The sequence below is a fragment of the Pseudomonas sp. genome (genome assembly GCF_048269965.1).
Taxonomy (GTDB): domain Bacteria; phylum Pseudomonadota; class Gammaproteobacteria; order Pseudomonadales; family Pseudomonadaceae; genus Aquipseudomonas.
Window position 1 is genome coordinate 222,234 of sequence record NZ_JBLWTV010000003.1, and the last position, 57,213, is coordinate 279,446.

The following is a 57,213-nucleotide window of genomic DNA, read 5'->3' on the forward strand; positions in this document are numbered from 1 at the left end:
CTGACCGAAGTGGTAGATGGCCTTCAGGTCGGTCAGGTTGCCCTTGATGTTCTTGCTGCCTTGCGAACCTTCACCGCGCAGGTCATGGTATTCGCCATAGGACAGCGCCAGCTCGACGTCGTCAGTCAGGTAGTAGCCGATGCTGCCACCGAACAGGTTGCCTTCGTTGTGCGCGTAATCACGCTGAACGTCGGTGAAGTAGCGATTGACGAAGCCCTCCACCTCGACAGCGCCTTGGCCTTGCGCCAGCGCGCCGAAGGAGGTTGCGGCAACGAGAGAGCCAATGACTACGCCCAAGGTGTTTTTTACTTTCATCCGTTAAATCCCCATCTTGGTGGTTAATAAGTCGCCGTTAACTTCAGTCGACAACTTGGCGGCGATTTTATCAGGTTTCGCCATTCCCTTAGTGGTCGGAAAGCTGAACTAAGTTTCGGAATTTTCCGAAAATTTATCCCGCAACCGATCCAATGCTCGCTTGTAGCGCATCTTCGTTGCGCTCAAGCCCATGTGCATGATGTCGGCAATCTCCTGAAACTCGAGCTCTGCGACAAAACGTAGCACCAGAATCTCGCGATCGATCGGGTTGACGTGAACCAACCAGCGATCCAGACCGCCTCGCTCCTCGACTTTGGGTGTCTTGTCGTCGGAAGCCTCTTCGAGCGGGTCCAAACTTAAGGCGTCAACTAATCGACGCTTGCGCCGCTCTTTTCGATACTGAGTAATGCATTCGTTGTAGGTAATGCTGTACAGCCAAGTTTTGAACTTGGATTTACCTTCAAAGTTCTTCAGACCATAGAGAACTTTTAGCATCACCTCCTGACAGACATCATCAGCATCCCTTTCGTTCCCTAAATAACGCGCACACACGTTAAATAATGTTCGCTGGTAGCGCCTCATCAGCTCTTCATAAGCACGAGTTATATGAAACAGCTCGTCGTGGGCGCGCGCCACCAGCTCTTCATCAGTGAGCTCGCGGGGGTCGTAGCGCGTGGGCAAGGGCTGGGCTTTGTTCAAAACGAGTCGGGCCGACAGTCAGGACGAAAAGCGCCCGGCAGGTCACGCCTGCCGGGCAGCGGCATAAAATAACAGATTGGCGTCAGCGACTGTTCACGCGTTGCTCGAGCATCACTCGATTTGCCACCGAGACCAGCTCACCGGTATCGGTCAACAGGGTGGTTTTCACTGTGCCGATCTCTTCGATCTGCCCTTCGACCTCACCAACCTGCACTTGTTGCCCGACCTGATACAGCTCGCGCACATAAATGCCGGCAAGAATCTGGCTGGCGATATCGCGGCTACCCAGGCCCAGCGCCAGCGCGACCGCCAGACCAACGGAGATCAGCACGATGGCGATCACGTTGTTGAGCAGGTCGGTCTTGATCTCGAGCTGGCCGATGGCCACCGAGATGCTGATGATGATCACCAGGCCTTGCGCGACACGCCCCAACCCGTTGGCATACTCCAGACCGACGCCCTCGGCGGCGCCACGCACCAGGCTGCTGACCAGTTGCGCCAGCAACACACCGGCAAGCAGCACCAAGGCAGCGCCGAAGACTTTGGGCAGGTACAGCGCCAGCACGTCGAGGGTCGCGGAAACCCTCTGCAGACCAAGCGATTCAGCGGCCGAAACCAGGAAGATCAGGAGCACGAACCAGTAGACGATCTTGCCGATCAGGGTCGATACCGGTGCGTGAATGCCAACGCGTGCCAGCAACTTGGTCAGGCCGGTACCCGTCATCAGACGATCCAGACCGACCTTGCCGAGCAGCTTGGACAGCAGCGTGTCGAGCAACTTGGCCACGACGAAACCAAGCAGTACCAACACCAGTGCAACGAACAGGTTGGGAATGAATCCGGCAACCTTGGTCCACAATGCGGTCATCGCGGAAATCAGGCTTTGGGTCCAGGGATCGAGTTCCATTTCAGTCGGCCTTATCAGCAGAAGCAGAGGATTGGGTACGGCGCGAAACCGGCGCGACATGCGCCGAACCGTTGTTCAGGGCGATCATCAGGGCCTGCGCCCAGTGGCCTATCAGGCTGAACAGGTCACCAGCACCGACCTGGCGGTTGGCGGTCTTGAGAACGCGGTGCAGGCAAGCATCGTCGTCATGGCTGGACGGCGAGGACTTGAGCAAATCGCGTAGAGACTCTTCGAATGGATCGTGCATGCGCACCTCACGGGATGTCACGGCTAGACGCAGTAGCCAGCGGATGAGTCACACATCACAGCCAACGCCAGCGGCGAAAAAGCAGTAGTTGGCCCAGTGCCAGAAGGACCATGAGGCCGCAGGCGATGAAGAAACCAATCGGGCTTTCAGAACCCGGAATCCCGCCGACGTTGATGCCCAGAAGCCCCGTGAGGAAGGTCAACGGCAGGAACATGCCGGTGATCACGGTGAAGCGATACATGATGCGATTCATACGCTCACCGAGACGACGGCTTTCCGCCTCCAGGACCAGGCCGACGCGTTCGCGAATCAGTTCCAGCTCTTCCAGATAGCGGGTCAGGCGGTTGTTCAGCTCGTTCCAGTAGTCGCCGTCGTCCTCGACGAACCAGGGCTGCCGATTACGTACCAGCTGCGCGTAGAGATCGCGCTGCGGCGCGAGAAAACGACGCAAGCTGGCCGCACGCCGACGCACCTGCAACATCAGCCCGTGATTGGGACGATAACGCTCATCGCCATCGAGGCCATCCTCCTCACCGTCAAGCAGCTCGCTCAATTCGGCGATCAGATCATCGACGCGACTGGTGAGGTGGCGGGCGAGCTCCAGGAGCAGTTCGGACGCCGTCTTCGGTCCCTTGCCCGCCAGCAGGTCGGCAATCAGTGCATCGGTCGCGAGCAACGGACGCTGACGCAGGGAGATCACCCGCCGGGCATCAGCGAAGATACGCACCGACACCATGTCCTCCGGCTCGGCGCCGGGATTGCGGTTGACCCCGCGCAAGAACAACAGCAGCTCGTCGTTGGGCAGGGGCAGCAGACGCGGTCGGGTATTTTCCTCGAGCAGCAGGTTGCAGCTGAATTCATCCAGCCCGCTGTGCTCGCGCAACCAGCGCTGCGACTGCTCCTGGGCGCGATCCCAGTGCAGCCACAGGCTTTCCTGGTCGCGCAGCTGCAGCCCGTCCAGTTCCTCGGCGGCGATGCTGCGCGCACCGCCGGAGCCATCGAGCACGAAGGCATGCAGCAACGCCGAATCCTGAGCCAGCACCCGGGTTATTCCGGCATGGCCAGGGCTTGCGGGGACACGATGACGCCGTTGTTGTCGGCGTACAGGTAATCGCCCGGCTTGAACGTCACGCCGCCAAAGCTGACGGGCACGTTCAGGTCGCCGATGCCGCGCTTGTCGGTCTTCATCGGATGGCTGGCCAGCGCCTGCACGCCCAGATCGGTCTGCGCGATGACGTCGACGTCACGGATGCAGCCATATACCACGATGCCTTCCCAGCCGTTTTTGGCAGCCTTCTCGGCCAGCATGTCACCGAGCAGCGCACGTCGCAGGGAGCCGCCGCCATCCACGACCAGGACCTTGCCCTGACCAGGCAGGTCGACCTGCTCCTTCACCAGCGAGTTGTCCTCATGACACTTGATGGTGACGATCTGACCGCCGAAAGAATCGCGGCCGCCGTAGTTGGCGAACATCGGCTCGACGACCTGAACCAGCTCCGGATAGGCATCGCACAGATCAGGGGTGATGTAGTGCATGACAGAACTCCTTTCGACAATGGATGAGAAGGCAGCCACCTTCATGGACCTGCTTGAGGCGGGACAATTCAGCATCGAGCCATCGCCCGAAATGAACGACGAGCACGAAGATGAGCCCGAAATGACCACCCAAAGATGATGCGTCACATCTTACCGCCAAGCCCGTGCCGAAGAAACGGCCGGGACAACCAAGCAGCGACTCAAGAACCTATAGCAGACGCCTGCTCGGCAAAACCGGCAGGCAGTTGCAGATGCTGCAACCAATATTCGGTCAAGGGCCACACCTCGCGCTGCGCCTCCTTGCTGACCAGCATTTCGATATGCCCGAAGTCGCTGGAGAAGCCGTTCTCCTTCCCCAGCAGCAAGAACTGCGACGGCGCGGCACTGCACTGCTCCAGCAGCTTGCGACAGGCCCAGGCAGGGTCCTGATGATCGGCTGCGGCCCCTACAGCCAGAATCGGCACGCGCACCTGAGCCAGGCCTGCCCACCAGTCCTGATCGGCATCGCCGAAACGCCCGAACAGCCTGAGCCAGCGCAGGGTTTCCAATGCCAGGCCGGTCGGCTCGTCTTCGGGGCCGCGCTTGAGCCGGCGCCCGGACAGGTAGGGAAAGGCACGCAGCAGCAGGCGACCGCCCCACTCCACCGGCGGCAGCTTGAGCGGCCAGTAGATGCGGCTGACCTGACTGCCGAACAATGCCGCCGAACGCGCACGCGACGCTTCGAGATAACCGCCACCCAGCGCTGCCGCCAGCGTCACGCCGCCGAGGGAATGGCCGATCCAGTGCGCCGCTTGCCCGGTCTGCTCGATGATGAAATCGGCAATGGCTGGCAGGTCATGGCGCACGTACTGCGCCACGTGGTTGTCTCGATAGCTTTCGTTGCGCGGCGACAGGCCGTGGCCGCGCATTTCGGCGATCCACACATCGAACCCAGCGCGCGCCAGGTAAGGCCCCAGGCCAATGCCCTTGGGCGAATACCAGAAGCGTCGATTGGAAAAGCTGCCGTGCAGCAATACCACGGGCACGCCACGCTGGCCTTCCGAACCCGCGCGGCCGAGCCGGGTCAAGGCCAGCTCGACGCTGGAGTCATGGCTGTTGTTGGGCTTGAGAAGATAGACGTCTTCGCTGAGGTCGCCGCGCAGTTCGGCACTCATCAGGGAAACGGGGAAAAGCTCACTACTGCTTTGCATGGATCAGATGACCGCACTGGCGAGACGCCATAAATGAATAACGACACGCATAAAAAACCGCCGGGAGCGATCTTGCATATCGCTGGCGACGGCTTGGAATGACTGGCAAAACGCGATGGACACCAAAAAGGGCGGGATCAACCCGCCCTTTCTGGATCGATCACAGGCCTCAGGCAGGCTGGGTCTCAGCCAGGAAGAACCAGGTATCGAGTACCGAGTCAGGGTTCAGCGACACGCTCTCGATGCCCTGCTCCATCAGCCACTTGGCCAGATCCGGGTGGTCCGACGGACCCTGACCGCAGATGCCGATGTACTTGCCAGCCTTGTTGCAGGCGGAGATGGCATTGGCCAGCAGCTTCTTCACCGCAGGGTTACGCTCGTCGAACAGGTGAGCGACGATGCCGGAGTCACGGTCCAGGCCCAGGGTCAGCTGGGTCAGGTCGTTGGAGCCGATGGAGAAGCCGTCGAAGAACTCGAGGAACTCCTCAGCCAGGATGGCATTGGACGGCAGCTCGCACATCATGATGACTTTAAGGCCATCCTGACCACGGGCCAGGCCATTGCTGGCCAGCAACTCGACCACTTGCGAGGCCTCGCCCAGGGTGCGCACGAACGGCACCATGATCTCGACGTTGGTCAGCCCCATCTCGTTGCGCACCTTCTTCAGCGCGCGGCATTCCAGCTCGAAGCAGTCGCGGAAGGATTCGCTGATGTAGCGCGACGCACCACGGAAGCCCAGCATCGGGTTCTCTTCTTCCGGCTCGTACAGCTTGCCGCCGATCAGGTTGGCGTATTCGTTGGATTTGAAGTCCGACAGGCGCACGATGACTTTCTTCGGCCAGAAGGCTGCGGCCAGGGTGCTGATACCCTCGACCAGCTTCTCGACGTAGAAATCGACCGGATCACCGTAACCGGCGATGCGCTTCTCGACGCTGTCCTTGATCTCCGGCGGCAGGCTGGAGAAGTTCAGCAGCGCTTTCGGGTGCACGCCGATCATGCGGTTGATGATGAATTCCAGGCGGGCCAGGCCTACGCCTTCGTTCGGCAGTTGAGCGAAATCGAAAGCGCGATCCGGGTTGCCGACGTTCATCATGATCTTGAACGGCAGATCCGGCATGGCGTCGACCGAGTTCTTGCGAATGTCGAAGCCCAGTTCGCCCTCGAAGATGAAACCGGTATCGCCTTCGGCGCAGGATACGGTGACGCCCTGGCCATCCTTCAGCACCTGGGTGGCGTTGCCGCAACCGACCACGGCCGGAATGCCCAGCTCACGGGCGATGATCGCCGCGTGGCAGGTGCGGCCGCCGCGGTTGGTGACGATGGCGCTGGCGCGCTTCATCACCGGTTCCCAGTCCGGATCGGTCATGTCGGAGACCAGCACATCGCCCGGCTGCACCTTGTCCATTTCGGAGACGTCATGAATCACGCGCACCTTGCCGGCGCCGATGCGCTGACCGATGGCACGACCCTCGACCAGCACGGTGCCCTTCTCTTTCAGCAGGTAGCGCTCCATCACGGTGGCGCTGGCACGGCTTTTGACGGTTTCCGGGCGGGCCTGCACGATGTACAGCTTGCCGTCGTCACCGTCCTTGGCCCATTCGATGTCCATCGGACGGCCGTAATGTTTCTCGATGATCAGCGCCTGCCTGGCCAGTTCGCTGACCTCGGCGTCAGTGATGCAGAAACGCGCGCGCTCGGCGCGGTCGACTTCCACGGTTTTCACCGAGCGACCCGCCTTGGCTTCGTCGCCGTAGATCATCTTGATCGCCTTGCTGCCCAGGTTGCGGCGCAGGATCGCCGGACGGCCCGCCTCCAGGGTCGGCTTGTGTACGTAGAACTCGTCAGGGTTCACCGCGCCCTGCACGACGGTTTCACCGAGGCCGTAGGCACCGGTGATGAACACGACATCACGGAAACCGGACTCGGTGTCCAGGGTGAACATCACACCGGCGGTACCGGTTTCCGAACGCACCATGCGCTGCACGCCGGCAGACAGGGCAACCAGCTTGTGGTCGAAGCCCTGGTGCACGCGGTAAGCGATGGCACGGTCGTTGAAGAGGGATGCGAAGACTTCCTTGGCCGCGCGGATCACGTTGTCCACACCGCGGATATTGAGGAAGGTTTCCTGCTGGCCGGCAAAAGAGGCGTCCGGCAGGTCTTCGGCGGTGGCGGAGGAACGCACGGCCACGGCCATGTTGTCGTTACCGGCGCTCATGGTGGCGAAGGCTGCGCGGATCTGCTTGTCCAGCTCGGCCGGAAACTCGGCGTCCATTACCCACTGGCGAATCTGCGCGCCGGTCTTGGCCAGGGCGTTGACGTCATCGACGTCGAGTGCGTCAAGCGCTGCGTGGATCTGCGCATTCAGGCCGCTTTGCTCGAGAAAATCGCGGTAGGCCTGAGCCGTAGTGGCGAAACCACCGGGAACCGAGACACCGGCGCCGGCCAGGTTACTGATCATCTCGCCGAGGGATGCGTTCTTGCCCCCCACATGCTCAACATCGTGATTGCCGAGCTTATCGAGGGAAACTACGTACTCTACCAAGGTGATCTCTCCACTAACTGTATTGGAAAAGCTCAGTGGGCTGCGCAATGTCGAGCGACCGAGGTCGCGCGATTGTGGCCTTGCCCTTGTATAAGTAACAATGCCGAACCCGGTGGGCCCGGCGCAAAACGCGGCCTATCATAGCCAAGAATCGAACTCAGCTTAAGGCCTTTGGCGCAAATGAAACGAACCGCTTTCTTCATCTCCGACGGCACCGGCATCACGGCCGAAACCTTGGGCCAGAGCCTGCTCGCACAGTTCGAGAACATTCAGTTCACCAAACTGACCCGCCCTTATATCGACAGCATCGAAAAAGCGCGCGCCATGGTACAACAAATCGATGCAGCCGCCGAAAGGGACGGCGCCCGTCCGATCATCTTCGACACCATCGTCAACCGCGATATTCGTGCGATCCTCGATACCGCCAATGGTTTCATGATCGACATTTTCTCGACCTTCCTGTCGCCACTGGAGCAGGAGCTGAGCTCGCACTCCTCCTACTCGGTCGGCAAGTCGCACTCCATCGGCCAGCATTCCAACTACATGGAGCGCATCGAGGCGGTCAACTTCGCCCTCGACAACGATGATGGCGCGCGCACTCATTATTACGACAAGGCCGACCTGATCCTGGTTGGCGTATCGCGCTGCGGCAAGACGCCTACGTGCCTGTACATGGCCATGCAATACGGCATCCGCGCCGCCAACTACCCGCTGACCGAAGACGACATGGAGCGCCTGCAGCTCCCCGACTCGCTGAAAAAGTACCGCGACAAGCTATTCGGCCTGACCATCGACCCGGATCGTCTTACCGCCATCCGCCACGAGCGCAAGCCCAACAGCCGCTACGCCAGCTTCGCCCAGTGCGAGTTCGAAGTGCGCGAGGTGGAAGGCCTGTTCCGCCGCGAAAACATTGCCTTCATCAACTCCACGCATTTCTCGGTCGAGGAAATTTCGGCCAAGATCCTGGTGGAAAAAGGTGTTGAACGCCGCCTTAAATAAGCCTTTTAACTATATGTTTTAAAAGAGAAAAGTCTCGCAACTTCGAGCTTTTTCTAGCTTAGGGAATCAGAAGCTCTCGCCCGGCACCCGCACCCAGCCTTCCATCAGGATGCGCGCGCTGCGGCTCATCACGGCCTTGGTCACCGTCCACTGACCGTCGACCCGTTTGGCCTGGGCACCGACACGCAAGGTGCCGGATGGATGGCCGAAACGCACGGCCTCACGCGCGCCGCCGCCAGCGGCCAGGCTGACCAGCGTGCCCGGAATCGCCGCCGCCGTGCCGATGGCCACGGCGCAGGTGCCCATCATCGCGTGGTGCAGCTTGCCCATCGACAGCGCGCGCACCAGCAGGTCGACGTCGCCGGCCTTCACCTCCTTGCCGCTGGAGGTGCGGTAATCCCTGGGCGGGCTGACGAAGGCAATCTTCGGAGTGTGCTGACGTGTCGCAGCTTCTTCCGCCGTTTTGATCAGCCCCATGCGCAGCGCACCGGCAATACGGATCTGTTCGAAGCGGGCCAGTTGCGCCGGGTCGCCATTGATGGCCTCGCGCAGCTCGGTACCCCGATAGCCGATGTCTTCGGCATTGACGAAGATCGTCGGGATGCCGGCGGTGATCATGGTCGCCTTCAAGGTGCCCCCCTCTACAACATCAGCCGGCACTTCGAGGTCATCGACCAGATTGCCGGTGGGGAACATCGAACCGCCCTCCTCGCCATCGTCGGACGGATCGAGGAACTCCAACACGATCTCCGCTGCCGGGAAGGTCACGCCATCGAGTTCGAAGTCGCCGGTTTCCTGCACCTGGCCGTTGCTGATCGGCACATGGGCGATGATGGTTTTCCGGATGTTGGCCTGCCAGATGCGCACCACGCAGGTGCCGTTGTCGGGAATCCGCGCGGAATCGACCAGGCCGGCGTGGATGGCGAAGGCACCGGCCGCGGTGGACAGGTTACCGCAGTTGCCGCTCCAGTCGACGAAGGCCTTGTCGATGGATACCTGGCCATAGAGGTAGTCGACGTCATGTTCGGGCTGACTGCTCCTGGACAGGATCACGCATTTGGAGGTGCTCGACGTGGCGCCGCCCATGCCGTCGATCTGCGCCGCGTACGGATCGGGGCTGCCGATCACGCGCATGAACAGTTTGTCGCGCGCCTCGCCCGGCACCTGGCAGCGCTCGGGCAGATCCTGCAGGCGGAAGAACACGCCCTTGCTGGTACCGCCACGGATATAGGTGGCGGGAATTTTCACTTGCGGCAGATGAGCCATGAGTGCAGTCCTGATAGGGAATGATGGTGCTCGGTTCTTCCCGGATTGCATCCGGGCTACGCGCTAAAGGAGTCGTAGGGTGGATCGGAGCGCGTAGCTGGCGCTTTTTCCATCCACCGTGACAACGCCAGCGGTGGATCGGTGAAGCGTGATCCACCCTACGCAATCAAGCCACCGCGCCTTCGAGGAAGTCCTTGGCGAAGCGCTGCAGCACACCGCCAGCCCTGTACACGCTGACATCGGCAGCGGTATCCAGGCGACAGGTCACCGGCACGCGCAGTACCTCGCCGTTACGGCGATTGACCAACAGGGTCAGGTCGCAGCGTGGCGAAATCTCGCCCTCGACGTCATAGGTTTCGGTGCCATCCAGGCCCAGGGTCAGGCGCGTGGTGCCCGGTTTGAACTCCACCGGCAGCACGCCCATGCCCACCAGGTTGGTGCGATGGATGCGCTCGAAGCCTTCGGCGACGATCACTTCCACGCCTGCCAGGCGCACGCCCTTGGCCGCCCAGTCGCGCGACGAACCCTGGCCGTAGTCGGCGCCGGCGACGATGATCAGGTTCTGCTTGCGGTTCATGTAGGTCTCGATGGCTTCCCACATGCGCATCACCTGGCCCTCAGGTTCCACGCGGGCCAGCGAGCCCTGCTTCACCTGCCCGTCGACCACGGCCATTTCGTTGACCAGCTGCGGGTTGGCGAAGGTGGCGCGTTGTGCGGTCAGATGGTCGCCCCGGTGAGTCGCGTAGGAGTTGAAGTCTTCCTCCGGCAGGCCCATTTTCGCCAGGTACTCACCGGCGGCCGAGTCCGCCAGGATGGCGTTGGACGGCGACAGGTGGTCGGTGGTGATGTTGTCCGGCAGGATCGCCAGCGGGCGCATGCCCTTGAGCGTGCGCTCGCCAGCCAGCGCGCCTTCCCAGTACGGCGGGCGGCGGATGTAGGTGGACATCGGCCGCCAGTCGTACAGCGGGCTTTCCGCTTCCTGCACACTGCCCAGATCGAACATGGGGATATAGATCTGTTTGAACTGCTCGGGCTTGACCGAGGCAGCGACGATGGCGTCGATCTCCTCGTCGCTGGGCCACAGATCCTTGAGTGTGACCGGGTTGCCGGCAGTGTCGGTGCCCAGCACATCCTGCTCGATATCGAAACGCACGGTGCCGGCAATCGCATAGGCCACCACCAGAGGCGGCGAAGCCAGGAAGGCCTGCTTGGCGTAAGGATGGATGCGCCCGTCGAAGTTGCGGTTACCGGAGAGTACGGCAGTGGCGTACAGATCGCGGTCGATGATTTCTTTCTGAATCGCCGGGTCGAGCGCGCCGGACATGCCGTTACAGGTGGTGCAGGCGTAGGCAACGATGCCGAAGCCTAGCTTCTCCAGCTCAGGCAGCAGGCCAGCCTCTTGCAGGTACAGCTTGGCGACCTTCGAACCGGGCGCGAACGACGTTTTCACCCACGGCTTGCGCACCAGGCCCAGCGCGTTGGCCTTCTTGGCCACCAGGCCGGCGGCGATGACGTTGCGCGGGTTGGAGGTGTTGGTGCAACTGGTGATGGCGGCAATGATCACCGCGCCATCGGGCATCAGCCCCTGGGCCTCTTCGCCTTTGCCGGCTTGCAACTTGGCCTCGTCGGCGATGCCGCGCTCGGCCAGCGCCGAAGTGGGCAGGCGACGATGCGGGTTGGACGGGCCGGCCATGTTGCGCACGACGCTGCCCAGGTCGAAGCGCAGCACACGCTCGTACTCGGCGGTTTTCAGCGCGTCGCTCCACAGCCCCAGGGTCTTGGCGTAGTGCTCCACCAGCGTCACCTGCTCCGGCTCGCGACCGGTGAGCTTGAGGTAGTCGATGGTCTGGCCGTCGATGTAGAACATCGAGGCGGTGGCGCCGTATTCCGGGCACATGTTGGAGATGGTCGCGCGATCGCCAATGGACAGGCTGTCCGCCCCGTCGCCGAAGAACTCGACCCAGGCGCCCACGACCCTTTCCTTGCGCAGGAACTCGGTGATGGCCAGGACGATGTCGGTGGCAGTGATGCCGGGCTGGCGCTTGCCGGTCAGCTCGACGCCGACGATATCGGGCAGGCGCATCATCGACGGATGGCCGAGCATCACGGTCTCGGCTTCCAGGCCGCCGACACCGATGGCGATCACGCCAAGCGCGTCCACGTGCGGCGTGTGCGAGTCGGTGCCGACGCAGGTGTCGGGGAACGCCACGCCACCGCGTGCCTGGATCACCGGGCTCATTTTCTCCAGGTTGATCTGGTGCATGATGCCGTTGCCAGCCGGGATCACATCGACGTTCTTGAACGCGGTCTTGGTCCAGTCTATGAAGTGGAAGCGGTCCTCGTTGCGGCGATCCTCGATGTCGCGGTTCTTGTCGAAGGCGTCCGGGTCGAAGCCCGGCGCCTCGACGGCCAGGGAGTGGTCGACGATCAACTGAGTCGGCACCACCGGATTGACCTTGGCCGGGTCACCGCCCTGCTCGGCGATGGCATCGCGCAGGCCGGCCAGGTCGACCAGCGCGGTCTGGCCAAGGATGTCATGGCAGACCACGCGCGCCGGGTACCAGGGAAAGTCCAGGTCGCGCTTGCGGTGGACCAGTTGCTCCAGCGCAGCGCTCAGGTCCTGCGGCGCGCAGCGGCGCACCAGCTGCTCTGCCAGCACGCGTGAGGTGTAGGGCAACTTGCTCCAGGCGCCGGCCTGGATCGCCTCGACTGCCTCACGGGCGTCGAAGTAATCCAGCGCGGTGCCGGGCAGGCGCTTGCGGTATTGGCTATTCAGGGTGTCATTCATGGTTATTTGCGCTCCTCGAGCGGCACGAACTTCAGGTCTTCGGGGCCTGTGTAGTTGGCGCTCGGGCGGATGATCTTGCCGTCGATGCGTTGCTCGATGACGTGCGCCGACCAGCCGGCCGTGCGGGCGATGACGAACAGCGGAGTGAACATGGCGGTGGGCACGCCCATCATGTGGTAGCTCACGGCACTGAACCAGTCGAGGTTGGGGAACATCTTCTTGATGTCCCACATCACGCTCTCCAGGCGCTCGGCGATGTCGTACATCTTGGTGTTGCCCTGTTCCACGGACAGCTCGCGGGCCACGTCCTTGATCACCTTGTTGCGCGGGTCGCTGACGGTGTAGACCGGATGACCGAAGCCGATCACCACCTCCTTGCGCCCTACCCGCTCACGAATGTCGGCCTCGGCCTCATCCGGGCTGTCGTAGCGTTTCTGCACCTCGAAGGCCACTTCGTTGGCGCCGCCGTGCTTGGGGCCGCGTAGCGCGCCGATGGCGCCGGCGATGCAGGAGAACAGGTCGGAGCCAGTGCCGGCGATCACCCGCGAGGTGAAAGTGGAGGCATTGAATTCGTGCTCGGCATACAGGTTCAGCGAGGTGTGCATGGCGCGCACCCAGGACTCGCGCGGCTTCTCGCCATGCAGCAGGTGCAGGAAGTGGCCACCGATGGAGTCGTCGTCGGTTTCGACGTCGATGCGCTTGCCGTTGTGACTGTAGTGATACCAGTACAGCAGCGCCGAACCGAGGGAGGCCATGAGCTTGTCGGCGATATCGCGAGCGCCCGGATGGTTGTGGTCGTCCTTCTCCGGCGCCAGGCAGCCCAGTACGGACACGGCAGTGCGCATCACATCCATCGGGTGCGCCGAGGGCGGCAGTTGTTCCAGCGCCGCCTTGACCCCGGCCGGCAGACCGCGCAGGGCCTTGAGCTTGGCCTTGTAGCCAGCCAGTTCTGCCTGGTTGGGCAGTTTGCCGTGCACCAGCAGGTGGGCAATTTCCTCGAACTCGCAGCGGTTGGCGAAATCGAGCACGTCGTAGCCACGGTAGTGCAGGTCGTTGCCGGTACGGCCGACGGTGCACAGGGCGGTGTTGCCGGCGGCGGTACCGCTCAGGGCAACGGATTTCTTCGGCTTGAAGCCGGGGGTGGTGGTTTCGGTGGTGCTCATCGCTATCTCCTCGACTCTTTTTGTTCTGCTGTGCTCTGGGTAGGGTGGACCGGGCGGCGATCCGCTTGAGCCCAGATGTGGTGGGCTGAAACGGATCGCCGCCCGGCCCACCCTACTTGCTACGCGCGTGGGCCGGAGGCAGTCAGGCAACCTGCCAACCGCCCCGGATTGCATCCTGGCTACAGCCTTATTTCTTGCTCGCGGCGAACAGCGCATCGAGCTTCTGCTCGAAGGCGTGATAGCCGATGCGGTCGTAGAGTTCGGCACGCGTCTGCATCAGCTCGATCACGTCCTTCTGGTGGCCGTTCTGGCGAATCGAGGTGTAGACACTTTCCGCTGCCTTGTTCGCCGCGCGGAAGGCCGACAGCGGGTAGAGCTGGATGGCCACGCCGACCGAGGCCAGCTCGTCACGGGTGAACAGCGGCGTGGCACCGAATTCGGTGATGTTGGCCAGCACCGGCACCTTCAGCTCCTTGACGAAACGCGCGTAGGTCGGCAGGTCGTAGGCAGCCTCGGCGAAGATGCCGTCGGCACCGGCTTCGACATAGGCCTGGCAGCGTTCGATGGCGGCATCGACGCCCTCGGCCTGGATGGCGTCGGTGCGGGCGATGAGGAAGAAGTCCGGGTCGGTCTTGGCATCGGCGGCGGCCTTGACGCGGTCGACCATCTCCTCGCAGGAGACGATCTCCTTGCCCGGACGATGGCCGCAGCGCTTGGCGCCGACCTGGTCCTCGATGTGCGCGGCAGCGGCGCCGGCCTTGATCAGGTTCTTGATGGTGCGCTCGATATTGAAGGCGCTGGGACCGAAGCCGGTGTCGACGTCCACCAGCAGTGGCAGGTCGCAGACATCGGTGATGCGGCGTACGTCGGTGAGCACGTCATCCAGGGTGTTGATGCCCAGGTCCGGCAGGCCCAGGGAGCCGGCCGCCACACCGCCACCGGACAGGTAGATGGCGCGGAAACCGGCGCGCTTGGCCAGCAGGGCATGGTTGGCATTGATCGCGCCGATCACCTGCAGCGGTTTCTCTTCGGCAAGGGCCTGGCGGAAACGCTGGCCGGCGGAGAACTGGGTCATGAATCACCTCGAGTCTTGGATGAAGGGGGGAGCGCTTGATGTCCGCCTTGGGAGACGTAGTGGCGCTCGATATTGCGTTTGGAGGCGCCGATGTGGCGGCGCATCAGCAGTTCGGCCAGCTCGCCGTCGCGGCCTTCGATGGCATCGAGAATGCGGTGGTGCTCGGCGAAGGCCTGATGCGGTCGATTGGGTGTGGTGGAGAACTGCAGGCGGTACATGCGCACCAGTTGGTACAGCTCGTCGCACAGCAGCTTGGCCAGGGTGCGATTGCCACTGCCCTGGATGATCCGGTAGTGGAAGTCGAAGTCGCCTTCCTGCTGGTAATAGCCGACACCGGCCTTGAAGGCGGCGTCCTGCTCGTGCAGCTCCAGCACCCGGCGCAGTTCGTCGATCTCGTGCTGGGTCATGCGCTCGGCGGCCAGGCGGCAAGCCATGCCTTCGAGCGACTCGCGAATCTCGTACAGCTCGACCAACTCGGCATGACTGAGCGACACCACGCGCGCGCCCACATGCGGCACCCGCACCAGCAGCTTCTGCCCTTCCAGGCGATGGATCGCCTCGCGTAGCGGACCACGACTGATGCCGTAAGTGCGCGCCAGCTCGGGCTCGGAGATCTTGCTGCCCGGAGCGATCTCGCCCTTGACGATGGCCGCCTGGATCAGGCGAAAGACATGTTCGGAAAGCGTTTCCGAATCCACCTGAGGCGGTGTAGAGACAACTGATTCAAGCAGCATAATTGTCGACACCAACAGCTTTAGTAGCGACAAAATTACGCCTTAAAGCCGAAAACGTCAAAGCAGACCAAAGTATTGTCGACAATACATCCAGCTCACCCGATCAGACAAACCGCTACCCTACTTGCAGAAAGCTACATAAGCGTCTGTCAGCACGGAAAATCCCCATGTTAGAATCCGCCCGTTAACGCCCAGCCATCGCCTCTTGCCATGCCTGCTAGACTTCATGGCAATCAGTTGTATGGCAGGATGCCGCCAGATGCGGCCCTCCATCCCGCCCCTGGCAATACCTTCTCAAGGACACATGAGACTGAAATCCTTCTCTTTGCTGATCTGCCTCCTGACCTTGTCCTGCCCGACTCTGGCCATGGGCAAGTCAATCTATGGTCTGAACGAATATATCCACGTAGAAGAACTGGACCTGCAGGTAGCCGCCAAACTCGATACCGGTGCCAAAACTGCGTCCTTGAGCGCCCGCGATATCAAACGCTTCAAGCGTGACGGAGAAACCTGGGTGCGTTTCGTGCTGGCCATCGACGATACGCATGAACGCACCATCGAGCGTCCGCTGGCGCGTATCAGCAAGATCAAACGCCGTGCCGGCGACTACGATCCCGATGAAGGCAAGACCTACACGGCACGCCCGGTAATCGACCTTGAACTGTGCATGGGCAAGACCCTGCGCACGATCGAAGTGAACTTGACCGACCGAAGCGCATTCCAATACCCGCTTCTGATCGGCTCCGAAGCGCTCAAGCATTTCGAAGCCATGGTCGATCCAAGCCTTAAATATGCAGCCGGCAAACCCGACTGCACCAATGACGCAACCCCTGGCGAGTAATTCCCATGCGCTCTCTGAACCTGCATCTGAAAGTCCTGATCACCCTCCTGGTGGCTCTGGGCGTTCTGATTACGGCATACCAAATCTTCATTCTCGGCATTCCGGTGACCGAGGACGAGACCGACGACCTGTGGAACATCGATGCCAAGGTCGAATTCCAGGCGACGCCACGTGAGCCAGTGAAGCTGCAGATGTTCGTGCCGCCACTGAACCAGGATTACGTAAGCCTCAACGAGAGCTTCATCTCCAACAACTACGGCGTCAGCGTCAACCGTGTCGAGGGCAATCGCCGTGTCACCTGGTCGGCACGCCGTGCCAATGGCAAACAGACCCTCTACTATCGCCTGGTACTGACCAAGCGTTACAGCGGCGAGCAGGCACCTGCAAAAGGCCCGATCTTCCGCGACAGCATTCCGGTCGAAGGCCCCGAGAAGATCGCAGCCGAAGCCCTGCTGGCACCGATTCGCCAGCACTCGGCGGATGTCGAGACCTTCATCAGCGAAACCATCAAGCGCGCCAACAACGTCAACGATGACAACGTGAAGCTGCTGCTCGGCGGTGATGCCTCCACCGCCAACAAGGCCAATGTCGTCGACCTACTGCTGTCCATCGCCCACGTGCCGATGGAGCGTGTACACACCATTCGCCTGCAGGCCGAAGTCGCTCAGTCGCCGGAGCTGTGGCTGCGTAGTTTCAATGGCCAGAAATGGCTGTACTTCAACCCGGAAACCGGTGAGCAAGGCCTGCCGGACGACCGCCTGGTCTGGTGGATCGGCGATGGCGATCTGGTCAGCCTCGAAGGCGGCCGCCAGGCGCAAGTCAGCTTCAGCCTGAACAACAGCGAGATGAACGCCATCCGCCTGGCCAAACTGACCGACGAGAACACCGACGCCAGCTTCCTTGAGTACTCGCTGTACGGCCTGCCGCTGCAGACCCAGCAGACCTTCATGATCATGGTGATGATCCCGATCGGCGTGCTGGTCATCCTGATCCTGCGCAACCTCGGCGGCCTGCAGACCCTGGGTACCTTTACCCCGGTGCTGATCGCCCTCGCCTTCCGTGAAACCCAACTGGGCTTCGGCATCTTCCTGTTCACCGTGATCACTGCGCTCGGGCTGTCGCTACGCTCCTACCTGGAACACCTGAAGCTGCAGATGCTGCCGCGCCTGTCGGTCGTGCTGACCTTCGTCGTGGTACTGATCGCCACCATCAGCCTGTTCAGTCACAAGCTGGGCCTGGAGCGCGGCCTGTCGGTAGCACTGTTCCCGATGGTGATTCTGACCATGACCATCGAGCGTCTGTCGATCACCTGGGAAGAGCGCGGCGGCAGTCATGCGTTCAAGGTCGCCATCGGCACCCTGTTCGCCGCCACCATCGCCCATCTGCTGATGAGCGTGCCGGAGCTGGTGTACTTCGTGTTCACCTTCCCGGCGATCCTGCTGATCCTGGTGGGCTTCATGCTGGCGATGGGTCGTTACCGCGGCTACCGCCTGACCGAACTGTTCCGTTTCAAAGCCTTCCTCAAGGACTAAGACCATGTTCGGCCTGATCAAGACGTGGAAGGCCCTTGAAGCCAAAGGCATCATGGGCATCAACCGACGCAATGCGGACTACGTGCTGAAGTACAACAAACGGCACCTGTACCCCATCGTCGACGACAAGATCATCACCAAGGAGCGGGCCATCGAGGCCGGCATCGATGTGCCCGAGATGTACGGCATCATCGAAACCGAGAAGGGAATCGACAAGCTCGACGAGATCATCGCCGGGCGCACCGATTTCGTCATCAAGCCGGCGCAGGGCGCCGGTGGCGACGGCATCCTGGTGATCGCCGACCGCTTCGAGGACCGCTTCAAGACGGTATCCGGCAAGATCGTCAGCCACGAGGAGCTGGAACAGCAGATTTCCAGCATTCTCTCCGGCCTGTACTCGCTCGGCGGTCACCGCGACCGTGCGCTGATCGAGTACCGCGTCACCCCGGACACCATCTTCAAGAGCATCAGTTACGAAGGTGTGCCGGACATCCGCATCATCGTGCTGATGGGCTACCCGGTGATGGCCATGCTGCGCCTGCCGACGCGTCAGTCCAACGGCAAGGCCAACCTGCACCAGGGCGCCATCGGTGTAGGTGTGGACCTGGCCACCGGCGTCACCCTGCGCGGCACCTGGCTGAACAACAAGATCAGCAAGCACCCGGACACCACCAACGCGGTGGACGGCGTGCAACTGCCGAACTGGGACGGCTTCATGAAGCTCGCTGCCGGCTGCTACGAGTTGTGTGGCCTGGGTTACATCGGCGTGGACATGGTGCTGGACCAGGACAAGGGTCCGCTGATTCTCGAGCTCAATGCCCGCCCCGGCCTGAACATCCAGATCGCCAACGATTGTGGCCTGACCCACCGCGCCCATGCCGTGGAAGCCCGCCTGGAAGAACTGAAAGCCAAGGGCATTCAGGAAAACGCCGAAGAACGCGTGCGCTTCTCCCAGGAGCTGTTTGGACACATCGTCAGCAAGGAAGTCTGACCCGCGAATGTCGTAAGGTGCCGCCGCACCTTACGACTCGCTCAATGCAGCGTCGCCAGCTCGCCGCCCCTCCCTCGCACGCCTTCTCATGCCTCGCTCAGCAACCCAAGGCTCTTGCCCTTGAGTACGGCTTGCGTGCGGCTACGCACGCCCAACCTGGAAAACAGGTTGTGCAGATGCCATTTGATCGTGGCCTCGGACAGGTGCACCGCCTCGGCGATATCGCGATTCGACAGCCCCGCTGCCACGAGCCGCAATATCTCCCGCTCGCGATGGCTGACCCCCTGATTTTCCTCGAGGCTTTCAGGGTCGACAGCCAACCTGCGGCACTGCTCGCGAAGCATTTCGGCAACGCCCTGCCAGACAGCGGCGCGCTTGGGCTCGGCGCGGCTCCAGGCATTCCAGAGCGGCAGCAGCCACAGTGCGTCGTCCTGAAACAAGCGGCGATAGCCGCATTGCCAGGCCTCTTCGAGTGTCGCCTGCAACAGCGCGAAGGCTTTTTCGCCGTTACCTTTGCTCCAGTAAGCCACCGACAGGAGCAGGCTCAGGTGCAGGCGCCGATCACGCTGGTGGTCCGCTCCCTGCTTGGTCAGGCACGCCTCCAGGCTGGCCTGGGCTCTTTCCACCCATTGCTCGCTCAGCGCCAGGCGCGCCTGGCTCAGCGCTAGCGCCGTATGTGCATCGCCATAGCGTTCGATGGGCAGTACAGCGAGATGGCGTTCCAGTTGCAGATAGGTACGCTGCGCCTCGTTCGGCCTGCGCAGCCACAGCAGGAACTGCACCTTGCAACCCATGGCGATGGCAAATACCCGCTCGTAGCCCGGGCCCTGCAAACCACTCAACCACTCGTCGAGCTCTTCCAGCCCCTGCTCACCGGCACCGGCAAAGAAGCGCGCACGCGCCATGACCAGCTTGCCGCGACTGATCAACTCCACTGGCGTGGCGACATCACGCCAGGTGGTGGCCAGCGGCAGCTCGGCGAGAATCGCTGCGTGCCGATCCTGTTCGTAAAGCAGATCGGCGTAGGCCAGCCCGAGCGGGCCGCCAACCCGGCTGCGTCGCCCAAACACCTGTTCGACCCTTGCCCGTGCGGCCTCGGCCAGGGCACGGCCACGCTCCAGTTCGCCGTACTCCTTGCAGATCAGCGCCTCGATCAGGCTGGCCATCACGTGCAGGTACTCACTCTCGCACTGACGCAAGCTCTCGCGCGCCACGGCAATCGCCTTGGCCGCCTCACCGAACTCACCGAGCAGGGCGAACGCCGCTGCCTGCACGCAAGCCAGGCTGGCGCGAAATACCGGCTGATTCTTGGGCACCAGCGCCAGCCAGTGACCGGCAACCTTGAGGCAGGCGTCGAGCTTGTCCTGATAGAGCAACACCAGCGCCTTGAGTACCTGAGCGGCAGCCAGCAGCTCGATCAGACCGAAGTGGATACCCGTGCCACGCCCTTGCGTCAGGCGTGCGCTGACCGCTTCGATCAATGCCTCGGACTCGGCAAATTTCTGTTCGAAGGCCAGCTGCCAGGCATAGAAGATCTGGAACACCGGCTGCTCGGTGATCACCAGCGCTGGAATATCCTTGAGAATGGCGAGGATGCCGTAGACCCGATTGCCGGCGATCAGACGCGCGCCCTGACGCTCCAACAGCTCGGCGGCAAAAGCGTAATCGCGAGCGCGCAGGGCGTACTTGATCGACTTGTCGGCCAGATCATGGTTCTCGCACCAGCGCGCAGCGGCGTGCAACAGATGAACCGGGTCGCCGCGCCTGGCCAGGCGCCCCTGAAGGAAGTCGGCAAACAGGTGGTGATAACGGAACCATTCGCCCTGCTCGTCCAGCGCGATCACGAACAGTTGCTCGGCCTGCAGCCGGCGGAGCATGTCGCGGCCGTCCTGGCGCCCGGTCAGCGCATTGCACAACTCAGCGTTGAATTCGTCGAGCACCGAGGTCTGGTCGAGAAACAGCTGCATGGTTTCCGGCAGGCTGGCCACCACATCCTCGGCCAGATAATCGGCGATGTTGCGCTCGCTCCCTGACAGCCCGGCGAGAAAGGCCGCGCGATTGTGCTGGCGCGGCAAGGCCAGCGCCGCCAGGTGCAACGCGGTGATCCAGCCTTCGGTGCGCATATACAGCTGGTTGAGCTCACTTTCCTCGAGCGCGAGACCTTTGATGTTGCGCAGATACGCCGCCGTTTCCGCACGCGTCAGACGCAGGTCCTCGGCCTTGATCCGGAACGCCCAGGCGCCGAGCGATGGCGGCTCATCGAGAAAGCGCGGTTGATAACGCGTGCTGACCACCAGGCGCACCTGCTTGGGCAGGCGTTCGATCAGATAGCGCACCCCCTGACCGAGGGCCGGATGGCGGATGCGGTGAAAGTCGTCGAGCATCAGGTAGAGCGTTTCCGACAGGCCTTTCAGGTCGTCTAGCAGCGCATCTATCAATGCCTGCAGCGGCCAACTGATCTCGCCCTGCAGCAGCGCCGCGGCGCTGCTGCCGAAACCGGGACAGGCTGCGGCAACCGCGGCGACCAGGTACTGCAGAAACCTCGCCGGTTCGCTGTCGCTCTCATCGCACGACAGCCAGGCGACCCGCCCCCCCTGCCCCTGCAAACGACTGCGCAGCTGGCTGAGGACGGTGCTCTTGCCAAAACCGGCGGGTGCGCTGAGGACGATCAGGCGCTGCTCGCTGGCGTCCAGCAAACGCTCGAGCAAGGCCGCGCGCTCCAGCAGCGGCGCGCCCTCGGCCTCGGCGGGATACAGCTTGGTACGCAACAGCGGCGCAGCGGCTTGGCAGGACAAGTTCTGGCTGTTCATGATTCGAGCAGGCTCAGTTCGCGGGCACGGCGGATGGCTTGAGTGCGATTACGCACCTTGAGCTTTTCGTAGATGTTGTGCAGGTGCCATTTGACGGTACCCAGGGCCAGCGCCAACTGCTGGCCGATCTCTTCATTGGACATGCCCATGGCAGCCAGACAGACCACCTCACGCTCGCGCTCGGTCAGCCCCTCCTCCAGAACGACCATGCTGTGAGGCGCTTCCTGACCGGGCCAGGCATTCAACAGACTGCGGATGAAAACCTGCAACGCCGGCTGGCGTTCGACCGATTCCAACTGCTGCAGCAACTGGCGTATGGCCTCGCCTTCCTCGATGAACAGGCTGCGCGCCTCTTCTCGCTCGGCGCCGACCAGGCACTGCACCAGCAGACTCTGCGCGCGCTCCCGGTAGCCCAGGCGCTGGTAGCTCAGCGCAGCGAGCAGATCCAGACGCAGCTGATGCAGCCCATGTCGGCCATCCTGCAACTGGCCGCGCAACTGGGTGATCTCATGCAACGCTTCGCTGAAATGGCCACGCGCCTGCTGCAGACGAACACGGGTCAGGCCGAGCACCCACGGCACCGGATTGAAACTGCACTGCGTGTAATACCCCGCCAGCTTGCTCCAATCCACCGATCTCAGACGCTGCTCTGCGCGCTTGCTACGGTCGGCCACCGGCTCCTGCAGAATCAGCGCAATCTCCTCGCCCACGGCCTGCACATAGAAACGCCAGGAATGGTGACGCGCCGCCAGATTCTGCATCAGCACCAGGGTCGCGATCGCTTCTTTCGGCGCGTCCTGCTGGCGCTGAACCCGCGCCAGGCAAAGCATGGCCTGGGCATACAGATCGATCGGGTTGATCACATCGACCGTGGCCAAGGCCCAGCGCAGTCGCTCCTGCAGACCGTCCAGACGGCCCTGGTGATAGGCGATCAGTGACTCACTGATGGTTGGCAGAACCAGGGCCCGGGACTTCTCGCCGAACCAGGGCATCATCCGCGCACGCAACTGCTCGAACAGCAGTTGCGCCTGCTTTACCCGTCCCTGCTCCAGACACAGGAGAACGTCCACATTGGCCAGTTGCATGTCCAGATAACGGCCTTCGAGGAAATGGTTGCGCTGCTGCGCCAGCGCCAGCAACTTGCGCGCATGCTCGGCCTGGCCAAGCATGACGCTGGCCAGGGCGCCAACGGTGAGAATCGCCACTTCGAGAAACGCAGTGTGCTGCCCCAGCTGCGCCTCGATGCGTCGCGCCAGATCGACGCAGGTATCCAGGTCATCCTTCTGCAAGGCGATCACCGCCTTGATCGCCAGAGTTGCCAGCACCTTGTCACTCAACGGCCCGCTCGTGCGCGAATCGGCCCAGCGCTCCAGTAGCTCATCGAGCATGCCATTGGCCTCGTTCAGGCCCAGCTCGGCCGCGCGGGTCCAGACATCGGCAAGCACCAGCACCGGAAAGCGCGCGGCAATTTCATCCGGCACGTGCTGTCGCCATTTGTAGATGAGGTTGAGCTGGCCGCGATTGATCAGCTCCAGACCGCAGCCGTCGAGCAGCGCAGCCAGCATCTCGGCGTCTTCGGCCAGGCTGGCGTGCTCGATGGCCAGGTTCTGCATGTGGTGGGTGGTGAACCACAGGCTGGCATTGAAATGCAGCTGCTTGAAGCGCTCCGGGTCGCGGTCCTTGAGACGGCTGCGGAGAAACTCGGCGAACAGATTATGGAAGCGATACCACTGGCGCTCGCGATCCATGGGCAGGAGAAACAGCTGCATGGACTCCAGCTCTTCCAGCAATTGCTGGCCATCCTGGCGTGCGGTCAGGGCATTGACCAGCTCGCCACTGAGCTGCTGCGCCACCCCCAGCGCCAACAGCTGTTCCTGGCGCTCGCCAGGCAACTGCTCGAACACCGAGCGCAGCAAGTAATCGCCTACCACATTCTTGTCTGCGCCCAACTCGGCCAGGCGCTCGGTCGGTTGCGGGTGGTTGCGCAGCCACAGGCTGGCCAGATGCACTCCCACCACCCAGCCCTCGGTATGACGATAAAGCGCGCCGAACGTCTCGGAATCGAGCTGCAGGCCGCTGCGCTCCAGATAACCGCGCGTCTCTTCGGCATTGAGCCTGAGCTCATCGCTACCCAGTTCCAGCAACAGTCCCTTGGCCCGCAACGTGGCCAGACTCAGGGCAGGCTGCGAACGGCTGCCGATGGCCAGGGTGAAACTCGGGGGCGCCATCTTGACCAGGCGATTGAGTGCGGCGAGCAGTTCGCCATCCTGGATCAGATGCAGGTCGTCGAGCACCAGCAGCAGCGCTTCCGAGCGCTGCGACAGGTCCACCAGCAGGCTTTCCATCACGGCCTCGACCGGCACGCGCATGGTATTGCGCAGGTAGCCCAGTGCGTAATCACCCAGCCCGGGCAGCGCGCGCCCCAGTGCTTCGATCAACTGCTGGAAGAAACGAACCGGCTCATCATCAGCAGAGCCCAGCGATAGCCAGGCAACAGCGCTGCCGGCCTGACGACGCTGCTCGACCAGCCTCGCCAACGCAGTGGTCTTGCCAAAGCCAGCAGGAGCGCAAAACAGCACGAGGCGGGCATGGGGGTGGGCCGAAAGCGCGGCTTCCACCTGGGGTCTTGCCAGATAGTCCGCAGATGCCTGGGGCGGCGACAGTTTTGAACGCAGCAGGCTTCCAGCGGCTGGACCGATCACTACATCCATGGCCTGGATTCCTTCATTCATTATTGTTTTGGTACGGCAGTTCAACATCCTGGCACAACTCCATACTAATCAGCCGAGCGAACCGGAGCAAACCTGGTCGAAGCCCTAGGATGAATATCAGCAGCGGACTACAATCGCCCCTTCACCCCATTCGACTGCCACGCATGCCCAGCTGCTCTCTGCACCCTCTTCCCTACCGCACCGCCCCCAGCGACTACTTCCAGCGCATTCGCCAGGCCCCCGGTGCCGTATTGCTGGATGCCGGACGACCGAGTGCCACGCGTGGACGCTATGACCTTATGAGCGCCTGGCCATTGGCAGAACTGGCGCCCATGCCCGACGAATCGGCCAACGACTTTCTGCAACGCCTGCGAGACGCATTGCAGAGCCTCGGGCCCGCCGTGGCACCAGCGCAGCAGGAGCTGCCATTCGTCGGTGGCTTGATCGGCTACCTGTCTTATGACTTCGGCCGCCGCCTGGAAGTGCTGCCCGAACAGAGCGTCGATGATCTCGATCTCGAGGATGCCCGTTTCGGTCTCTACGCCTGGGCGCTGATCAGCGATCACCAGCTCGGTACCAGCGCCCTGCTGTTTCACCCGGCGCTGCCGGAGGAAGAGCGCCAGCGCCTGCAGACGCTGTTCGAAGCACCGCATAGCGAGGAACTCGCGCCCTTCCGACTGACCCGGCCGTTCCAGGCCGACATCGACCCGCAGCGCTATCACCAGGCGATCGAACGCATCCAGGGTTACATCCTCGCCGGCGACTGCTATCAGGTGAACTTCGCCCAGCGCTTTCAGGCACCCTGCGCGGGCGATCCCTGGGCCGCTTACCTGGCACTGCGCCAGGCCTGCCCCACGCCTTTCTCGGGCTTCCAGAGCCTGGGCAATGGCGACGCCATTCTCAGCCTGTCACCCGAGCGCTTTCTCAAGGTCAGCAACGGTCAGGTGGAAACCCGCCCGATCAAGGGCACCCGGCGCCGCGGCCATGACGCCGATGACGACCAGCTACAGGCGCAAGAGCTGCTGGCGAGCCGCAAGGATCGCGCCGAGAACCTGATGATCGTCGACCTGCTGCGCAACGATCTCGGCCGCAGCTGCCGCATCGGTTCGGTGAAAGTACCGGAGCTGTTCGCCCTGGAGAGCTATCCCAACGTGCATCATCTGGTCAGTTGCGTCACCGCTGAGCTGGCGCCCGGCAGGGATGCGCTGGACCTGATCGCCTGCAGTTTCCCTGGTGGCTCCATCACCGGCGCACCGAAGATCCGCGCCATGCAGATCATCGATGAGCTGGAGCCGACACGGCGCGGGCTCTATTGCGGCTCCTTGCTGTATCTCGACGTGCGCGGCGAGATGGACAGTTCCATCGCCATTCGCAGCCTGCTGGTCAAGGACGGAAAGGTCAGTTGCTGGGGCGGTGGCGGTATCGTCGCTGACTCCAACTGGCAGGCCGAGTACCAGGAGTCCATCACCAAGGTGAGGGTACTGCTGGAAACGCTGGAGCGCCTGCCAGCCAAGGCCGAATAAGCACCGCAAACGAAAAACGCCGCGAAATCGCGGCGTTTTCATGCATCGCCCTTACAGGCTCAGCTTACGGTTCGAGGCCTTGAGGAACTCTTGTTTGAGCGCTTCGAAGGTGTGCACGGCCGGGAATTGCGGGAATTCGCGGATCACGTTGTCCGGCGCATGGAACAGGATGCCGGCATGGGCCTCGCTGAGCATGCTGGTGTCGTTGTACGAGTCACCAGCGGCGATCACGCGGTAGTAGAGGCTCTTGAAGGCGATGACCGACTGACGCTTGGGGTCCTTCTGGCGCAGTTGGTAGCTGACCACACGGTCGTTCTCGTCGGTGATCAATCGGTGGCACAGCAGGGTCGGGAAACCAAGCTGGCGCATCAGCGGCTGGGAGAACTCGTAGAAGGTGTCGGAGAGAATCACCACCTGGAAACGTTCACGCAGCCAGTCGACGAACTCCACGGCGCCATCGAGCGGCTTCAGGGTAGCGATCACGTCCTGGATGTCCTTCAGCTTCAGGCCGTGCTCATCGAGAATGCGCAGGCGCTGCTGCATCAATACGTCGTAATCGGGGATGTCGCGGGTGGTCGCCTTGAGCGACTCGATGCCGGTTTTTTCCGCAAAGGCGATCCAGATTTCCGGAACCAGAACACCTTCCAGGTCGAGACACGCGATTTCCACAGGCCACTCCTCGGTTGAGCCAAAAAGGAGCCGGCACTCTAGCCGCTGGGCATGAGCTGCGCAATGCGCCCTTCTTATAACCATAAGAAAGGGTAATAACAGTCTTAGTTATTTAGCCGCATAACCAGCCTTTGCTACCATCGCGCCTTCACGCACACGACCTGGAGTCCTCAGCATGGAACTCGACCTGGACGCGCTCAACGCCGAATTCGGCAACCAGCCTGAAAAACTGGTGCAGTGGGCCATCGGACTGGGCAAACCCGCCATCTGCACCACCAACTTCCGCCCGTTCGAAGCGGTGATCCTGCACATGGTCAGCCAGGTCAAACCGGATATCCCGGTGGTCTGGATGGATAGCGGCTACAACACCGAAGCCACCTATCGCTTCGCCGATGAAGTGGCGCGCAAGCTCAACCTCAACCTGATCACCTACCTGCCCAAGCGCTCGCGCGCGCACCGCGAGGCCATCGACGGCCCGGTGCCAGGCCTGGATGATCCGCGCCACGCCGCGTTCACCGAGGAAGTGAAGCTCGAGCCCTTCGCCCGTGCCCTGCGCGAGACCGCACCGAGCGTCTGGTTCACTGCCCTGCGTGCCACCGACACCGCCGTGCGCGCGCAAATGGACCCGATCAGCATCAACCCGGACGGCCTGATCAAGGTCGCCCCGCTGCTGCACTGGTCCTCGAAGGACCTGTATCAGTACCTGGTCGCCCACGACCTGCCGAACGAGTTCGATTACTTCGACCCGACCAAGGGCGAAGACAATCGCGAGTGCGGCCTGCACCTGAGTCACTGATCGCTGCCGTGCAGAAACGAAAATGGCGCCCCTGGGCGCCATTTTTCATTCCGGTTCTACTTCAGTGCATCGGTAACTCGACGCCCGCGAACAGCTCTTCGAGTTCGGATTTGTTGTGGCACTGCACCGCCTTGGCCAGCATCTCGCGGGTCAGGTGCGGGGCGAAACGCTCGATGAAATCGCACATGAAGCCACGCAGGAAGGTGCCGCGACGAAAACCGATCTTGGTCACGCTGGGCTCGAACAGGTCATCGGCGTCGAGCACCACCAGATCCGGATCGAGCTTGGCGTCGACCGCCATCTTGGCCACGATGCCGACCCCCAGGTTCAGACGCACGTAGGTCTTGATCACGTCGGCGTCGGCGGCGGTGAACACCACCTTGGGTGTCAAGCCGCGATGACTGAAGGCTTCGTCCAGTTTCGAACGCCCGGTGAAACCGAATACGTAAGTAACGATGGGATGCTCGGCCAGGGCTTCGAGGGTCAGCTTCGGCAGCTTGGTCAAGGGATGCCCTTGCGGCACCACCACGCAGCGATTCCAGCGGTAGCAGGGCATCATGATCAGGTCGTTGAACAGCTCAAGACCTTCGGTGGCGATGGCGAAGTCGACACTGCCATCGGCAGCCATCTCGGCGATCTGCGTCGGCGTGCCCTGGTGCATGTGCAAGGCGACATCCGGGTACTGCTTGATGAAGGCGCTGATCACCGGCGGCAGAGCGTAGCGAGCCTGGGTGTGGGTGGTGGCGATGGACAGCGTGCCCTTCTTCTCGTTGGAGAACTCCTGGGCGATCTGCTTGATGCTTTCGACCTTGCGCAGAATTTCGCCGGCCGTGGTGATGATGCGCTCCCCGGCTGGGGTCACGCGGGTCAGGTGCTTGCCGCTGCGGGCGAAGACTTCCACGCCCAGCTCATCCTCGAGCAAGCGAATCTGCTTGCTGATCCCTGGCTGCGAGGTATACAGGCTCTGAGCGGTAGCCGATACGTTGAGGTCGTGGTGCGCAACTTCCCAGATGTAGCGCAATTGCTGAAGCTTCATAAATTTCCCTCAGAGCAGTAAGGCAGGCCAACAACTGCCAATGCCGTATATAACCATATTATTGGTTTAATCGAACATCCTAGAACGTTTTATTAGCCCTCTTTACAGATCCCCGTGTCCACGGTGTTGCAGCATGGGCACCAGATACACCGGCACCTCCGACAACTGCACGATCCGTGCTGCAGTACGTCCCAGCGGCACGGCCAATTCCGCGCCGTGGCTATGACTGCCTACGACCAACAGATCCACCCCAAGTTTCTGCGCCTCCTCAAGAATCACCGCTGGCGGATCCCCCTGCAGCACCCGCACCGCACGAATCAACTGGAGATCCTGCTGACCATCACCCAGCTCGTCGCGAAACCCTTCCAGCACACGCTGCTCGATACTGGCCATGACGGTATTGAGTCCATTACGACGCAGCTCCCCAAGGGTGTCCTCGTCCAGATAGGTCTGCAGCACGGATTCGGCGAATAGCCCGAGGGGTTCAACCGCGTGCACCACGTACAGATCGGCCTTGAAACTGCGACTCATAGCGAGGGCGTGCTGCAGCACGTAGGAGGCATAAAGTCCCAGATCGGTGGCATAGAGTATCGAGCGGATCACGCGGCCTCCTCGACTGCTGGCGCAGGCCCTTGATTGAGCTTAGCAGCGCATCAGACAAAGCAAGATCGGAAGCGTTATTTAGGACGAATGGCTATATGCAGACGCTTGGACGCCTGCACAGGCCCAGGCTCAGGGCAGTAACTCGTTACTGACGCCATGGGGCACATGACCGGTCGCCACCACCTGGCGGGCTTTTTCGCAGTGCCCGGTCTGGTCATCGAAGAACACATCGGCAGCGAAGGCTTCGAGCACCGCCGACTTGTCCAGCCCGCCGAGGAAGAAGGATTCATCCAGGCGGATATTCCATTCGCGCAGGGTACGAATCACACGCTCATGCGCGGGCGCCGAACGTGCAGTGACCAACGCGGTACGGATCGGGCAGTCTGCTTCGGGGAACTCCTGCTGCAGGCTGTGCAATGCGGCCAGAAAAGGCTTGAAAGGCCCGCCAGGCAAGGCTTGCCGAGCAGCTTCGCGCTCATGATCCTGGAAAGCATTGAGGCCGCCACTCTGGTAGACGCGCTCGGAGTCGTCGGAGAACAGTACGGCATCGCCGTCGAAGGCGATACGCAGTTCGTTGCTGTTCGCTCGCCGCGCGCCACCGGAAAGCAGCGTGGCCGCACCAAAACCGGCTTTCAGTGCGTTGCGCACATCGTCGGCGTGAGTAGACAGAAACAGATGACAGCCAAAGGCCGCCAGATAAGGGTCGGGACTACGACCGCCGACGAAGGCAGCGCGGGATATGCCGAGCCCGTAGTGCTGGATCGAGTTGAACGCGCGCAGCCCGGTATCGGCGCTGTTGCGCGACACCAGAATGACTTCCACGCGCTGTTCGCTGAGCCGCGTGTTCAGTCCAAGCAGCTTCTCCACCAGCGGAAAGGCGTCGCCCGGCATCAGCACTTCATCTTCATGCTCGATCTGATAGCGGCGGTAGGCTTCCACCCCTTCGCTTTCGTAGATCTGGTGGCTTTCGCTCAGATCGAACAGCGCTCGCGAAGAGATCGCCAGCACCAGTTTGTCCCCCAGCCCCTTACCCATGCTTAGGCCTCCTGGCGAGCCTGAATGAAACGAAGCGCCTGATACAGGGCGCGCACCTTGGGCATTGCCAAACCCACTGCCTGCGCAGCCGCCAGCGGAGCCTCGTAAATGGCATGCAGCTCGGCCGGTCGCCCTTGGGCAAAGTCGTGGTACATGCTCGGCAGGTAATCCGGCATGCGCTGCGTGGCGGCCAGCAATTTGTCCGCATAGCCGTCCGGCATGGCGTAACCCAGCGCCTGAGCGGCCTGCACCACCTCCTGCATCATGTCAGCGATCAGCGCGCGGCTGTCGGGATTGGCCATCAGGCGCCGCGTATCGGCATCGAGCAGCACCGACAGGCCGTTATAAGGGATGTTCCACACCAGCTTCTGCCAGCGCGTCTGTGCCAGATCGCGCATCGCCGCCGAATCCAGGCCGGTGCTGCGCAGCAGGCTCGCGCCCTCCTCGACCAGCGCCAGCCGTGCCTCATCGTCGGCCAGAGGCCCGGAGTGATAGGCCAGGTTGATCGCCCCCAGTGCCTGATGCTCGATCACGCCCGGCGCACTGCGGTGAACGCAGATGTAGCAGAGCCCGCCCAACAGATGCAGATCGGCGCTCAACAGCGGACGCAATTCGTCCTCCACCGCCAGGCCATTCTGCAACAGCACCACCTTGGCGCCTGGCGCTGCAGCCTTGGCAATCAGCGGCGCCAGCTCGGCATTGGCCGTGGTCTTGGCACCGACCAACAGCCAGTCGCACGGCGGCATCTCGTCGACATGCTGGTAGGCCTGTACCGGCGCCAGGCTCAGGGCACCATGTACCGCGCTGTTCAACTGCAGGCCTCGCTCGACCACCGCGCGGTACTCGCTGCGCAGCAGAAAGTGCACGTCATGACCAGCGCGAGCCAGCAGCATTCCGTAGAAACCGCCAATGGCACCGGTGCCGATGATGCCGATACGCGGCGCAGGGTATTGAGTCATCAGGGAAGCTCCTCAGCCGGGCGAAGCAGGGCCTCGCCCATGGCGGTAACCAGATCGGAATGGGTAAGACGCGTGTGCAATGCGCCAAAGAAATGACCGTCCCTGACCAGAAACAGCGCGGGCAAGTGGAATACCTCGTAGCGCGTCACCAATCCGGCGTTATGCCCGGCATCGACCCAGCACAGGCGCTCGATGGGCAGCGGCATCTCCGGCAAGGCCTGACGTGCCCAGCGGCAGCTGGCACAGCCCGTGCTTGTGAACACCAGTAGCGAGGCACCGGGAAGATCGAGCAGGCGGCGGTCGGCATCCAGATCGGTCAATTCCAATTGCGTCGCTATACTGAATTCATTGATATCAGTTTGCCTGCATTCAAGGTCGGTGTTCATGCGTAAGTTTCTGCGTCATCCAAGCGATATGCCGGTGGAACTGGTCCTGCGAAAACAGGCCTGCATTCCCCGGCAGCGGCTGAACAATATCAGCCTGGGTGGGGTCGCATGCAACTCGTCACGCGGCTTTCGCCGTGGCACCTCGGTTGAACTGCGCATCCCGCTACTGGGCGAACAGGCACGCTACCCCGGCGTGGTGGCCTGGTGTCGGCGCCAGGATAGCGATTACCTGGTAGGCATCGCCTTTCTCGATGAAGACACCCTGTTCCGCGCGCGCATGGTCGAGCAGGTCTGCCAGATCCAGCATTACCGACAACAGCTGGAACAGGCATCAGGCCACCCCATGGCCATCGAACAATGCGCTCAGGACTGGATCGCCAAGCATGCCGCCGAATTTCCCTATCTCGCCTGAATACGGCGCAGCCCCCGGCAACGAGAGCAATAACCCACCTCATAATGCCACTCTATGAGGCTTATTGAACTTAACGCCCATTGTCGCGCCGCCCCGTACGCGCTAAGGTTCGGCTCCCCCTGCACCAACTAGCTGTGCACCGCCATAGGGGATCGCTGGCGGCCGGCACCCGTGACCTGACGACCTGACCCGATGAATAGCACGATGGCTGATTTACCGATCGACGACCTCAACGTCGCCTCCAATGAAACCCTGATCACCCCCGATCAGCTCAAACGCGAAATCCCCCTGACAGATGCCGCACTGAAGACCGTGGCCCATGGCCGTCAGGTGGTACGCGACATTCTCGACGGCAAGGATCATCGCCTGTTCGTGGTCGTCGGCCCCTGCTCCATCCACGATATCAAGGCCGCTCACGAGTATGCCGAGCGCCTCAAGGTGCTGGCTGCCGAGCTGTCCGACAGTCTGTTCTTGGTCATGCGCGTGTACTTCGAGAAGCCGCGTACCACGGTCGGCTGGAAAGGCCTGATCAACGACCCGTACCTGGACGACTCGTTCAAGATCCAGGACGGTCTGCACATCGGCCGCAAGCTGCTGCGCGACCTCGCGGAAATGGGCCTGCCCACCGCCACCGAGGCGCTCGACCCGATCTCCCCGCAGTACCTGCAGGACCTGATCAGCTGGTCGGCCATCGGCGCACGCACCACCGAATCCCAGACCCACCGGGAAATGGCCTCGGGCCTGTCCTCGGCAGTTGGCTTCAAGAACGGCACCGACGGCGGTCTGACGGTGGCCATCAACGCCCTGCAGTCGGTTTCCAGCCCGCACCGTTTCCTCGGCATAAACCAGGAAGGCGGCGTGTCCATCGTCACCACCAAGGGCAACGCCTACGGCCACGTGGTACTGCGCGGCGGCAATGGCAAACCCAACTACGATTCGGTCAGCGTTGCCATTTGTGAGCAGGAACTGACGAAAGCCGGCATTCGCCCGAACATCATGGTCGACTGCAGCCACGCCAACTCCAACAAGGACCCGGCACTGCAGCCGCTGGTTCTGGAGAACGTGGCCAACCAGATTCTCGAAGGCAACAACTCCATCGTTGGCCTGATGGTCGAGAGTCACCTGGGCTGGGGCAGCCAGTCGATTCCGAAGAATCTGTGCGACCTCAAATACGGCGTATCCATCACCGATGCCTGCATCGACTGGGATACCACCGAGAAGAGCCTGCGCAGCATGCATGCCAAGCTCAAGGACGTACTTCCCAAGCGCCCTCGCGGCTAAGAGGGTGTCTACAAAATGGCTGCACTTGGCAATACTGCGTTGAAAACGATCTCGAAATGCTCATTTACAGCACGTAAACTCCGCTTTCTCGATCGTTTTCTCCTTGTCTTGCCTTCGTTCGCCTATCTTGTAAACACCCTCTAAGGACGCAACAGCAATGAAAACGCCGGGCATTGCCCGGCGTTTTTGTATCCGCATTCACACGCAGGGTGGGCTTCAGCCCGCCACGCCGAACCGATGCCTACTGGTGACGCGAGCGTCGCTCCATGTAGCGCTCGACATACGAGCAGGACGGAATCACCGTGTAGCCCTTGCCTTCGGCGTACTGCAGGGCATGCTCGGTCAACGCCGCAGCGATGCCTCGACCACGCAGGCCGTTGGGTACGAAGGTGCGATAGATGTCCAGCGTCTGCTTGCCCAGATCCATATAGGCCAGATAGGCACGATCACCATCGACGGTCGTCACGAACTGGTGACTCGCCTGGTCGTGGTGAATGGACAACCCCTCGCTCATCTTCACTCCTCTAGCCGCAAACCGTTAGCGGCGCATCAATTTTTACTTCATACCGGTGCTTTGGCAAAAGCGCAAATTCCGTTGCCACTTCCGACCACGCGATTGGCCAAGCTTATCAGCCGCCGGGCTGCCCAGCCACGAGCAATCAGAAGCTCAAGACTGCGATGCAGAGCAAGGCCGCAATCACGGGGACCAGTACCGTGATGACGAATATGTCCTTGTACGCCTGCTTGTGAGTCAGCCCCATGATCATCAGCATCGCGATCACTGCCCCGCAATGCGGCAGTGAATCGAGCCCGCCAGCGGTGATGTTGGCGATCCGGTGCAGCACCTCAGGGTCCACCCCCATCTCCAGATAACGCGGCGCCAGGGTCTGCATGAAAATCTGCAGGCCACCAGACGACGAACCGACGATCCCCGAGACCACGCTAACCGAGGCGAACACCGACAACAGCGGCGGCAGATCCACTCCCAGTATCCATTGGGCGAACTGGGCGAAACCTGCGGTCTGGGTAACCACACCGCCAAAACCGATCACCGCAGCAGTGTTGAGCAGCGGCATGATCGCATCGTCAGCCCCCTGCCCCAGCAAGGCGACGGTATTACGGCGCAACGCCGAAAACATCAGCACAGCCACCCCGGTCGCGATCACCAGGGCCAGACTGGGCCAGAGAATCGGCTGCGACTGGCTGAAAGCCAAGAGTCTGCCCAGCGCCCCTTCGCCTGGCTCAGTTGCACCAGACAGAACCAGCAGACGCGGCAGAAGAATGATCCCCAACACCACGATGATCGGCACCAACGCCATGCCCCAGTGTGGCCCGCTACCCGGCGCACCGGCCAACTGCTGCATGCGCTCGTCCTGCGCGTTAGGCTCGAACCCCTCGCCTCGTTCGCGCGCCAGGCGCCATTCGCGCTGCAGATAGGCCATGCCCAGACCAATCATCACCAGCGAGGCGAACAGACCAATCCAGGCACCTGCGAACAGGTCGGTGCCCAGTGCACTGGCTGCGATCACGTTGTGAATCGAAGGTGAGCCAGGCAGGGCCGTCATGGTGAAGGTTCCCGCCCCCAGTGCGGTGGCGGCGCAGAACAATCGCTTGGGCAGGTTGGCCTCGCGCATCAGGGTAATACCCAGTGGATACATGGTGAAGATCACCACGAATACCACCACCCCGCCATAGGTGAGAACCGCACACACCAGCATCGCCACCCAGAGCGTGCGCTGCGTACCCAGGCCACGGGTAATGGCCTGAGCGATACTGCTGGCCGCCTGGCTGGCAGCCATGACCTTGCCGAAGATCGCACCGCAGAGAAACAGCACGAAGAACTTGCCCGCAAAGGTGAATGCACCCAAGGGGCCGAATGGAAAGTGCTCGAGCAGTGCACCTGATACGGCGACGCCATTGGTGAGGGCCACCAGAATCGAACACAGCAATGCCGCGATGAATATGTTCACCCCGCGCAACGCCATGAAGATAAGCAGCCCCAAGCCCAGCAAAAGCCCCAGATTCCCAAGCATCTGCATCCCCTCTTTTATTGTTTTAGTTTCCAAGCCGGGATAGTTATAACAGCTCGTATGACCGCTACACTGTATCGAATGCGTAACTGACTGTTTTTTAGCCAGCCCACGCAGATTCTATCCTTCAGCGCCCTGCCCAAAGAAAAAAAACTGCAACTCTTGCCTTGGCTCCGTTTACTTACTAAAAGTAATAGGTAGTATGTACGCCGGCTAATTTCCCGCAGTTGGGGAATTGCTCTTTATGGAAAACTCCACCTCAAGGGGAACACGATGAACAACGTTCTGAAATTCTCTGCTCTGGCTCTGGCCGCAGTTCTGGCTACCGGTTGCAGCAGCATGTCCAAAGAAACCGAAGCTCGTCTGACTGCTACCGAAGACGCAGCTGCTCGTGCTCAGGCCCGTGCTGACGAAGCCTACCGCAAGGCCGATGAAGCTATGGCCGCTGCTCAGAAAGCTCAGCAGACTGCTGACGAAGCTAACGAGCGCGCTCTGCGTATGCTGGAAAAAGCCAGCCGCAAGTAATTGCGACTCGTTTTTTCGAAAGCCGCCCCAGGCAACTGGTGCGGCTTTTTTATTGCCCGCTCGCGCCCTGGCACTCTCGGAACGTCTCGATTGCCGGGCAATAAAAAACCCGCGTACACGAATGCAGGCGGGTTTTTACAACGTTGCTCGATCAGAACGGACTATCGCTGCTCGCGACTACATGCTCGGTCTGCGCCGCGATCGGCACCGGTATACCGTCCTCGGCAGCAACCACCTCGCGGACCATCTCCCAGTCAAGGCGCAGGCCGCTGAGCTCGTCACGCTTGAGCAACGCATTGATCACCGCCGTGTGCTTGTCGACGACAGAGGGATCGCCCTCGTCATCCAGTGGCGCATGCGCTTCCAGATAGACCTTGCCGCTGCTCACACCAAACTTGTAGGGCTCGTTGATGATGCGTACCGGCGTGCCGACCGGCACCATGCCTGCCAGGTCCAGCACGTTGTGATTGAGCATGCGGAAGCAGCCGTGGCTGACGCGCATGCCAATACCGAACTTCTTGTTCGAGCCATGGATCAGGTAGCTAGGGAACGACAGCGTCATCTTGTAAGGGCCCAACGGATTGTCCGGGCCAGGCGGTACCACGGTAGGCAGGATATCGCCTTCGGCCGCATGCTCCTCACGAATCGACTGAGGCGGATACCAGGCCGGGTTCGGCGTCTTCACGGTCACGCGGCCAGTGCCCAGCGGCGACCCCCAGCCCTCACGACCGATGCCCAGCGGGAAGGTGTGCACCACGTTCTGGCCTTTCGGGAAGTAATACAGACGATATTCGGCCAGGTTGATGACGATGCCCTCACGCGGCCCGGGAGGCAGCACGTAACGGGTCGGCAGGATGACCTCGCTGCCCTCGCCCGGCAGCCAGGGGTCGACCCCCGGGTTGGCGGCGACCATTTCCAGATAACCGAGATCGTTTGCCGCTCCCAGATCGGCGAAGGTGTCCTCGTACTTGGCCTTGATCACCTGTACCTGGCCCACCACATCGTCGCCTGGCGGCGGCAGTGGAAGTTCGAGTGCCTGTACCGCAGCGCTGGAGCACAGCGCGACCAGAGTCAGGCAGCGGTTGACCGCAGAGAAGCGCGACAACATCCGGGATGTCCCTTGAAGAGTTGAATGATATTGCGGCGATTGTACACCGCCATTCGCAAGCCGGGCAGACGTCAGCCATCCGCCCAATTCGAGCACAAACCCTGGCGCTGCGCCTCGAATGTCGCCAGGCAAGCAGGACACAGGCGGCGGTCACGCAGCCAGACCTTTTCCAGCGTCCGCCAGCGCGGTTGTGCCGGCAACAAGCCGCCGCAAAGCGTGCGATCGGCATGCCCGCCCAGGCGCAGCTGGCGAGCCACCAGGTGCACGCGCACCTCACGGCAGGCGAACAGATCCAGCTGCTCATCCGGCTCGATCAGTTGGTAGGCATATAGGGACCAGGCGGGACGCGGCATCTGGAGCTCCGTGACAGGTCGGCCACATTAGCCGAAAGGCTGCAGGCGGAAAAGCCTGTGCCTAGTCTGTTTTCCCTCGAAAACAGACACTTACAGCAGCGGTTTGAGCGTCGGCCAGACATTCTCCAGCAACACTGCCTGCGCGGGCTCGGTCGGATGAATGCCATCGGCCTGCATCATCCCCGGCACGCCACCGACCCCCTCGAGAAAGAACGGCACCAGCGGCACCTTCTTCTGTTCCGCCAAATCGGCGAAAACCTGGGCGAACGATGTGGTGTAACGCGCGCCATAATTGGGTGGCAAACGCATACCGAGAAGCAGCACATCGGCACCGGCGGACTGCGATTTATCGATCATCGACGCAAGATTCTGTTGCAATTGCGCAGGGGGCTGGCCACGCAGGCCATCGTTGCCTCCCAACTCGATGATGACCAGCTCCGGCTTGTGCTCTGCAAGGAGCGCAGAGAGCCGTGCGGCGCCACCTGCACTGGTATCGCCGCTGATCGAAGCATTGACCACCGAGTGCTCGAAACCCTCTTCATCGAGGCGTTTTTCCAGCAAAGCGACCCATCCCTGGCGGCTATCCAGGCCAAAAGCCGCGCTGATACTATCGCCGACCACAAGCAGGGTGCCTGCAACCGCTCCCTGAGCCCAGAGCATCAGGGTCAAGGCACCACTCAACCACCATGCACGCATTTGGAATCTCCATGACTTCGAGCATTCTCGCTGCGCGGAACCTTAGCAAAGTGGTCAGCAGCGCGGAAGGCGAGCTGACCATCCTCCATGATCTCGATCTCGAACTGAGCAAAGGCGACAGCCTGGCCATCGTGGGCGCCTCAGGTTCTGGCAAATCCACCCTGCTCGGCCTGCTCGCCGGCCTGGATCTGCCCAGCGGCGGTGCGGTGCTGCTGGCCGGCAAGAACCTCAGCGAACTCGATGAAGACCAGCGCGCCCGCCTGCGCGCCGAGCATGTGGGTTTCGTCTTCCAGTCCTTTCAATTGCTCGACAGCCTCAACGCACTGGAGAACGTGATGCTGCCGCTGGAGCTGGAAGGTCATGCCGATGCCCGCCAGCGTGCTCGTACGCTGCTCGAACGCGTCGGCCTGGGTCAACGTCTGACGCACTACCCGCGCCAGCTCTCCGGTGGTGAGCAACAGCGTGTGGCCATTGCCCGCGCCTTCGCTGCAGAACCGGACGTGCTGTTCGCCGATGAACCCACCGGCAACCTCGACAGCCACACCGGTGAGCGCATCAGCGACCTGCTCTTTCAGCTCAACCAGGAACGCGGTACCACCCTGGTGCTGGTCACCCACGACGAGCGCCTGGCGCACCGCTGCCAGCGCCTGATCCGCCTGGAAGCCGGACACCTGATCGACCGCGTGGAGCCCTGATGAAACGCGTGCCCTTCACTCGTCTGTTGTCGCTCGCTGCCCGCCAACTGCTGCGCGATGCCCGCGCCGGCGAGTTGCGGGTGCTGTTCTTCGCCTTGCTGGTCGCGGTGGCCGCCAGCAGCGCCATCGGCTATTTCAGCGCGCGCCTGAATGACGCCATGCTGCTGCGTGCCAGCGAGTTTCTCGCCGCTGACCTGCGCCTGAGCGGCAGCTCGCCAGCCAGCCAGGAACAGGTAGACGCGGGGCTCAAGCTGGGCCTCGATCACGCACGAGCGGTAGAGTTCTCCAGCGTGGTCGCCGCCCAGGAAGGCATTCAGCTGGCCAGCGTCAAGGCCGCCGACAATCAATACCCGCTGCGCGGCGAGCTGAGAAGCGCTGCCGAACCCTACGCGCCAGAGGAAGTGGGTTCCGGCCCGCGCCCCGGAGAAGTCTGGGCCGAAGCGCGCCTGATGGTCGCGCTGAACCTGAAGATTGGCGATGAACTGGAAATAGGCGCCAAAACCCTGCGCCTGAGCCGTGTTCTGACCTATGACCCCGACACGGCTGGCGACTTTTACAGCCTGACGCCGCGCGTGCTGATGCATCTGGACGACCTTGCCGCGACTGAAGTGGTACAACCCGGCAGCCGTGTGCGCTTTCGGGAACTCTGGCGCGGCGATGCCAACGCCCTGGCGGCCTACCGTCAGGCAGTTGAAGCCGGCCTGGCACCCAACCAGCGTCTGGACGACGCGCGCGATGGCAATCGCCAGGTCGGCGGCGCCCTCGGCCGCGCCGAGCGCTACCTGAACCTGGCCAGCCTGGCGGCAGTATTGCTTGCTGGCGTCGCCGTGGCCTTGTCGGCTGCGCGCTTCGCGGCAAGGCGCTTCGATGCCAGTGCACTGCTGCGCTGCCTCGGGCTGTCACGGCGTGAAGCGCTGGCATTGTTCGGCCTGCAACTGGCACTGCTGGGGCTGATCGCCTGCGTAATCGGCGCACTGCTCGGCTGGGCCGGCCAGCACGTTCTCTTCCATTTGCTGCGCGGGCTGATTCCGGATGATCTGCCGCCTGCCGATCTGTGGCCCGCATTGGCCGGCATGGCCACCGGCCTGGTGGCGCTGGCCGGTTTTGCCCTGCCGCCGCTGGCCGCGCTTGGCCGCGTGCCACCGCTGCGCGTGCTACGCCGCGACATGCTGCCGGTGCCGGCCAGCTCCTGGCTGGTCTACGGTGCCGCGCTGATCGCGCTGGGTTTGATCATGTGGCGCCTGAGCCTGGATCTGCGCCTGACGCTGGCACTGCTGGGCGGCGGACTGCTCGCCGCATTGCTGCTCGGCGGTCTGTTGCTGCTCGGCTTGCAGAGCCTGCGCCGCCTGCTGCAGCGCGCCGCCCTGCCCTGGCGCCTGGGCCTGGGCCAGTTACTGCGCCACCCGCTGGCGGCAGCCGGGCAAGCGCTGGCGTTCGGCCTTATCCTGCTGGCCATGGCGCTGATCGCCCTGCTGCGTGGCGAATTGCTCGATACCTGGCAGGACCAGTTGCCGGAGGACGCGCCCAATCACTTCGCCCTCAATGTGCTGCCTGCCGAACGCGATGCATTCGCCGCACGCCTGGCCGAGCTGTCGCCGCATCCAGCCCCGCTGTATCCCGTGGTGCCGGGTAGGCTGATCATGATCAACGGTGAGCCGGTGCGCCAACTGGTAACCAAGGAAAGCCGCGGCGAGCGCGCCATCCAGCGCGACCTGAGCCTGACCTGGGCCGAGGCTCTGCCATCGGACAACCTGCTCACCGCTGGCAATTGGTGGGGCGCTGCGCACGCCAGCGAACTGCCTGGCGTTTCCGTCGAATCCGAACTGGCCGAAAGCCTGCAACTGAAGCTCGGCGACCAACTGCGTTTCAATGTCGGCGGCATCGAGCGCGAAGCGCAGGTCACCAGTCTGCGCCAGGTGGATTGGGACAGTTTCCAGCCCAACTTCTACATGATCTTCGAGCCGCAGACCCTGCAGGACCTGCCTGCCACCTACCTGACCAGTTTCTACCTGCCGCCCGGCCAGGACGCGGAGCTGGTAGCCCTCAGCCGCGCCTTCCCCAGCGTGACGTTGCTGCAGGTCGACGCCCTGCTGGCGCAGCTGCGCAGCATCCTCGCTCAGGTCACCCTGGCCATCGAGTACGTGCTGCTGTTCGTGCTCGCCGCCGGCATCACCGTGCTGCTTGCAGGGCTGCAGGCGACACTGGACGAGCGCATCCGCCAGGGAGCGCTGCTGCGCGCCTTGGGCGCCGAACGCAAGCTGCTGATCAGCGCTCGCCGCGCCGAGTTCGGCCTGCTCGGTGCGGCCGCCGGCCTGCTGGCCGCGCTGGGCTGCGAGCTGGTGAGCTTTCTGCTCTATCGCTATGCATTCGACATGAGCTGGCAACCTCACCCATGGTTGCTCCTGCTGCCGCTGATCGGCGCGCTGCTGATCGGTCTGGCCGGCGTGCTCGGCACTCGCCGCGCGCTGAATGCCAGCCCGTTGAGCGTATTGCGCGAAGGCTGAGAAGCTGGAGAGGGGTTTGCTAGACTGGCGCCCCTTTCATCTTGCAGAGACACCATGAGCCGCTATCGCCCCCCTCGCCCTGCCGGTACGCCACTGATCACACCCGAAGGCGAAGCGCGCCTGCGCGCCGAGCTTCACGAGTTGTGGCATGTGCGCAGACCGCAGGTGACGCAATCGGTCAGCGAAGCAGCGGCCCAGGGTGATCGCTCGGAGAATGCCGAATACACCTACGGCAAGAAGATGCTGCGCGAGATCGACAGCCGCGTGCGCTTTCTCACCAAGCGCCTGGAGAAGCTCAAGGTCGTCAGCGACAAACCATCCGATCCGAACAAGGTGTACTTCGGCGCCTGGGTCACCATCGAAGACGAGGACGGCGCACAGTCGCGCTACCGCATCGTCGGCCCCGACGAGCTGGACCTCAAGCAGGGCCTGATCAGCATCGACTCGCCACTGGCCCGCGCCCTGGTCGGCAAGGCGCTCGACGCCGAAGTGCGGGTGCACAGCCCCAGCGGTGAGAAGACCTGCTATATCGTCGAGATCGAGTATCCCTGAGACCTGGCGCGCAGGGGGCGCCGTGCGCACCGCTGGTAAGCAGGCATTCGCTGCACACCAGCGACCACGGGATGTTTGAGGCGCCCGGCCTAGACGCCCCTGCGATACCCTAGCGGCGGGTGATCAGGCCCTGACGCGCCACTCGCACCAACTCATCGACGGTTTGTGCCACGTCCTCGGCGCTGGGCGCCTGGATCACCGCCAGGTCGAAGCTGTCGCGCGCGAAGCGGCTCAGCGACTCGCCGTTCTGCACGAACTGGATGCGAAAGGCACGCGACCCGGCCCAACGCTTGGGCCAGCCTTCGAGATAGCGCAACAAGGTGGGTTGATGGCTGCCGCCCAGCAGCACGCGCGGATTGCGCAGCAGCAGGCCCGATGTGATGGGCGCCAGACGAATAAGGGGTTGGGGACAGATCATGGTCGAGTCTCCGCCTCGAGAATCCCGCTGGGCAGCGGTGAGAGGCGACACCGAACCAGCGCTTTAGCGGAATTTCAGGCGTTGATGACAACACCCTGTGGCGCCCCGCAAGTAGCTGTTTAAATCGGCGCAGAGCGCATCCTAGAGAAGCCCACGGCAAACTGTCAAGGCGCACACGGCTTCAACCCCAACCTTCGATTGGGCGACACTCGATCCGCGCATTTCCGTCCGCTCAAAAGACCCGTTCCTGGCCATGGACGCCCCGCCTGACCAGATCGATTGCGGCCCTCGGCGCGACCCGACGTTTCGCCACGTAACAGAAAACACGTGGCGATATCGACGCCAAGTCGCCCGAAAGTCCTGGAAAGCGCCTGGATAGAGGGCTCGCCAGAAACACCAGGACGATGGCATGTTTCCTGCCATCGTCCTGGCGCCGTACGCGCCACGGGATGGGCGCGATCCATGTTGCTGGAAGCAGTTGACTGCCTCAACACACCCATCGAGAGCGCCCATGAAGAACAAGAAAACCCTGCTCGCCCTCTGCCTCGGTACCGGCCTGCTCGCCAGCGGTCAGACCCAGGCATTCTGGTTCGGTTCATCCGGCTATACCCAGACCAAATACCCCATCGTCCTCGGCCACGGCATGCTCGGCTTCGACAGCATCCTTGGTGTCGACTACTGGTATGGCATCCCGGCGGCACTGCGCCGTGACGGCGCCAGCGTCTACGTCACCGAAGTCAGCCAGCTGGACACCTCCGAAGCGCGCGGCGAACAATTGCTGCAGCAGGTCGAGGAGATCGTCGCCATCAGCGGCAAGGGCAAGGTCAACCTGATCGGCCACAGTCATGGCGGCCCGACCACCCGCTACGTCCCCGCCGTGCGCCCGGATCTGGTGGCATCGGTCACCAGCGTCGGCGCACCGCACAAGGGTTCGGCCACCGCCGACTTCCTCAAGGGCATCAGCGACGGCCCGGCCGGCCCGGTCGCCACCCCGCTGCTGGTGGGCATCGTCAACGGCCTGGGGACGCTGATCAACTTCCTCTCCGGCAGTTCCAGCACCACGCCGCAGAATGCACTGGGCTCACTGGAATCGCTCAACAGCGAGGGCGCTGCACGCTTCAATGCCAAGTTCCCACAAGGCATTCCCACCAGCGCCTGCGGCGAGGGTGCCTACAGCGTAGGCGGCGTGCGCTACTACTCCTGGAGCGGCACCAGCCCGCTGACCAACCTGCTCGACCCGAGCGACCTGCTGATGGGCGCCTCCTCGCTGACCTTCGGCAACGAAGCCAACGACGGCCTGGTCGGCCGCTGCAGCTCGCGCATGGGCCAGGTGATTCGTGACAACTACCGGATGAACCATCTCGACGAGGTCAACCAGACACTAGGTCTGACCAGTCTGTTCGAGACCGATCCGGTTACCGTCTACCGCCAGCACGCCAACCGCCTGAAGAACGCCGGGCTCTGAACTGCCACGTTTCGCAGGGTGCGCCGTGCGCAGCGAAATGCCAGCGTTACCGACAATCCGGTGCGCACGGCGCACCCTACAGGTATTGCTCCGAGCCCTGATTCGGATCGGGGGCGATCCCGATCCGACGCCCTACTGGAACCTGCCGTGAAGAAAACCCTGTTCGTCCTGCCGCTACTGATCGCCGCCGGCCTGGCGCTGATGCTTTACCTGCAACCCGGACACCCACCGACCCCATTCACGCCTCCCGCCGCCACGGCTGCGCAGCCTGTAGCGGAGCCGGCCGCAGAGGCCGCAACGCCGACTATCGACGAGACGCCGAAGAAGGCCACCGCGCTGGCCCTGCCCAGCTCCTTCGTCGGCACCGAAGTCGACGGCAGCTTTCGCGTGGACGCCGCCGGCAATCTGATCATCAGCGAAGACATCCGCCGTATCTTCGATTACTTCCTCGCCAGCATCGGCGAAGAAAGCCTGGATGCCAGCGTGTCGCGCCTGCGCAGCTACATCGACAGCCAGTTGCAGGAACCTGCGCGAGCCCACGCACAGACACTGCTGGACCAGTACCTGAGCTACAAGCGCGAGTTGGCGCTGCTGGAGCGCGACCTGCCGCAAATGGCCGATCTGGATGCCATGCGCCAGCGCGAAAGCGCCGTACAGACGCTGCGCGCGCGTCTGTTCGATAACGAGACCCACCAGGCCTTCTTCGCTCGCGAGGAAGGCTACAACCGCTTCACTCTGGAGCGCCTGGCCATCCAGCGCGACGCCCGGATGAGCGCAGCAGAGAAAGGTGCTGCCGTCGACCGCCTGCGCGCGTCCCTGCCCGAAGAACTGCAGGACGCCGTCCTGCCGCAACTGCAGCAGGAACTGCGGCAGCACACCGCTCGCCTGCAGGCCGAAGGCGCCAGTGCGGCGCAGATTCGCCAGATGCGGCAGCAGTTGGTCGGCGCCGAAGCCACCACACGCCTGGAGGCATTGGATAGCCAGCGGCAGAGTTGGCAGAAACGTCTGGATGACTACATCACGGCCAAGGCGAAGATTCAGGCCAATGAAGGGCTCAGCAGCGGCGACAAGCGCGCGGCGATCGAGGTGCTGGCTGCAGAGCGCTTCGATGAACGTGAGCGCCTGCGTCTGGAGGCCAGCGAGCGACTGGCGGCGGCCAACAGGCAGCAGTAGCCTCAGGCGCTGTCGCGCATCACCAGCTCGAAGCCGACGTCGATGCAGTGCTGCTCCGGCGTTTCGCCACGCATCAGCGCCAGCAGCATGTTCGCCGCCAGCTCGCCGACACGACCACGGGTGGTACGCACGGTGCTCAGGGCCGGATGCATCCAGGCAGCGGCCGGCAAATCGTTGAAGCCGGCGATGGCCAGGCGCCCCGGGACGTCCAGGCCCAGCTGACGCGCGCGGAACAGCGCGCCCATGGCCAGGTCGTCGTTGTTGAAGAACACCGCATCGATCTGCGGCTGCTGCGCCAGCAGGCGGTCGAGCAACTCGGCGCCCAAGCCGATGGATGACAACGCCGGCGTCAGCAATTCCAGTGCCGGATCATGTCGATTGAGGTAGCGCATCACCTGACGATAGCCTTCTGCACGCTGCAAGGTGCGTGGATCAAGCTGCGCGGCGGCAAAGGCGATATGGCGGTAACCACGCTGCACCAGGGCACGGGTCATCGCGGCGCCGGCTTCGACCTGAGAGAAGCCGACGCAGTAATCCTCCGGCTCCTCGCTCAGCTCCATCAACGTCACCAAGGGGCAACTGCTGGCACCGAGGATTTCACGCGCCGCGTCGCTGCGCTCGAACCCCGTGAGCAGCAGACCCGCTGGCTGGTGCGCCAGGTAGGAACGCAGCAGACGCTCATCCTCCTCGACCCGGTAGTGACTGACACCGATCATCATCTCGAAACCAGCCGGCATCAGCACCCGCTGGATGGCCTCCACGGTATCGACGAACACCGAGTTCGACAGTGACGGGATCACCACAGCCACCAGATTCGAGCGTGAACTGGCCAATGCCCGCGCTGCCGGGTTGGGCACGTAACCCAGCGCCTGAGCGGCACGCATCACCTGCTCGCGCAGCGCGTCGGACACCCGCCCCGGCTGGGACAGCGCGCGCGAAGCGGACATCAACGAGCAGCCCGCGGCCTTGGCCACGTCGGACAAGGTGACACGTTCTGCGGACCGGCGACGGCGTTGGCTCATAGCGCCTCCAATGATTTCAGCGGCCGATTCTACCAGCCCCGCCGGGGAATAAAGCGCGGGACACGCCGCCCGGGGTAACGCCACCATGCAAGGAGCGTTACCACCTGCGTGCCCCGCGAAACTGCGAACCTGCCCAGGATCAGCGGCGCACTGGCCGAGCCGATCCTGGGCAAGCCCTTATAGGGCGGCCTTCTCGGCTTCAGTCTGCACCTGATCGAACAGTTGCTGACCGACCGTGTCGACGACCTTCTGGATCGCCGGCGCAGCCTGCTCACGCATGCGCAGCACTTCGGCCGGCTGCACTTCGTTGATCTGCATGCCCTTGTCTTTCAGCTCGGCCAGGGCACGCGCAGCTTCCTCGCGGGTGTCCTGGCGCTCGAAGTCACGCGCCTTCTTCGCCGCTTCCAGCAGGATGTTCTGCTCGGTCTGCGACAGACCATCCCACCAGCGCTTGGATACGGTGACGATCCACGGGCTGTACACGTGGTTGGTCACGGTCAGGTACTTCTGCACCTCGTAGAACTTCGAGGAAAGAATGGTGTTGAAGGGGTTTTCCTGGCCGTCGACGGCCTTGGTCTCCAGCGCGGTGAACAGCTCGGAGAACGGCAGCGGCACGGCATTGGCGCCCATCAGCTTGAAGGTCTCGAGGAATACCGGGTTGGGCATGACCCGCAGTTTGACGCCGGAGAAGTCCTCCAGCTTGCTGATCGGCCGCGTGTTGTTGGTCAGGTTGCGGAAGCCGTTCTCCCAGTACACCAGGCCGACCAGACCTTTCTCCTCCAGCTTGTCCATCACCTGGCGGCCAACCGGGCCGTCGAGCACGACATCGGCCTGCTCGGCACTGCTGAACAGGAAGGGCGTGTCCCACACGGCCATTTCCTTGGTGATGCCCACCAGGGTCGCGGTGGAGCCGACCATCATTTCCTGCGCGCCGCCAATCAGCGCGCTCTGCATCTGATCGTCCGAGCCCAGGCTGGCGGCACCGAAGGTGCGCACCTTGAGCTTGCCGTCGGAGGCCTTGGCGACCTCCTCGGCGAACAGCTTGGCCGCACGGCCCTGGTTGCTGTTCTCGTTGAGACCGTAACCGAAGCGGATCATACGTGAGCGCACGTCATCGGCATGGGCGGTGACACTGGCGAGCGGGCTGCACAGCATGGCAGCGGTGAGGATGGCGAGCAGTGGACGTTTCATCGGGTCTACCTTTTATTGTTGTGAATGATGTCGGCGCGCCAACGCCGTCAGGCCAACTCAGCGCAGCCAGGCCAGCGGCACGGTGACGATGGACGGGAACGCCACCAGCATCGCGACGATGATCAGGTAAATCAGGAAGAACGGCATGACGCCGCGCACCAGCACCTCCATGCGCAACTTGCCGATACCGCCGACGACGTTGAGCACGGTGCCGACTGGCGGCGTGATCAGGCCGATGGAGCCGATCAGCACGAACATCACGCCGAAGTACACCGGATCGACGCCGGCCTTGATCGCGATGGGCGCCAGTACTGGCGCCAGAATCAGGATGGTCGGCGTCAGGTCGAGCACCATGCCTACTGCGATCATCAGCAGCATGATCGCCAGCACCAGCAGCCGAGGGTGATTGGCCAGCGGCCCGAGCATGGCACCAATCTCGTCCGGCAACTGCGCCAGGGTGATCATGTAGGCCGATACCGTGGCAGCGGCGCAGAGGAACATCACCGACGCCGTGATGCGGCTGGCGCGGGTCAGGGTTTCCATCAGATCGCTCCAGCTCAGTTCGCGGTAGAGCAAGGTGGAAACGGCCAGGGCGTAGACCGCAGCGACCACCGCCGCTTCGGTGGGGGTGAAGATGCCGAAGCGCAGACCACCAACGATGATCACCGGCAACATCAGCGCCGCCGCACCGTCGATCAGCACCCGGCGACGCTCGGCAGCACTGGCCTTGGGCGGCGTCGGTTCGGTGAAGCCACGGGCGATCAGCGTCCAGGCGACGATCAGGCCGGCGCCCATGATCAGCCCCGGCACCAGACCCGCCATGAACAGCTGGCTGATAGACGTGTTGGTGACCACGCCGTAAATCACGAACGGCATCGACGGCGGAATGATCGGCGCGATGATGCCGCCGGCAGCCACCAGGCCCGCCGAGGAATGCACCGGATAACCGCGCTGGCGCATCATCGGCAACAGCAAGGTAGCCAGTGCAGCGGTGTCGGCCAATGCCGAGCCGGACATGCTGGCCAGCAGCACGGCGGCCGCAATGGCAACGTAGCCGAGGCCTCCGCGCAGATGGCCAAAGTAGGCCTGCGCCATGGCAATGATGCGCCGGGAAATGCCGCCGGCGTTCATCAGCTCGCCGGCCAGGATGAAGAACGGCACCGCCAGCAACGGGAAGCTGTCAGCGCCGGCGAGCAGGTTCTGCGCCAGCAACTGCACGTCCCAGAAATCCAGGTACCACATCAGTACAGCCGCAGTGAGGATCAGGGCGAAGGCGATGGGCATGCCGAATGCCATGAACCCCAGCAGGGAAGAAAGAAATACCGCGACAGTCATCGGCAGGTCCTCGCTGGGCAGTGCCCGTTTTGTTGGAATTGGGCGAGCATCATTCGACGTGCGCCTGGGTCAGTGTCGCCTGCGGCGTACGTCGCCAGAGGTTGACCAGTTGCACCACCGCCAGAATCGCCAGCACCAGCATGCTCGCCAGCACCGGCAGCATCGCCAGCACCACCGGATAACCAACCACGGTACTGACGTTGCCCCAGCCGAACTGCACCTGATTCCAGGCGCCCAAGGCCGAGAGCAGGCTCGCTCCTGCCACGAGAATCCAGCTCAGCGAATCCACCAGTCGCTGCGCCAGCAGCGGGAAGCGGTCGCGAATCATGCGGAAGGTCATCAGCTCGCCGCGGCGCATACCAGAGGCCACACCGACGAAGACCAGCCAGACGAACGCCAACCGCGAAAGCTCCTCGGCGCCCGGCCAGCCGGTGCCGAAGGCGTAGCGCAGCACCACGTTGGTAAACACCGCCACCACCATGAAGGCCATCAGCAGCGCCATCAGGCCATCGGTCAGGCGATCGAACATGCGCGCGATGCGACCTTCGTAGATCGGCTCGGCGCCTAGCTGGGCAGCCTGGTTAGCGCTATCAATTTCGCTATCGAGCATATCCTGAGCCTGGCTCGACACAGCCTCCGTGGCTTCGCGACGAACCCAAGCCTGAATGTCGGTTACCAACGCTTGCCGCGACTGCTGCGCATCGACGACTCGTACGTACGGCTCACCTGCCGGGCTTTCGAGGGTGGCGAACTGGCTGTCGACCAGCGAAGTCGGCATGAAATGTCCAGGCCGAGCACCGACACGTTGCACCGCGGTGGCGTGATCGATATCCAGATGCACGAACTGCAACCCCGGAACCGCCTGACGCAGACGCTCGCGGTAAGCACGCTTGAGCGCCGAGCAGGCCAGCACGAAGCATTCACCTGCGGCCTGCGCGGCCAGCATCTGCTCGCACAGCGCGTCCAGCCAGTGGCGACGGTCTTCGTCGCTCAACGGGATGCCCGCGCGCATGCGCGCTACGTTCTCGGGAGGATGGAAATGATCGGCTTCGATATGGCGCCAACCGAGTGCGGTGGCGACCGCCTGGCTGATCTCGCTCTTGCCGGAGCCACTGACACCCATGACCACCAGGGTGGTACGGGCAGGCAATGCGCAAGGCTGCTGTTGCATGGGAACTCCATGGGCACCATCGAGGTGGGCCGCTCATTGTTTGATCCGAATGTTAGCGCTATCCAAATCGTTCGACAACCCTCTTCCGGCAACATTTCGTAGAGCATTTTCCGCGAATGACAGTCACCCAGCTCTGGCCCGCTGCTGGCTGACACGTTCAAGATCGCCTACCTGCCCCACGGGAGACATTTCGCTTATGTACCGGCTGAGCCCCAGCTTCTGGCTGCCCGCATTGTTCCTGCCACTGGCTGCACAGGCCGAAAACGCAAGCTACCAGGCCACCCCGCTGGTGGTCACCGGCAGCCGCTATCAAGCCAGCGGCTGGCAACTGCCCTTCTCGGTCAACCGCATCGATGCCGAACAGGCCACCCGAGGCAAACCCGGCGTCAACCTCTCCGAGGCGCTCGGCAGCGTGCCGGGGCTGGTGGTGCAGAACCGGCAGAATTACGCGCAGGACCTGCAGATATCCTCACGCGGCTTCGGCGCCCGCTCGGCCTTCGGCATTCGCGGCATCAAGCTGCTGGCCGATGGTGTGCCGCTGTCCAACCCGGACGGCCAGGGCCAGGCGGCGACCTTCGACCTCGACACCCTGGAGCGTATCGAAGTGCTGCGCGGGCCGTTCGCCAGCGTCTACGGCAGCAACTCCGGTGGGGTCATCCAGCTGTTCTCGCGCGATGGCGAAGGCGCCCCCAAGGTGGCGCTCGACACATCCCAGGCCGCTTACGGCACCAGCCGTACCCGTGTCTCGGCCGAAGGCGGCAACGACAAAGCCGGTTTCATCATCAACCGCTCGCATTTCGAGACCGACGGTTACCGCGACCACAGCGGCGCCATCCTCGACAAGACCTTCGCCAAGCTGACCCTGTACCCGGATGACCTCAGCAAGCTCAGCCTGAGCTTCAGCGAGCTGGATCAGAACGACACGCAAGACCCGCAGGGTCTGACCTGGGATCAGGTACAGGCTGATCGACGGTCTGCCGCGCCCAGCGCTCTGGCGTTCAATACACGCAAAACGGTGGATCATCGTCAGCTGGCGCTCAACTATGAACGCAGCTTCACCGCCGGCACCTGGCAAAGCACGCTGTACAGCGGCACGCGGCGGGTGATTCAGTACCAGTCGATTCCGGTCTTTGTGCAGGCACCGGCATCTCAGTCAGGCGGCGTGATCGACTTCGAGCGGCGCTTCCACGGCATCGGCAATCGCTGGATCCAGTCGTTCAATCTCGGCAGCAGTCTGTTGACCGTCACCACCGGCCTGGACTACGACTATTCGCGCGATGACCGTCAGGGCTACGAGAACTTCGTCGGCGACACCCTCGGTGTGAAGGGCGATCTGCGCCGCGACGAGCGCAACGAGGTCACCAGCCTGTCGCCCTACGTCCAGGCCGCCTGGCAACTGGGCAAGCTCGACCTGCAGGCGGGTCTGCGCCACAGCCAGGTGGAGTTCGACGTGGATGACCGCTTCCTGAGCAATGGCGACGACAGCGGCTCGGTCACCTACCGCAAGCTGACGCCCACTCTTGGCGCCAGTTATGCCCTGCTGCCGGCTCTGAATGTCTATGCCAGCTGGGGCAAGGGGCTGGAGACGCCGACGCTCAACGAGCTGTCCTATTCCGGCCCCGACAACAGCTTCGGCTTCGAGCTGAAACCGGCCACCAGCGAACAGATCGAACTCGGCCTCAAGGCCCGTCTCGCACAAGCAACCAGCCTGCAGCTGGCGTTGTTCCAGATCGACACCGACGACGAACTGGTGGTGGAGTCGGCCAGCGGTGGCCGCTCACGTTTTCAGAACGCCGCACAGACCCGCCGCCGGGGCGTCGAGCTGGCACTGCAAAGCCGCTTGAGCGACACCTTGCGTGCCAACCTCGCCTACACCGAGATCGACGCCGCTTACAGCAAGGATTTCACCAGCAACGGCCGCCTGATCGATTCGGGCAACCACCTGCCCGGCATTCCCGCGCGCACGCTGCATGGCGAGCTGACCTGGCAACCGGTCGAGGGCTTCAGCACCGCCGTCGAAGGCCTGTATCGCAGCAAGCTCTACGTCGAGGACAGCAATACCGCCAAGGCCGCGCCCAGCCATGCAGTGTTCAACGGGCAAGCACGTTTCGAGCAGAAGGTCGGCGCGCTGACCTTCAACCAGGTGCTGCGTATCGACAATTTGTTTGACCGCGAATACATCGGCTCGGTGATCGTCGGTGACGGCAACGGCCGCTACTACGAACCTGGCCCCGAGCGCGCCTGGTATGTTGGCGCGGGCGTGCAGTACCAGTTCGATTGAGGCTCGCGGCGCATATGCGCATCCAATGCCCGGCCTGAAGCCCCCTGCCCCGCTTGTGGGATAAGGCGTCAGAGGATACGTATCGCCAGATACGCACGCGTTCAAAAACAAAAAAGGCCACCCGAGGGTGGCCTTTTTTTGAGCAGTCAGCGAAGGCTTAGGCCTTCTTGACTTCCCAACCGGTCAGCTCGGCCAGGGCCTTGCCGATATCAGCCAGGGAACGCACGGTTTTCACGCCAGCGTCTTGCAGTGCAGCGAATTTCTCGTCTGCAGTGCCCTTGCCGCCGGAGATGATGGCGCCAGCATGGCCCATGCGCTTGCCGGGAGGAGCGGTCACACCAGCGATGTAGGAAACTACAGGCTTGGTGACGTTGGCCTTGATGTAGGCAGCCGCTTCTTCTTCAGCCGAACCGCCGATCTCACCGATCATGACGATCGCTTCGGTCTTCGGGTCTTCCTGGAACAGCTTCAGGATATCGATGAAGTTGGAGCCCGGGATGGGATCACCGCCGATGCCCACGCAGGTGGACTGGCCGAAACCGGCGTCGGTGGTCTGCTTGACGGCTTCATAGGTCAGGGTGCCGGAACGCGACACGATGCCTACCTTGCCTGGCAGGTGGATGTGACCCGGCATGATGCCGATCTTGCACTCGCCGGGAGTGATCACGCCCGGGCAGTTCGGGCCGATCAGGGTAATGCCCAGCTCGTCGCAGATGACCTTGGCATCCAGCATGTCCAGGGTAGGAATGCCTTCGGTGATGCAGACGATCAGCTTGATGCCGCCGAATGCCGCTTCCAGGATCGAGTCCTTGCAGAACGGAGCCGGAACGTAGATGACCGAAGCGTCAGCGCCGGTGGCTTCGACAGCTTCTTTGACAGTGTTGAACACTGGCAGGCCCAGGTGGGTAGTGCCACCTTTGCCCGGAGTCACGCCGCCAACCATCTTGGTGCCGTAGGCGATGGCTTGTTCGGAGTGGAAAGTACCCTGCGAGCCGGTGAAGCCCTGGCAGATGACTTTGGTGTCTTTATTGATCAGGACGCTCATTACTTGCCCTCCGCAGCTTTGACGACTTGCTGAGCAGCGTCGGTCAGGCTGGTTGCCGCGATGATGTTCAGGCCGCTTTCAGCCAGGACCTTGGCGCCCAGCTCAGCGTTGTTACCTTCCAGGCGGACGACCACCGGGATTTTCACGCCGACTTCTTTCACGGCGCCGATGATGCCTTCGGCAATCATGTCGCAACGAACGATGCCGCCGAAGATGTTCACCAGAACGGCAGCGACGTTGCTGTCGGACAGGATGATCTTGAAGGCTTCGGTCACGCGCTCTTTGGTTGCGCCGCCACCTACGTCGAGGAAGTTGGCTGGCTTGCCGCCGTGCAGGTTGACGATGTCCATGGTACCCATGGCCAGGCCGGCACCGTTGACCATGCAGCCGATGTTGCCTTCCAGGGCCACGTAGTTCAGCTCGAAGCTGGCAGCGTGGGCTTCACGAGGATCGTCTTGCGACGGGTCGTGGAAGGTCTTCAGCTTCGGCTGACGGTACATGGCGTTAGCGTCGATGTTGATCTTCGCGTCCAGGCAGTGCAGGTCGCCGTCGGCCTTGATGACCAGCGGGTTGACTTCCAGCAGCGCCAGATCGTGATCCTTGAACAGCTTGGCCAGACCTACGAAGATCTTGGCGAACTGAGCGACTTGCTTGCCTTCCAGACCCAGCTGGAAAGCCAGCTCGCGACCCTGGAACGGCTGAGCGCCAACCAGCGGATCAACGGTGGCCTTGAGGATTTTCTCAGGGGTATCGTGGGCCACTTTCTCGATGTCCACGCCACCTTCGGTGGAAGCCATGAACACGATGCGACGGCTGGAGCGGTCCACTACAGCGCCCAGGTACAGTTCCTTGGCGATGTCGGTGCAGGATTCGACCAGGATTTTGCTGACCGGCTGACCATTGGCGTCAGTCTGGTAAGTCACCAGACGCTTGCCCAGCCAGTTGGCGGCGAAGGCCTTGGCGTCTTCTTTGCTCTTGACCAGCTTTACGCCACCGGCTTTACCGCGGCCACCAGCGTGGACCTGAGCCTTGACGACCCACTCGCTGCCGCCGATTTTTTCGCAGGCTTCTGCGGCTTCTTCCGGGGTGTCTACCGCGAAGCCCTTGGATACGGGCAGGCCGTATTCAGCGAACAGCTGCTTACCCTGATACTCGTGAAGATTCATGCTTGTCTACCGTCTTCGTTTAGGTATTGCGCATTCGGCGCTGTACTTGTGATACCGCGCCACCTGTGACTGCCGAAGCAGTCCGCCGGGCTTTGTCGCTGCGAGTCGAACTCGACGCGGGCCACCCGACGTGGTTCTGCTTGCAAACACCACCGTAGCGATGAGGCGATTACACGACGCCCCGCCTGCCACGGCGGCTTGCAACAACTACTGCAGTGACCGGACACTGCCGGCCGCTTCGCTTAACGCTTCTTGCGGTTGGCGATGTGAATCGCGCCACCGTTGACCGCCAGAGCCGCTTCGTGCAGCGCCTCGGACAGGGTCGGGTGGGAGAAGACCATCATGCCCAGGTCTTCGGCACTGGTGCCGAATTCCATGCCGATCGCGCCTTGCTGTACCAGCTCGGCAGCGCTTGGGCCGATCACGTGAACGCCCAGTACGCGGTCTGTGTTGGCGTCAGCGATGACCTTGACGAAGCCGCCGGTGTCGTTGGCCGCCATGGCGCGACCGCTGGCAGCGAACGGGAAGGTGCCGACGTTGACGGCAATACCTTCGGCCTTCAGCTGCTGCTCGGTCTTGCCGACCCATGCAATTTCCGGGTGGGTGTAGATCACGGACGGGATCAGGTCATAGTTCATCTGCGCCTTGTGACCCGCGATACGCTCGGCCACCATCACGCCCTCTTCCGAGGCCTTGTGCGCGAGCATGGCGCCACGCACCACGTCACCGATGGCGTATACGCCCGGAACGCTGGTTTCGCACTGGTCGTTGACGAAGATGAAGCCGCGCTCGTCCAGGTCAACACCGCTGTCGGAAGCCAGCAGATCGGTGGTCACCGGGCGACGACCCACAGCCACGATCAGCTTGTCGAAGGTCATCTTCTGCTCGCCATTGGCGTCAGTGAAGCTGACGATGACCTGCTTCTTCTTAACTTCCGAACCGGTTACGCGAGCGCCCAGGCGGATGTCCAGGCCCTGCTTGGTGAGGGTCTTCTGGGCTTCCTTGGCAATCTGCTCGTCGGCAGCAGCGAGGAACTTGTCCATGGCTTCCAGGACGGTGACTTCGGCACCCAGGCGAGCCCATACCGAGCCCAGCTCCAGACCGATCACGCCAGCGCCGATGACGCCCAGCTTCTTCGGTACGCTCGAAAATTCCAGGGCACCGGTGGAGTCGACGATGACGTCCTGATCGACCGGGGCCGGCGGGATCTCGACCGGCTTGGAGCCGGAGGCGATGATCACGTGAGCCGCTTCGACCACCTGGGTCTTGCCGTCGGTGCCGGTGACTTCGACCTGCTTGCCGGCCAGCAGCTTGCCGTGGCCTTCGAGCAGGGTCACGCCATTGGCCTTGAACAGGCCGGCAACACCGCCGGTGAGGTTCTTGATGATGGTGTTCTTGCGCGCCACCATGGCCGGGACGTCGATGGTCACGCCCTTGGCCTCGATACCGTGAACGGCGAAGCCGTCTTTCGCTTCGTGGTACTTCCAGGAGCTGTCCAGCAGCGCCTTGGAAGGAATGCAACCGACGTTCAGGCAGGTGCCGCCGAGCGCGACCTTGCCGTCGCTGCCCTGGTACTTCTCGATGCAGGCAGTCTTCAGGCCGAGTTGCGCTGCTTTGATGGCGGCTACATAGCCACCAGGGCCGGCACCGATGACTACCACGTCGAATTTCTGGGTCATAACGTATTCCTTCTCGAATAAACCGGACGGCCCTGATAACAGGGCCGCCGTGGAGGAGACTGGCTTTTAGATTTCCAGCAGCAGGCGAGCCGGGTCTTCAAGCAAGTTCTTGATGGTCACCAGGAAGGTCACGGCTTCCTTACCATCGATCAGGCGGTGGTCGTAAGACAGCGCCAGGTACATCATCGGACGGATCACCACCTGACCATTGATCGCCATCGGACGCTGGATGATGTTGTGCATACCCAGGATGGCTGCCTGCGGCGGGTTGACGATCGGCGTCGACATCATCGAACCGAAGGTACCACCGTTGGTGATGGTGAAGGTGCCGCCGGTCATTTCTTCGATCGACAGCTTGCCGTCTTTGGCTTTCTTGCCGAAGGTGGCGATGCCGCTCTCGATTTCAGCCAGGCTCATCTGCTCGGCATTACGCAGTACCGGAACGACCAGACCGCGGTCGCTGGACACGGCAACACCGATGTCGGCATAGCCGTGGTAAACGATGTCGTTGCCGTCGATCGAGGCGTTGACTGCCGGGAAGCGCTTCAAGGCTTCGGTGGCGGCCTTGACGAAGAACGACATGAAGCCCAGGCGCACGCCATTGTGGGACTTCTCGAACAGGTCCTTGTACTTCGAACGCAGGGCCATGACTTCAGTCATGTCGACTTCGTTGAAGGTGGTCAGCATGGCCATGGAGGACTGAGCCTCGACCAGACGTTCGGCGATCTTGGCGCGCAGGCGGGTCATCGGCACACGCTTCTCGGTGCGGTCGCCAGTGGCGACGACAGCGGCAGCGGCCGGAGCAGCGGCAGGCTTGGCAGCAGCCGGGGCGTTCTTCTTGGCTTCGACGGCAGCGACCACGTCTTCCTTGGTCACTCGGCCACCTTTGCCGGTGCCGGCGATGCTGTTGGGGTCGATGCCGTTCTCTTCAGCCAGCTTGCGCGCGGCCGGCGAGAGGATGGCGTCGTCGCCAGCGGCGGCAGCCGGAGCAGCAGCCTGGGCCGGAGCGGCGGCAGCGGCCGGTGCGGCAGCCGGAGCAGCGGCGGCAGCGCCACCTTCGGTCAACTTGCCCAGCAGCTCGTTGGAAAGAACGGTGTCGCCTTCGTTCTTGATGATTTCAGCCAGAACGCCGTCGGCCTCGGCCAGTACTTCGATCACGACCTTGTCGGTTTCGATGTCGACGATCAGCTCATCACGCTTGACCGCTTCGCCCGGCTTCTTGTGCCAGGTGGCCACGGTGCCGTCGGCAACCGATTCCGGGAAGGTTGGGGCTTTGATCTCGATAGCCATTGTATGCGTTTCCTTAAATTCGGTTTACCGGCAGGTGGCACTCGCCACCTGCCGGATGAAGGCGTTAAACAGTAAAGGCGTCCTGCAGCAGTTTTTCCTGCTGCTCGGCGTGCATCGACGCATAACCACAAGCGGGCGCTGCCGACGCATCACGACCGGCGTACTCCAGGAACAGCGACTTCTTGTGTGCAGTAGCGACGCGACGCATGTGGTGCTGGCTGCAATACCAGGCCCCCTGGTTCATCGGCTCTTCCTGACACCAGACGATGTGCTTGAGGTTCTTGTATGGCGCCAGCACTTCAGCCAGATCGTCTTCCGGGAACGGATAGAGCTGCTCGATACGAACGATGGCGATGTCTTCACGACCCTCGGCACGGCGCTTCTCCAGCAGGTCGTAGTAGACCTTGCCGCTGCACAGGACCATACGCTCGACCTTTTTCGGGTCCAGCGAATCGATCTCGCCAATCA

The 57,213-nt window shown here is 62.5% G+C and carries 53 protein-coding genes (2 of these 53 running past the window's edge); 17 read left to right on the plus strand and 36 right to left on the minus strand.

Annotated elements, in window-relative coordinates:
• From ACN0X6_RS05255 to rraA, 6 genes are all read right to left on the minus strand, one after another.
• Positions 1–315, minus strand: the beginning of a protein-coding gene (locus ACN0X6_RS05255) for an OmpA family protein (RefSeq protein WP_160017994.1). Its footprint begins 666 nt before the window's first position; only the first 315 of its 981 coding nucleotides appear in the window; it begins with the start codon at positions 313–315; its stop codon lies beyond the left edge, outside the window.
• Positions 316–423: 108 nt separating this feature from the next.
• Positions 424–1,014 (minus strand): RNA polymerase sigma factor SigX, encoded by a 591-nt coding sequence (sigX, locus tag ACN0X6_RS05260; RefSeq protein ID WP_160017993.1) that lies wholly within the window; start codon positions 1,012–1,014, stop codon positions 424–426.
• A gap of 82 nt (positions 1,015–1,096) precedes the next feature.
• Complete coding sequence (locus ACN0X6_RS05265; RefSeq protein ID WP_017676817.1) at positions 1,097–1,921, minus strand: mechanosensitive ion channel family protein; 825 nt, start codon at positions 1,919–1,921, stop codon at positions 1,097–1,099.
• Between the two features lies 1 nt (position 1,922).
• Entirely contained in the window at positions 1,923–2,174 is a 252-nt protein-coding gene (locus ACN0X6_RS05270) for a CrfX protein (protein WP_372241829.1), read from the minus strand.
• Positions 2,175–2,223: 49 nt separating this feature from the next.
• Positions 2,224–3,210 carry a zinc transporter ZntB gene (locus tag ACN0X6_RS05275; protein WP_417702613.1) on the minus strand — a complete coding sequence of 329 codons (987 nt, stop codon included), beginning with the start codon at positions 3,208–3,210 and terminating at the stop codon, positions 2,224–2,226.
• A 5-nt stretch (positions 3,211–3,215) separates the two neighbouring features.
• Positions 3,216–3,704: a ribonuclease E activity regulator RraA gene (rraA, locus tag ACN0X6_RS05280; RefSeq protein WP_417702614.1), complete on the minus strand. Its 489-nt coding sequence runs from the start codon at positions 3,702–3,704 to the stop codon at positions 3,216–3,218.
• Here rraA and ACN0X6_RS05285 point away from each other — a divergent pair.
• Positions 3,703–3,843 (plus strand): hypothetical protein, encoded by a 141-nt coding sequence (locus tag ACN0X6_RS05285; RefSeq protein ID WP_417702615.1) that lies wholly within the window; start codon positions 3,703–3,705, stop codon positions 3,841–3,843. The genes rraA and ACN0X6_RS05285 overlap by 2 nt on opposite strands.
• 61 nt (positions 3,844–3,904) lie before the next feature.
• On the opposite strand, the gene ACN0X6_RS05290 is transcribed toward ACN0X6_RS05285, so the two are convergent.
• Both ACN0X6_RS05290 and ppsA read right to left on the minus strand, forming a co-directional pair.
• Positions 3,905–4,894, minus strand: a complete 990-nt coding sequence (locus tag ACN0X6_RS05290; protein ID WP_417702616.1) for an alpha/beta fold hydrolase — start codon at positions 4,892–4,894, stop codon at positions 3,905–3,907.
• 169 nt (positions 4,895–5,063) lie between these two features.
• Positions 5,064–7,436, minus strand: coding sequence for a phosphoenolpyruvate synthase (gene ppsA, locus ACN0X6_RS05295; protein ID WP_417702617.1), 2,373 nt, complete (start codon positions 7,434–7,436; stop codon positions 5,064–5,066).
• Here ppsA and ACN0X6_RS05300 point away from each other — a divergent pair.
• Positions 7,383–7,580, plus strand: coding sequence for a hypothetical protein (locus ACN0X6_RS05300; RefSeq protein WP_224490690.1), 198 nt, complete (start codon positions 7,383–7,385; stop codon positions 7,578–7,580). The two genes, ppsA and ACN0X6_RS05300, sit on opposite strands and share 54 nt — an antisense overlap.
• 36 nt (positions 7,581–7,616) lie before the next feature.
• Complete coding sequence (locus ACN0X6_RS05305; protein WP_017676811.1) at positions 7,617–8,435, plus strand: pyruvate, water dikinase regulatory protein; 819 nt, start codon at positions 7,617–7,619, stop codon at positions 8,433–8,435.
• 66 nt (positions 8,436–8,501) lie between these two features.
• Here ACN0X6_RS05305 and prpF read toward each other — a convergent pair whose 3' ends face one another.
• The 5 genes from prpF to ACN0X6_RS05330 form a co-directional block, all read right to left on the minus strand.
• Positions 8,502–9,701, minus strand: a complete 1,200-nt coding sequence (prpF, locus tag ACN0X6_RS05310; protein WP_417702618.1) for a 2-methylaconitate cis-trans isomerase PrpF — start codon at positions 9,699–9,701, stop codon at positions 8,502–8,504.
• Between the two features lie 166 nt (positions 9,702–9,867).
• Complete coding sequence (gene acnD / locus ACN0X6_RS05315) at positions 9,868–12,477, minus strand: Fe/S-dependent 2-methylisocitrate dehydratase AcnD (RefSeq protein ID WP_417702730.1); 2,610 nt, start codon at positions 12,475–12,477, stop codon at positions 9,868–9,870.
• Between the two features lie 14 nt (positions 12,478–12,491).
• Entirely contained in the window at positions 12,492–13,652 is a 1,161-nt protein-coding gene (gene prpC, locus ACN0X6_RS05320) for a bifunctional 2-methylcitrate synthase/citrate synthase (protein WP_417702619.1), read from the minus strand.
• 187 nt (positions 13,653–13,839) lie between these two features.
• Positions 13,840–14,727, minus strand: coding sequence for a methylisocitrate lyase (gene prpB, locus ACN0X6_RS05325; protein ID WP_417702620.1), 888 nt, complete (start codon positions 14,725–14,727; stop codon positions 13,840–13,842).
• Complete coding sequence (locus ACN0X6_RS05330) at positions 14,724–15,461, minus strand: GntR family transcriptional regulator (protein WP_417702621.1); 738 nt, start codon at positions 15,459–15,461, stop codon at positions 14,724–14,726. Before ACN0X6_RS05330 ends, prpB begins: the two co-directional genes overlap by 4 nt.
• 304 nt (positions 15,462–15,765) lie before the next feature.
• Here ACN0X6_RS05330 and ACN0X6_RS05335 point away from each other — a divergent pair, with 304 nt between their 5' ends.
• The 3 genes from ACN0X6_RS05335 to ACN0X6_RS05345 are packed head-to-tail and all read left to right on the plus strand — an operon-like array spanning position 15,766 to position 18,825.
• Positions 15,766–16,302, plus strand: a complete 537-nt coding sequence (locus ACN0X6_RS05335; protein ID WP_417702622.1) for an ATP-dependent zinc protease — start codon at positions 15,766–15,768, stop codon at positions 16,300–16,302.
• A gap of 5 nt (positions 16,303–16,307) precedes the next feature.
• On the plus strand, positions 16,308–17,834 hold the full coding sequence (locus ACN0X6_RS05340; RefSeq protein ID WP_417702623.1) for an inactive transglutaminase family protein: 1,527 nt from the start codon (positions 16,308–16,310) through the stop codon (positions 17,832–17,834).
• A gap of 4 nt (positions 17,835–17,838) precedes the next feature.
• Positions 17,839–18,825, plus strand: coding sequence for an alpha-L-glutamate ligase-like protein (locus ACN0X6_RS05345; protein WP_417702624.1), 987 nt, complete (start codon positions 17,839–17,841; stop codon positions 18,823–18,825).
• Positions 18,826–18,911: 86 nt separating this feature from the next.
• On the opposite strand, the gene ACN0X6_RS05350 is transcribed toward ACN0X6_RS05345, so the two are convergent.
• Positions 18,912–21,635: a LuxR C-terminal-related transcriptional regulator gene (locus tag ACN0X6_RS05350; protein ID WP_417702625.1), complete on the minus strand. Its 2,724-nt coding sequence runs from the start codon at positions 21,633–21,635 to the stop codon at positions 18,912–18,914.
• Entirely contained in the window at positions 21,632–24,346 is a 2,715-nt protein-coding gene (locus ACN0X6_RS05355) for a LuxR C-terminal-related transcriptional regulator (protein WP_417702626.1), read from the minus strand. Before ACN0X6_RS05355 ends, ACN0X6_RS05350 begins: the two co-directional genes overlap by 4 nt.
• A 164-nt stretch (positions 24,347–24,510) precedes the next feature.
• Between ACN0X6_RS05355 and pabB the strand changes: the two genes are divergently transcribed.
• Entirely contained in the window at positions 24,511–25,869 is a 1,359-nt protein-coding gene (gene pabB, locus ACN0X6_RS05360) for an aminodeoxychorismate synthase component I (protein ID WP_417702627.1), read from the plus strand.
• A gap of 51 nt (positions 25,870–25,920) precedes the next feature.
• Here pabB and thrH read toward each other — a convergent pair whose 3' ends face one another.
• Positions 25,921–26,538 carry a bifunctional phosphoserine phosphatase/homoserine phosphotransferase ThrH gene (gene thrH, locus ACN0X6_RS05365; RefSeq protein WP_417702628.1) on the minus strand — a complete coding sequence of 206 codons (618 nt, stop codon included), beginning with the start codon at positions 26,536–26,538 and terminating at the stop codon, positions 25,921–25,923.
• 175 nt (positions 26,539–26,713) lie between these two features.
• On the opposite strand from thrH, the gene ACN0X6_RS05370 reads away from it, so the two are divergent.
• A complete protein-coding gene (locus tag ACN0X6_RS05370; RefSeq protein WP_160017976.1) occupies positions 26,714–27,334 on the plus strand; it encodes a phosphoadenosine phosphosulfate reductase family protein in 621 nt (206 codons plus the stop codon).
• A gap of 61 nt (positions 27,335–27,395) precedes the next feature.
• On the opposite strand, the gene cysB is transcribed toward ACN0X6_RS05370, so the two are convergent.
• From cysB to ACN0X6_RS05395, 5 genes are all read right to left on the minus strand, one after another.
• A complete protein-coding gene (gene cysB / locus ACN0X6_RS05375; protein ID WP_017676798.1) occupies positions 27,396–28,370 on the minus strand; it encodes an HTH-type transcriptional regulator CysB in 975 nt (324 codons plus the stop codon).
• 102 nt (positions 28,371–28,472) lie between these two features.
• Positions 28,473–28,973 carry a universal stress protein gene (locus tag ACN0X6_RS05380; protein ID WP_417702629.1) on the minus strand — a complete coding sequence of 167 codons (501 nt, stop codon included), beginning with the start codon at positions 28,971–28,973 and terminating at the stop codon, positions 28,473–28,475.
• A 129-nt stretch (positions 28,974–29,102) separates the two neighbouring features.
• Positions 29,103–30,008, minus strand: a complete 906-nt coding sequence (locus tag ACN0X6_RS05385) for a 5'-nucleotidase (RefSeq protein ID WP_099524315.1) — start codon at positions 30,006–30,008, stop codon at positions 29,103–29,105.
• A gap of 2 nt (positions 30,009–30,010) precedes the next feature.
• Positions 30,011–30,967: a putative 2-dehydropantoate 2-reductase gene (locus tag ACN0X6_RS05390; RefSeq protein ID WP_417702630.1), complete on the minus strand. Its 957-nt coding sequence runs from the start codon at positions 30,965–30,967 to the stop codon at positions 30,011–30,013.
• Entirely contained in the window at positions 30,967–31,353 is a 387-nt protein-coding gene (locus tag ACN0X6_RS05395; RefSeq protein ID WP_417702631.1) for a thioredoxin, read from the minus strand. Before ACN0X6_RS05395 ends, ACN0X6_RS05390 begins: the two co-directional genes overlap by 1 nt.
• Between ACN0X6_RS05395 and ACN0X6_RS05400 the strand changes: the two genes are divergently transcribed.
• Both ACN0X6_RS05400 and ACN0X6_RS05405 read left to right on the plus strand, forming a co-directional pair.
• Entirely contained in the window at positions 31,352–31,765 is a 414-nt protein-coding gene (locus ACN0X6_RS05400) for a PilZ domain-containing protein (protein ID WP_417702632.1), read from the plus strand. The two genes, ACN0X6_RS05395 and ACN0X6_RS05400, sit on opposite strands and share 2 nt — an antisense overlap.
• A 204-nt stretch (positions 31,766–31,969) precedes the next feature.
• Entirely contained in the window at positions 31,970–33,046 is a 1,077-nt protein-coding gene (locus tag ACN0X6_RS05405) for a 3-deoxy-7-phosphoheptulonate synthase (protein WP_072423888.1), read from the plus strand.
• Between the two features lie 241 nt (positions 33,047–33,287).
• Here ACN0X6_RS05405 and ACN0X6_RS05410 read toward each other — a convergent pair whose 3' ends face one another.
• Positions 33,288–33,560 (minus strand): GNAT family N-acetyltransferase, encoded by a 273-nt coding sequence (locus ACN0X6_RS05410; RefSeq protein WP_100547829.1) that lies wholly within the window; start codon positions 33,558–33,560, stop codon positions 33,288–33,290.
• A 145-nt stretch (positions 33,561–33,705) separates the two neighbouring features.
• Positions 33,706–35,079 carry a GntP family permease gene (locus ACN0X6_RS05415; RefSeq protein ID WP_417702633.1) on the minus strand — a complete coding sequence of 458 codons (1,374 nt, stop codon included), beginning with the start codon at positions 35,077–35,079 and terminating at the stop codon, positions 33,706–33,708.
• A gap of 270 nt (positions 35,080–35,349) precedes the next feature.
• Here ACN0X6_RS05415 and oprI point away from each other — a divergent pair, with 270 nt between their 5' ends.
• Positions 35,350–35,601, plus strand: coding sequence for an outer membrane lipoprotei OprI (gene oprI / locus ACN0X6_RS05420; RefSeq protein WP_037003984.1), 252 nt, complete (start codon positions 35,350–35,352; stop codon positions 35,599–35,601).
• A 151-nt stretch (positions 35,602–35,752) separates the two neighbouring features.
• Here oprI and ACN0X6_RS05425 read toward each other — a convergent pair whose 3' ends face one another.
• The 3 genes from ACN0X6_RS05425 to ACN0X6_RS05435 all read right to left on the minus strand — a co-directional run bounded on the left by ACN0X6_RS05425 (position 35,753) and on the right by ACN0X6_RS05435 (position 37,758).
• Positions 35,753–36,709, minus strand: coding sequence for a L,D-transpeptidase family protein (locus tag ACN0X6_RS05425; RefSeq protein WP_417702634.1), 957 nt, complete (start codon positions 36,707–36,709; stop codon positions 35,753–35,755).
• Between the two features lie 71 nt (positions 36,710–36,780).
• A complete protein-coding gene (locus ACN0X6_RS05430; RefSeq protein ID WP_417702635.1) occupies positions 36,781–37,062 on the minus strand; it encodes a hypothetical protein in 282 nt (93 codons plus the stop codon).
• 90 nt (positions 37,063–37,152) lie between these two features.
• Positions 37,153–37,758, minus strand: a complete 606-nt coding sequence (locus ACN0X6_RS05435) for an arylesterase (protein ID WP_417702636.1) — start codon at positions 37,756–37,758, stop codon at positions 37,153–37,155.
• A gap of 11 nt (positions 37,759–37,769) precedes the next feature.
• Between ACN0X6_RS05435 and ACN0X6_RS05440 the strand changes: the two genes are divergently transcribed.
• Genes ACN0X6_RS05440 through greB form a run of 3 tightly spaced genes read left to right on the plus strand, consistent with a single transcriptional unit; the run spans position 37,770 to position 41,509 of the window.
• The gene (locus ACN0X6_RS05440; RefSeq protein WP_017676786.1) at positions 37,770–38,453 is read left to right on the plus strand and encodes an ABC transporter ATP-binding protein; all 684 of its coding nucleotides are present in this window, start codon (positions 37,770–37,772) and stop codon (positions 38,451–38,453) included.
• Complete coding sequence (locus tag ACN0X6_RS05445) at positions 38,453–40,957, plus strand: ABC transporter permease (RefSeq protein WP_417702637.1); 2,505 nt, start codon at positions 38,453–38,455, stop codon at positions 40,955–40,957. Before ACN0X6_RS05440 ends, ACN0X6_RS05445 begins: the two co-directional genes overlap by 1 nt.
• Before the next feature lie 54 nt (positions 40,958–41,011).
• On the plus strand, positions 41,012–41,509 hold the full coding sequence (greB, locus tag ACN0X6_RS05450; protein WP_417702638.1) for a transcription elongation factor GreB: 498 nt from the start codon (positions 41,012–41,014) through the stop codon (positions 41,507–41,509).
• 109 nt (positions 41,510–41,618) lie between these two features.
• Here greB and ACN0X6_RS05455 read toward each other — a convergent pair whose 3' ends face one another.
• Complete coding sequence (locus tag ACN0X6_RS05455) at positions 41,619–41,927, minus strand: class I SAM-dependent methyltransferase (RefSeq protein WP_417702639.1); 309 nt, start codon at positions 41,925–41,927, stop codon at positions 41,619–41,621.
• 511 nt (positions 41,928–42,438) lie between these two features.
• Here ACN0X6_RS05455 and ACN0X6_RS05460 point away from each other — a divergent pair.
• Positions 42,439–43,392 (plus strand): triacylglycerol lipase, encoded by a 954-nt coding sequence (locus ACN0X6_RS05460; RefSeq protein WP_417702640.1) that lies wholly within the window; start codon positions 42,439–42,441, stop codon positions 43,390–43,392.
• Positions 43,393–43,539: 147 nt separating this feature from the next.
• Positions 43,540–44,565, plus strand: a complete 1,026-nt coding sequence (locus tag ACN0X6_RS05465) for a lipase secretion chaperone (RefSeq protein ID WP_417702641.1) — start codon at positions 43,540–43,542, stop codon at positions 44,563–44,565.
• A 2-nt stretch (positions 44,566–44,567) separates the two neighbouring features.
• On the opposite strand, the gene ACN0X6_RS05470 is transcribed toward ACN0X6_RS05465, so the two are convergent.
• From ACN0X6_RS05470 to ACN0X6_RS05485, 4 genes are all read right to left on the minus strand, one after another.
• Complete coding sequence (locus tag ACN0X6_RS05470) at positions 44,568–45,587, minus strand: LacI family DNA-binding transcriptional regulator (RefSeq protein WP_417702642.1); 1,020 nt, start codon at positions 45,585–45,587, stop codon at positions 44,568–44,570.
• A 177-nt stretch (positions 45,588–45,764) separates the two neighbouring features.
• Positions 45,765–46,778 (minus strand): TRAP transporter substrate-binding protein, encoded by a 1,014-nt coding sequence (locus ACN0X6_RS05475; protein ID WP_417702643.1) that lies wholly within the window; start codon positions 46,776–46,778, stop codon positions 45,765–45,767.
• 57 nt (positions 46,779–46,835) lie between these two features.
• Complete coding sequence (locus tag ACN0X6_RS05480) at positions 46,836–48,113, minus strand: TRAP transporter large permease (protein WP_417702644.1); 1,278 nt, start codon at positions 48,111–48,113, stop codon at positions 46,836–46,838.
• 49 nt (positions 48,114–48,162) lie between these two features.
• Positions 48,163–49,284, minus strand: a complete 1,122-nt coding sequence (locus ACN0X6_RS05485; RefSeq protein WP_417702645.1) for a gluconokinase, GntK/IdnK-type — start codon at positions 49,282–49,284, stop codon at positions 48,163–48,165.
• Between the two features lie 196 nt (positions 49,285–49,480).
• Here ACN0X6_RS05485 and ACN0X6_RS05490 point away from each other — a divergent pair, with 196 nt between their 5' ends.
• Positions 49,481–51,565, plus strand: coding sequence for a TonB-dependent receptor family protein (locus tag ACN0X6_RS05490; protein WP_417702646.1), 2,085 nt, complete (start codon positions 49,481–49,483; stop codon positions 51,563–51,565).
• Positions 51,566–51,722: 157 nt separating this feature from the next.
• Here the strand turns inward: ACN0X6_RS05490 and sucD are convergent, their stop codons facing one another.
• The 5 genes from sucD to ACN0X6_RS05515 all read right to left on the minus strand — a co-directional run.
• Entirely contained in the window at positions 51,723–52,610 is an 888-nt protein-coding gene (sucD, locus tag ACN0X6_RS05495; RefSeq protein WP_059392427.1) for a succinate--CoA ligase subunit alpha, read from the minus strand.
• On the minus strand, positions 52,610–53,776 hold the full coding sequence (gene sucC, locus ACN0X6_RS05500; protein ID WP_074678179.1) for an ADP-forming succinate--CoA ligase subunit beta: 1,167 nt from the start codon (positions 53,774–53,776) through the stop codon (positions 52,610–52,612). The genes sucD and sucC overlap by 1 nt, the downstream gene beginning before the upstream one ends.
• 242 nt (positions 53,777–54,018) lie before the next feature.
• Positions 54,019–55,455 (minus strand): dihydrolipoyl dehydrogenase, encoded by a 1,437-nt coding sequence (gene lpdA, locus ACN0X6_RS05505; protein ID WP_417702647.1) that lies wholly within the window; start codon positions 55,453–55,455, stop codon positions 54,019–54,021.
• A gap of 66 nt (positions 55,456–55,521) precedes the next feature.
• On the minus strand, positions 55,522–56,745 hold the full coding sequence (gene odhB, locus ACN0X6_RS05510) for a 2-oxoglutarate dehydrogenase complex dihydrolipoyllysine-residue succinyltransferase (protein ID WP_417702648.1): 1,224 nt from the start codon (positions 56,743–56,745) through the stop codon (positions 55,522–55,524).
• 64 nt (positions 56,746–56,809) lie between these two features.
• Positions 56,810–57,213: the final stretch of a 2-oxoglutarate dehydrogenase E1 component gene (locus ACN0X6_RS05515; protein WP_417702649.1), read on the minus strand. Its footprint extends 2,428 nt past the window's final position; only the last 404 of its 2,832 coding nucleotides appear in the window; its start codon lies beyond the right edge, outside the window — the gene reads right to left on this strand; its stop codon occupies positions 56,810–56,812.

Bases quoted from the DNA above. Each gene is read 5' to 3' on its own strand.
- ACN0X6_RS05415 (WP_417702633.1), bottom strand. From the start codon at position 35,079: ATGCTTGGGAATCTGGGGCTTTTGCTGGGCTTGGGGCTGCTTATCTTC.
- ACN0X6_RS05395 (WP_417702631.1), bottom strand. From the start codon at position 31,353: ATGAACACCGACCTTGAATGCAGGCAAACTGATATCAATGAATTCAGT.
- ACN0X6_RS05330 (WP_417702621.1), bottom strand. From the start codon at position 15,461: ATGCTGCTTGAATCAGTTGTCTCTACACCGCCTCAGGTGGATTCGGAA.
- ACN0X6_RS05475 (WP_417702643.1), bottom strand. From the start codon at position 46,778: ATGAAACGTCCACTGCTCGCCATCCTCACCGCTGCCATGCTGTGCAGC.
- lpdA (WP_417702647.1), bottom strand. From the start codon at position 55,455: ATGACCCAGAAATTCGACGTGGTAGTCATCGGTGCCGGCCCTGGTGGC.
- sucC (WP_074678179.1), bottom strand. From the start codon at position 53,776: ATGAATCTTCACGAGTATCAGGGTAAGCAGCTGTTCGCTGAATACGGC.
- pabB (WP_417702627.1), top strand. From the start codon at position 24,511: ATGCCCAGCTGCTCTCTGCACCCTCTTCCCTACCGCACCGCCCCCAGC.
- ACN0X6_RS05350 (WP_417702625.1), bottom strand. From the start codon at position 21,635: ATGAACAGCCAGAACTTGTCCTGCCAAGCCGCTGCGCCGCTGTTGCGT.
- sucD (WP_059392427.1), bottom strand. From the start codon at position 52,610: ATGAGCGTCCTGATCAATAAAGACACCAAAGTCATCTGCCAGGGCTTC.
- ACN0X6_RS05340 (WP_417702623.1), top strand. From the start codon at position 16,308: ATGCGCTCTCTGAACCTGCATCTGAAAGTCCTGATCACCCTCCTGGTG.
- ACN0X6_RS05470 (WP_417702642.1), bottom strand. From the start codon at position 45,587: ATGAGCCAACGCCGTCGCCGGTCCGCAGAACGTGTCACCTTGTCCGAC.
- cysB (WP_017676798.1), bottom strand. From the start codon at position 28,370: ATGAAGCTTCAGCAATTGCGCTACATCTGGGAAGTTGCGCACCACGAC.
- ACN0X6_RS05390 (WP_417702630.1), bottom strand. From the start codon at position 30,967: ATGACTCAATACCCTGCGCCGCGTATCGGCATCATCGGCACCGGTGCC.
- ACN0X6_RS05400 (WP_417702632.1), top strand. From the start codon at position 31,352: ATGCGTAAGTTTCTGCGTCATCCAAGCGATATGCCGGTGGAACTGGTC.
- ACN0X6_RS05490 (WP_417702646.1), top strand. From the start codon at position 49,481: ATGTACCGGCTGAGCCCCAGCTTCTGGCTGCCCGCATTGTTCCTGCCA.
- ACN0X6_RS05440 (WP_017676786.1), top strand. From the start codon at position 37,770: ATGACTTCGAGCATTCTCGCTGCGCGGAACCTTAGCAAAGTGGTCAGC.
- prpF (WP_417702618.1), bottom strand. From the start codon at position 9,701: ATGGCTCATCTGCCGCAAGTGAAAATTCCCGCCACCTATATCCGTGGC.
- oprI (WP_037003984.1), top strand. From the start codon at position 35,350: ATGAACAACGTTCTGAAATTCTCTGCTCTGGCTCTGGCCGCAGTTCTG.
- ACN0X6_RS05385 (WP_099524315.1), bottom strand. From the start codon at position 30,008: ATGGGTAAGGGGCTGGGGGACAAACTGGTGCTGGCGATCTCTTCGCGA.
- ACN0X6_RS05425 (WP_417702634.1), bottom strand. From the start codon at position 36,709: ATGTTGTCGCGCTTCTCTGCGGTCAACCGCTGCCTGACTCTGGTCGCG.
- ACN0X6_RS05410 (WP_100547829.1), bottom strand. From the start codon at position 33,560: ATGAGCGAGGGGTTGTCCATTCACCACGACCAGGCGAGTCACCAGTTC.
- ACN0X6_RS05290 (WP_417702616.1), bottom strand. From the start codon at position 4,894: ATGCAAAGCAGTAGTGAGCTTTTCCCCGTTTCCCTGATGAGTGCCGAA.
- ACN0X6_RS05435 (WP_417702636.1), bottom strand. From the start codon at position 37,758: ATGCGTGCATGGTGGTTGAGTGGTGCCTTGACCCTGATGCTCTGGGCT.
- ACN0X6_RS05300 (WP_224490690.1), top strand. From the start codon at position 7,383: ATGCTCAACATCGTGATTGCCGAGCTTATCGAGGGAAACTACGTACTC.
- ACN0X6_RS05485 (WP_417702645.1), bottom strand. From the start codon at position 49,284: ATGCAACAGCAGCCTTGCGCATTGCCTGCCCGTACCACCCTGGTGGTC.
- ACN0X6_RS05480 (WP_417702644.1), bottom strand. From the start codon at position 48,113: ATGACTGTCGCGGTATTTCTTTCTTCCCTGCTGGGGTTCATGGCATTC.
- greB (WP_417702638.1), top strand. From the start codon at position 41,012: ATGAGCCGCTATCGCCCCCCTCGCCCTGCCGGTACGCCACTGATCACA.
- rraA (WP_417702614.1), bottom strand. From the start codon at position 3,704: ATGCACTACATCACCCCTGATCTGTGCGATGCCTATCCGGAGCTGGTT.
- ACN0X6_RS05285 (WP_417702615.1), top strand. From the start codon at position 3,703: ATGACAGAACTCCTTTCGACAATGGATGAGAAGGCAGCCACCTTCATG.
- prpC (WP_417702619.1), bottom strand. From the start codon at position 13,652: ATGAGCACCACCGAAACCACCACCCCCGGCTTCAAGCCGAAGAAATCC.
- ACN0X6_RS05355 (WP_417702626.1), bottom strand. From the start codon at position 24,346: ATGGATGTAGTGATCGGTCCAGCCGCTGGAAGCCTGCTGCGTTCAAAA.
- ACN0X6_RS05305 (WP_017676811.1), top strand. From the start codon at position 7,617: ATGAAACGAACCGCTTTCTTCATCTCCGACGGCACCGGCATCACGGCC.
- ACN0X6_RS05405 (WP_072423888.1), top strand. From the start codon at position 31,970: ATGGCTGATTTACCGATCGACGACCTCAACGTCGCCTCCAATGAAACC.
- ACN0X6_RS05460 (WP_417702640.1), top strand. From the start codon at position 42,439: ATGAAGAACAAGAAAACCCTGCTCGCCCTCTGCCTCGGTACCGGCCTG.
- ACN0X6_RS05445 (WP_417702637.1), top strand. From the start codon at position 38,453: ATGAAACGCGTGCCCTTCACTCGTCTGTTGTCGCTCGCTGCCCGCCAA.
- ACN0X6_RS05265 (WP_017676817.1), bottom strand. From the start codon at position 1,921: ATGGAACTCGATCCCTGGACCCAAAGCCTGATTTCCGCGATGACCGCA.
- odhB (WP_417702648.1), bottom strand. From the start codon at position 56,745: ATGGCTATCGAGATCAAAGCCCCAACCTTCCCGGAATCGGTTGCCGAC.
- ACN0X6_RS05370 (WP_160017976.1), top strand. From the start codon at position 26,714: ATGGAACTCGACCTGGACGCGCTCAACGCCGAATTCGGCAACCAGCCT.
- ACN0X6_RS05455 (WP_417702639.1), bottom strand. From the start codon at position 41,927: ATGATCTGTCCCCAACCCCTTATTCGTCTGGCGCCCATCACATCGGGC.
- ACN0X6_RS05335 (WP_417702622.1), top strand. From the start codon at position 15,766: ATGAGACTGAAATCCTTCTCTTTGCTGATCTGCCTCCTGACCTTGTCC.
- ACN0X6_RS05345 (WP_417702624.1), top strand. From the start codon at position 17,839: ATGTTCGGCCTGATCAAGACGTGGAAGGCCCTTGAAGCCAAAGGCATC.
- prpB (WP_417702620.1), bottom strand. From the start codon at position 14,727: ATGACCCAGTTCTCCGCCGGCCAGCGTTTCCGCCAGGCCCTTGCCGAA.
- ACN0X6_RS05430 (WP_417702635.1), bottom strand. From the start codon at position 37,062: ATGCCGCGTCCCGCCTGGTCCCTATATGCCTACCAACTGATCGAGCCG.